The sequence below is a fragment of the Pseudobdellovibrionaceae bacterium genome (assembly GCA_019637875.1).
Taxonomy (GTDB): Bacteria; Bdellovibrionota; Bdellovibrionia; order Bdellovibrionales; family Bdellovibrionaceae; genus JAHBUW01.
The window spans coordinates 1-57,671 of the sequence record JAHBUW010000019.1 but is presented as its reverse complement, the minus strand read 5'-3'; the positions used below and the strand labels follow the sequence as shown (position 1 = coordinate 57,671).

38 protein-coding genes (1 of these 38 running past the window's edge) are annotated in these 57,671 nt (G+C 60.2%); 18 read left to right on the top strand and 20 right to left on the bottom strand.

Annotated features, from left to right (window positions below):
* Positions 1-40, bottom strand: the start of a protein-coding gene (locus KF767_18065) for a hypothetical protein (GenBank protein ID MBX3019798.1). 113 nt of this gene lie to the left of the window's left edge; the window shows 40 of its 153 coding nt (coding positions 1-40); it begins with the start codon at positions 38-40; its stop codon lies beyond the left edge, outside the window.
* Positions 41-305: 265 nt separating this feature from the next.
* Here KF767_18065 and KF767_18060 point away from each other — a divergent pair, with 265 nt between their 5' ends.
* Entirely contained in the window at positions 306-16,730 is a 16,425-nt protein-coding gene (locus KF767_18060) for a tail fiber domain-containing protein (GenBank protein MBX3019797.1), read from the top strand.
* On the opposite strand, the gene KF767_18055 is transcribed toward KF767_18060, so the two are convergent.
* Complete coding sequence (locus KF767_18055) at positions 16,724-17,752, bottom strand: hypothetical protein (protein MBX3019796.1); 1,029 nt, start codon at positions 17,750-17,752, stop codon at positions 16,724-16,726. The two genes, KF767_18060 and KF767_18055, sit on opposite strands and share 7 nt — an antisense overlap.
* Positions 17,752-18,294: a hypothetical protein gene (locus KF767_18050; protein MBX3019795.1), complete on the bottom strand. Its 543-nt coding sequence runs from the start codon at positions 18,292-18,294 to the stop codon at positions 17,752-17,754. The genes KF767_18055 and KF767_18050 overlap by 1 nt, the downstream gene beginning before the upstream one ends.
* A gap of 177 nt (positions 18,295-18,471) precedes the next feature.
* On the opposite strand from KF767_18050, the gene KF767_18045 reads away from it, so the two are divergent.
* On the top strand, positions 18,472-19,824 hold the full coding sequence (locus KF767_18045) for a right-handed parallel beta-helix repeat-containing protein (GenBank protein MBX3019794.1): 1,353 nt from the start codon (positions 18,472-18,474) through the stop codon (positions 19,822-19,824).
* The gene (locus KF767_18040; GenBank protein ID MBX3019793.1) at positions 19,821-20,444 is read left to right on the top strand and encodes a hypothetical protein; all 624 of its coding nucleotides are present in this window, start codon (positions 19,821-19,823) and stop codon (positions 20,442-20,444) included. Before KF767_18045 ends, KF767_18040 begins: the two co-directional genes overlap by 4 nt.
* A gap of 8 nt (positions 20,445-20,452) precedes the next feature.
* Here KF767_18040 and KF767_18035 read toward each other — a convergent pair whose 3' ends face one another.
* From KF767_18035 to KF767_18015, 5 genes are all read right to left on the bottom strand, one after another.
* Positions 20,453-21,820, bottom strand: coding sequence for a DUF1501 domain-containing protein (locus tag KF767_18035; protein ID MBX3019792.1), 1,368 nt, complete (start codon positions 21,818-21,820; stop codon positions 20,453-20,455).
* Between the two features lie 19 nt (positions 21,821-21,839).
* Positions 21,840-23,711, bottom strand: coding sequence for a DUF1800 family protein (locus KF767_18030; protein MBX3019791.1), 1,872 nt, complete (start codon positions 23,709-23,711; stop codon positions 21,840-21,842).
* A 69-nt stretch (positions 23,712-23,780) separates the two neighbouring features.
* Positions 23,781-24,305, bottom strand: a complete 525-nt coding sequence (locus tag KF767_18025; GenBank protein ID MBX3019790.1) for a hypothetical protein — start codon at positions 24,303-24,305, stop codon at positions 23,781-23,783.
* A 190-nt stretch (positions 24,306-24,495) separates the two neighbouring features.
* Complete coding sequence (locus tag KF767_18020) at positions 24,496-25,425, bottom strand: hypothetical protein (GenBank protein MBX3019789.1); 930 nt, start codon at positions 25,423-25,425, stop codon at positions 24,496-24,498.
* Positions 25,422-26,186: a glycosyltransferase family 2 protein gene (locus tag KF767_18015; GenBank protein ID MBX3019788.1), complete on the bottom strand. Its 765-nt coding sequence runs from the start codon at positions 26,184-26,186 to the stop codon at positions 25,422-25,424. Before KF767_18015 ends, KF767_18020 begins: the two co-directional genes overlap by 4 nt.
* Positions 26,187-26,281: 95 nt before the next feature.
* Here KF767_18015 and KF767_18010 point away from each other — a divergent pair, with 95 nt between their 5' ends.
* From KF767_18010 to KF767_18000, 3 genes are all read left to right on the top strand, one after another.
* Positions 26,282-26,929: a hypothetical protein gene (locus KF767_18010; GenBank protein MBX3019787.1), complete on the top strand. Its 648-nt coding sequence runs from the start codon at positions 26,282-26,284 to the stop codon at positions 26,927-26,929.
* A 13-nt stretch (positions 26,930-26,942) separates the two neighbouring features.
* Complete coding sequence (locus KF767_18005) at positions 26,943-27,980, top strand: rod shape-determining protein (protein ID MBX3019786.1); 1,038 nt, start codon at positions 26,943-26,945, stop codon at positions 27,978-27,980.
* Positions 27,981-28,446: 466 nt separating this feature from the next.
* Positions 28,447-29,478, top strand: a complete 1,032-nt coding sequence (locus KF767_18000) for an HNH endonuclease (GenBank protein ID MBX3019785.1) — start codon at positions 28,447-28,449, stop codon at positions 29,476-29,478.
* 39 nt (positions 29,479-29,517) lie between these two features.
* Here the strand turns inward: KF767_18000 and KF767_17995 are convergent, their stop codons facing one another.
* Entirely contained in the window at positions 29,518-30,477 is a 960-nt protein-coding gene (locus KF767_17995) for an aminotransferase class IV (protein ID MBX3019784.1), read from the bottom strand.
* A 38-nt stretch (positions 30,478-30,515) separates the two neighbouring features.
* On the opposite strand from KF767_17995, the gene KF767_17990 reads away from it, so the two are divergent.
* The 4 genes from KF767_17990 to tsaA are packed head-to-tail and all read left to right on the top strand — an operon-like array spanning position 30,516 to position 35,104.
* On the top strand, positions 30,516-31,427 hold the full coding sequence (locus tag KF767_17990; GenBank protein MBX3019783.1) for a hypothetical protein: 912 nt from the start codon (positions 30,516-30,518) through the stop codon (positions 31,425-31,427).
* A gap of 21 nt (positions 31,428-31,448) precedes the next feature.
* A complete protein-coding gene (metG, locus tag KF767_17985) occupies positions 31,449-33,509 on the top strand; it encodes a methionine--tRNA ligase (GenBank protein MBX3019782.1) in 2,061 nt (686 codons plus the stop codon).
* On the top strand, positions 33,510-34,316 hold the full coding sequence (locus KF767_17980; protein MBX3019781.1) for a hypothetical protein: 807 nt from the start codon (positions 33,510-33,512) through the stop codon (positions 34,314-34,316).
* Positions 34,280-35,104: a tRNA (N6-threonylcarbamoyladenosine(37)-N6)-methyltransferase TrmO gene (gene tsaA / locus KF767_17975; protein MBX3019780.1), complete on the top strand. Its 825-nt coding sequence runs from the start codon at positions 34,280-34,282 to the stop codon at positions 35,102-35,104. Before KF767_17980 ends, tsaA begins: the two co-directional genes overlap by 37 nt.
* On the opposite strand, the gene KF767_17970 is transcribed toward tsaA, so the two are convergent.
* On the bottom strand, positions 35,083-36,327 hold the full coding sequence (locus KF767_17970; protein MBX3019779.1) for an MFS transporter: 1,245 nt from the start codon (positions 36,325-36,327) through the stop codon (positions 35,083-35,085). The genes tsaA and KF767_17970 overlap by 22 nt on opposite strands.
* Before the next feature lie 213 nt (positions 36,328-36,540).
* Between KF767_17970 and KF767_17965 the strand changes: the two genes are divergently transcribed.
* Positions 36,541-38,289, top strand: coding sequence for a S8 family serine peptidase (locus KF767_17965; GenBank protein ID MBX3019778.1), 1,749 nt, complete (start codon positions 36,541-36,543; stop codon positions 38,287-38,289).
* Between the two features lie 115 nt (positions 38,290-38,404).
* Here KF767_17965 and KF767_17960 read toward each other — a convergent pair whose 3' ends face one another.
* Together KF767_17960 and KF767_17955 are read right to left on the bottom strand one after the other, a co-directional pair.
* Complete coding sequence (locus KF767_17960; protein ID MBX3019777.1) at positions 38,405-40,468, bottom strand: sodium-translocating pyrophosphatase; 2,064 nt, start codon at positions 40,466-40,468, stop codon at positions 38,405-38,407.
* A 93-nt stretch (positions 40,469-40,561) separates the two neighbouring features.
* Positions 40,562-41,560, bottom strand: coding sequence for an HD domain-containing protein (locus KF767_17955; GenBank protein MBX3019776.1), 999 nt, complete (start codon positions 41,558-41,560; stop codon positions 40,562-40,564).
* Positions 41,561-41,773: 213 nt separating this feature from the next.
* Here KF767_17955 and KF767_17950 point away from each other — a divergent pair, with 213 nt between their 5' ends.
* The 3 genes from KF767_17950 (at position 41,774) to KF767_17940 (ending at position 43,464) form a co-directional block, all read left to right on the top strand.
* Positions 41,774-42,364, top strand: coding sequence for a hypothetical protein (locus tag KF767_17950; protein ID MBX3019775.1), 591 nt, complete (start codon positions 41,774-41,776; stop codon positions 42,362-42,364).
* A gap of 97 nt (positions 42,365-42,461) precedes the next feature.
* Positions 42,462-42,971 carry a DUF3828 domain-containing protein gene (locus KF767_17945; GenBank protein MBX3019774.1) on the top strand — a complete coding sequence of 170 codons (510 nt, stop codon included), beginning with the start codon at positions 42,462-42,464 and terminating at the stop codon, positions 42,969-42,971.
* An 85-nt stretch (positions 42,972-43,056) separates the two neighbouring features.
* Entirely contained in the window at positions 43,057-43,464 is a 408-nt protein-coding gene (locus KF767_17940; GenBank protein MBX3019773.1) for a response regulator, read from the top strand.
* Here the strand turns inward: KF767_17940 and KF767_17935 are convergent.
* A complete protein-coding gene (locus KF767_17935) occupies positions 43,403-44,923 on the bottom strand; it encodes a response regulator (protein MBX3019772.1) in 1,521 nt (506 codons plus the stop codon). The two genes, KF767_17940 and KF767_17935, sit on opposite strands and share 62 nt — an antisense overlap.
* Positions 44,924-45,101: 178 nt before the next feature.
* Here KF767_17935 and KF767_17930 point away from each other — a divergent pair, with 178 nt between their 5' ends.
* Positions 45,102-45,737 (top strand): histidine phosphatase family protein, encoded by a 636-nt coding sequence (locus KF767_17930; protein ID MBX3019771.1) that lies wholly within the window; start codon positions 45,102-45,104, stop codon positions 45,735-45,737.
* A 105-nt stretch (positions 45,738-45,842) separates the two neighbouring features.
* Here KF767_17930 and KF767_17925 read toward each other — a convergent pair whose 3' ends face one another.
* Complete coding sequence (locus tag KF767_17925) at positions 45,843-46,877, bottom strand: M23 family metallopeptidase (GenBank protein ID MBX3019770.1); 1,035 nt, start codon at positions 46,875-46,877, stop codon at positions 45,843-45,845.
* Between the two features lie 233 nt (positions 46,878-47,110).
* Positions 47,111-47,461: a hypothetical protein gene (locus KF767_17920; protein ID MBX3019769.1), complete on the bottom strand. Its 351-nt coding sequence runs from the start codon at positions 47,459-47,461 to the stop codon at positions 47,111-47,113.
* 190 nt (positions 47,462-47,651) lie between these two features.
* Between KF767_17920 and KF767_17915 the strand changes: the two genes are divergently transcribed.
* Complete coding sequence (locus KF767_17915) at positions 47,652-48,218, top strand: superoxide dismutase family protein (protein MBX3019768.1); 567 nt, start codon at positions 47,652-47,654, stop codon at positions 48,216-48,218.
* A gap of 62 nt (positions 48,219-48,280) precedes the next feature.
* Here KF767_17915 and KF767_17910 read toward each other — a convergent pair whose 3' ends face one another.
* Positions 48,281-48,736 (bottom strand): hypothetical protein, encoded by a 456-nt coding sequence (locus tag KF767_17910; GenBank protein MBX3019767.1) that lies wholly within the window; start codon positions 48,734-48,736, stop codon positions 48,281-48,283.
* A 141-nt stretch (positions 48,737-48,877) separates the two neighbouring features.
* Between KF767_17910 and KF767_17905 the strand changes: the two genes are divergently transcribed.
* Positions 48,878-49,294 carry a hypothetical protein gene (locus KF767_17905; protein MBX3019766.1) on the top strand — a complete coding sequence of 139 codons (417 nt, stop codon included), beginning with the start codon at positions 48,878-48,880 and terminating at the stop codon, positions 49,292-49,294.
* Here the strand turns inward: KF767_17905 and KF767_17900 are convergent.
* Complete coding sequence (locus KF767_17900; GenBank protein MBX3019765.1) at positions 49,291-53,223, bottom strand: hypothetical protein; 3,933 nt, start codon at positions 53,221-53,223, stop codon at positions 49,291-49,293. The two genes, KF767_17905 and KF767_17900, sit on opposite strands and share 4 nt — an antisense overlap.
* A 268-nt stretch (positions 53,224-53,491) precedes the next feature.
* Between KF767_17900 and KF767_17895 the strand changes: the two genes are divergently transcribed.
* A complete protein-coding gene (locus tag KF767_17895) occupies positions 53,492-53,845 on the top strand; it encodes a YbaN family protein (protein MBX3019764.1) in 354 nt (117 codons plus the stop codon).
* A 32-nt stretch (positions 53,846-53,877) separates the two neighbouring features.
* Here the strand turns inward: KF767_17895 and KF767_17890 are convergent, their stop codons facing one another.
* The 3 genes from KF767_17890 to KF767_17880 form a co-directional block, all read right to left on the bottom strand.
* A complete protein-coding gene (locus tag KF767_17890) occupies positions 53,878-54,717 on the bottom strand; it encodes a class I SAM-dependent methyltransferase (GenBank protein ID MBX3019763.1) in 840 nt (279 codons plus the stop codon).
* 61 nt (positions 54,718-54,778) lie between these two features.
* Positions 54,779-56,452 carry an Ig-like domain-containing protein gene (locus KF767_17885; GenBank protein MBX3019762.1) on the bottom strand — a complete coding sequence of 558 codons (1,674 nt, stop codon included), beginning with the start codon at positions 56,450-56,452 and terminating at the stop codon, positions 54,779-54,781.
* A 274-nt stretch (positions 56,453-56,726) separates the two neighbouring features.
* The coding region (locus tag KF767_17880; GenBank protein ID MBX3019761.1) for a hypothetical protein at positions 56,727-57,671 on the bottom strand (945 nt) is incomplete at its 5' end.

The window sequence follows — 57,671 nt, the reverse complement described above, 5'->3', positions numbered from 1 at the left end:
AGGCGTCTTCGTCACCCAAAGCGTTCGCTAAGATTAACAAACCCAAAGTAGCGTCCGCCCCATCTTGAGAAGCGGACGAACGTCAGGAAGCCCGGCCAAAAGCCGGGCTTTTTCGTTTCGAGACACTTTGTTCGTCCACAACTTCGCCAAAAAGCCCTTCTTTCGTCCTCAGGTCCAGTCGACTTCCGGAACCGCCTCAAGTCGAGAATATACGTTCTTAACTCATGAAATGACTCGAGAATGCCGAAAACAACTTACGAACTTTTGTTCGCATTTGTTTTTTGAAGGGGCACCCACTGAACCGCATGCTGAAGCCATTCCTTCTGGCCTTGATGATCTCCGCGACCCTCGCCGGTTTCGCGTCGATCGCGCATGCGAACAATCGCAAACTTGTCTACCAGGGACGCGTGCTTCGCCCCGATGGAACGCCGCTCGAAGGCACGTTCAAAGTGCAGATTAAAATCTACTCTCCCGATCCCAAGCGTTGCTTGCTGTGGGGCGAAGAGAAAGACGTCTTCTTCCAGAAGGGCGCGTTCGCGGTAGAAGCGGGTGACGCTTCGAAACGTCTCTCGGGCGGAAATGCCGGTGGCTCGGCCACCTTCACGAACGTGTTCTTGAACGAATCCGCGCTGGCGCTGACGGGCCTGACTTGCGATGACGGCACGACCTACACGCCGACCGCGACCGACGACCGCGTGATGGTCGTCACGATGTTCGACGGTGCGAACGCGGTCCGCACGTTCGACGGACCGATCAAAGCGGTGCCGTTCGCGATCCAAGCCACGAACGCCGAGATGATCGGCGGCTACTCGGCCCCCTACCTGATGAAAGTCAACCCCGTGGGCGCGCACGAGCCGACACGCTCGTTCTCGACGATGGGATTTTCGATTCTTTATAACCTCGCGGAAGCTCCGCAGGTCGACTTTGGCGCGAAACTTTTCAAAGGTTTGATGGATCCCATCGACCTGCAAGACGCCGCGACCAAAAACTACGTGGACACGCAGATCTCGACGACCCTCGGCACCCTCGCCGCGGTGAATTTAGTCGACGCCGTTTCATCTTCGAGCGGCGTGATCGCCGTTTCCGGTGGCCCCATCACCGATCGCGGCACGATTTCGATCGGCTTCGCCGATGCGAGCTCGGGCGTTCTGGCCGCGCCGACGGGCGGGACCGGTCAACCGCTTTTCCGTACTCTGGTTGACGACGATATCACCAGCCTGAACGTTTCGAAGCTCATCGGCACTTTGGGCGTCGTGAACGGCGGACTTGGGAACGGTGTTTTCAATAACGGCGAACTTCCCGTTTACAACAGCATGGCTTCACGCTTTGAAGGTAAATCCTGTTCACCCGGCGAAGTTCTCGTGTGGGATCTGACCCTGGGTTGGAACTGCGAAGCGAAAAACAGCGGCGCGGTGACTTCGGTGGATCTGCAAATGCCCAACGACGTCTTCGAAGTTCTGGGTGGACCGGTGACGTCCAACGGAAGCTTCGAGGTTTCGTTCCAAGCGCAAAACGTCGGTTACATCTTCGCCGCGCCCACGGGCGCAACCGGAACCACGGGCATCCCGCTCTTCCGCCCGATGGATGCATCCGATATTCCTGATCTGGACGCTTCGAAGATCACGACCGGCACCTTCGATATCGCGCGCATTCCGGACCTGGATGCCGCGAAGATCACCTCTGGAACTTTTGATATCGCCCGCATCCCCGATTTGGACGCGGCGAAAATCACCTCGGGCACTTTCGATATCGCACGTATTCCGGATCTGGATGCCGCGAAGATCACGACCGGAACTTTGGGCGTGGAGCGTGGCGGAACCGGTCTGGATGGCTCGGTGGCGACGACAGGTCAGCTGCTCATCGGTGACGGCACCGGCGGCTTCGCCCTCGGAAATCTGTATGGCTCTTCAGGTGTGATCATCCACAATCAAAGCGGATCAATCGGCATCCAATTCGACCCCAACGCCAGCGGCGCGGTCACTCATGTCGGCTTCCAAGCGCCTTCGATCTTCGATGTTATGGGCGCACCGCTGACTGGGGCCGGCACCATTTCTTTGACCTTAGGTACGCAAGGCATCGCGCAGATTTTCGCGGCCCCCACGGGTGGCGCGGGTGTCCCCTCTTTCCGTAATTTGGATGCATCGGATATGTATAGCGGGATCCTGGCCGTCGAACGCGGCGGGATCGGGCTCGACGGCTCGCTGGCGTCCACGGGTCAACTCTTGATCGGTAACGGCACCGGCGGTTTCGCGCTGGGGAACATCGTCGGTTCGTCGGGCGTGATCGTCGACAATCAATCCGGAACGATCGGCATCTCCCTCGACCCGCTCGCAAGCGGCGCGGTGACTCACGTCGGCTTCGAAGCGCCGACTTCGGTCTTCACCATCACCGGCGCACCTTTGACGGGCGCGGGCACCATCGCTTTGGGCTTCGGCACTCAGGGCGTCGCGCAGGTCTTCGCCGCGCCCACGGGCGGAGCCGGTGCGCCGCTCTTCCGTAATCTGGATGCTTCGGATATCTATAGTGGCATTCTTCCGGTCGAACGCGGCGGGATCGGCCTGGATGGATCGGCGGCCTCGACGGGTCAGCTCTTGATCGGCGACGGCACCGGTGGCTTCGCGCTCGGAAACCTCGTCGGTGGTCCCGGCGTGGCGATCACCAACCAATCCGGTTCGATCACGGTCTCGACCACGACAGGAACTTTGGGTTGGGTGCAAGGTGGCAACGCCTTCGGCCAAGCGGGCTCGCTCGGCACGAACGACAACTTCCCTCTCATCTTGCGCTCGAACGCGCAGGACCGCATGACCATCACTTCGGGTGGCTCGTTCGGCTTCGGTACCGCGACGCCGAATGCATTCTTTGATGTCCGCGGCGATTCGCGCTTTGAGGGCGCGGCGAACTTCGATGCGACCGCGGTTTTCGGCGGAGCTTCGTCGGTCACCGGTGCGCTCGTGACCTTCAACGGCCAAGGACCGGGCTCAAGCTCGATCGTCGTTCCGCGCGATAACAGCGCCAACCGTCCCACCACGGGCGTTCCGGGCATGATCCGTTACAATACGGATCTCGGTCGCTACGAAGTTTACCAGGACGCGCAGTGGATGAATATTCAGACCTCGACCGGCACGATCTCGGGTTCGGTCACGAACGTAGGTCTGGAAGCGCCGACGTCGATCTTCAACGTCAGCGGCGGACCCATCACGGGTGCGGGCACGTTCCAAATCACTTTGGGTACGCAAGGTATCGCGCAAGTTTTTGCGGCCCCCACCGGTGGCGCGGGCGCACCCGGCTTCCGTAATCTCGATGCGTCGGACATCTATAGTGGTATCCTCGCCGTCGAGCGCGGCGGGATCGGGCTGGATGGATCGCTCGCGTCGACCGGCCAGCTGTTGATCGGCAACGGCACCGGCGGTTTCGCGCTGGGACATCTGGTCGGCTCTTCGGGAGTGATCGTTGAAAACCAATCGGGCACGATCGGGATTTCGCTGGATCCGCTCGCGAGTGGTGCGGTCACACATGTCGGCTTCGAAGCGCCGACTTCGGTCTTCACGATCACCGGCGCGCCTTTGACGGGCGCGGGTACGATTTCTTTGGGCTTCGGTACGCAAGGCATCGCCCAGGTTTTTGCCGCGCCGACCGGAAGTACCGGCGCTCCTCTTTTCCGTAACCTTGATGCCTCCGACATTTATAGTGGCATCCTCCCCGTCGAACGCGGCGGGATCGGTCTGGATGGATCGGCCGCTTCGACGGGTCAACTTCTGATCGGTGACGGCTCTGCTGGATTTGCTCTTGGCCATCTCGTCGGCGGACCCGGCGTCGCGATCACGAATCAATCGGGCTCGATCACGGTCTCGACGACTTCGGGAACACTCGGCTGGGTTCAAGGTGGCAACATCTTCGGTCAAGCCGGCTCCCTCGGCACGAACGACAACTTCCCGCTCATCTTACGCTCGAACGCGCAGGACCGCATGACCATCACGTCGGGTGGTTCGTTCGGTTTCGGCACCGCGACTCCCGGCGCGTTCTTCGACGTGCGCGGCGATGCGCACTTCTCGGGAACCAACGTCTTTGGCGGAGGAAGCGGCGTGACCGGCGCGCTGGCCACTTTCAACGGTCAAGGTCCCGGCTCAAGCGCCATCGTCGTTCCCCGTGACGATACCGCCAACCGCCCGGCGACGGGTGTTCCCGGGATGATCCGTTACAACACGGATCTCGCGCGCTACGAAGTTTATCAAGACTCGCAGTGGATGAACATCCAGACCTCCACCGGCACGATCTCGGGCTCGGTCACGAATGTGGGCCTCGAAGCGCCGACCTCGATCTTTAACGTCAGCGGCGGTCCCGTCACGGGCGCCGGCACGTTCCAGATCTCGCTCGGCACTCAAGGCATCGCGCAAGTCTTCGCCGCGCCCACGGGTGGCGCAGGTGCGCCGTCGTTCCGTAATCTTGATGCGTCGGATATTTACAGCGGCATCCTGCCCGTTCAGCGCGGCGGGATCGGCCTGGATGGATCGCTCGCGTCGACCGGTCAACTCTTGATCGGAGACGGCACCGGTGGCTTCGCGCTCGGAAACCTCGTCGGTTCTTCGGGTGTTCTGATCGACAACCAATCGGGAACGATCGGCATCTCGCTTGATCCGCTCGCGAGTGGCGCGGTCACGCACGTGGGCTTTGAAGCCCCCACATCGGTCTTCACCATTACCGGCGCTCCTTTGACCGGCGCGGGCACCATCGCTTTGGGTTTCGGCACGCAAGGTATTGCGCAAGTCTTCGCGGCGCCCACGGGTGGTTCGGGTGCACCTCTTTTCCGTCATCTCGATGCATCGGATATCTATAGCGGCATCCTCCCCGTCGAACGCGGCGGGATTGGCCTGGACGGATCGGCCGCTTCGACGGGTCAACTTCTGATCGGAGACGGGACCGGCGGTTTCGCGCTCGGAAATCTCGTCGGCGGTCCCGGCGTGGCGATCACCAACCAATCCGGTTCGATCACGGTCTCGACAACTTCGGGAACGCTCGGCTGGGTCCAAGGTGGCAACATCTTCGGTCAGGCCGGATCGCTCGGTACGAACGACAACTTCCCGCTCATCTTGCGCTCGAACGCGCAAGACCGCATGACCATCACGTCAGGTGGTTCATTCGGCTTTGGCACCGCGACGCCAAATGCGTTCTTCGATGTGCGCGGAACTTCGCACTTCGAAGGCGCGGCGAATTTCGATGCCACGGCCACCTTCGGTGGGGCTTCGTCGGTCACGGGGGCGCTCGTCACCTTCAACGGCCAGGGACCGGGTTCGAGCTCGATCGTCGTTCCCCGTGACAACAGCGCCAACCGTCCCGCGACCGGCGTTCCGGGCATGATCCGTTACAACACGGATCTCGCGCGCTACGAAGTTTACCAAGATTCGCAGTGGATGAATATCCAGACCTCCACCGGCACGATCTCAGGCTCGGTGACCAACGTAGGCCTTGAAGCGCCGACGTCGATCTTCAACGTCAGCGGTGGCCCGGTCACCGGCGCCGGAACCTTCCAGATCTCGCTCGGTACGCAAGGCATTGCGCAAGTGTTCGCGGCGCCCACCGGCGGCGCGGGAGCACCCAGCTTCCGTAACCTCGATGCTTCCGATATTTATAGTGGGATTCTCGCGGTCGAGCGCGGCGGGATCGGTCTCGACGGTTCGCTCGCTTCCACGGGTCAACTCTTGATCGGCAACGGCACCGGCGGCTTCGCTCTCGGGAACCTCGTCGGTTCGTCGGGTGTTCTGATCGATAACCAATCGGGAACGATCGGCATCTCGCTTGATCCGCTCGCGAGCGGTGCGGTGACTCACGTGGGCTTTGAAGCCCCGACTTCGGTCTTCACGATCACTGGCGCCCCTTTGACGGGCGCGGGTACGATTTCTTTGGGCTTCGGCACCCAGGGCATCGCGCAAGTCTTTGCCGCACCGACCGGAAGCACCGGCGCGCCCCTCTTCCGGAATCTCGACGCATCGGATATCTACAGCGGCATCCTCCCCGTCGAGCGCGGCGGGATTGGGCTGGACGGATCGCTCGCTTCGACGGGTCAGCTTTTGATCGGCAATGGCACCGGCGGCTTCGCGCTCGGAAACCTCGTCGGCGGCCCCGGCGTTTCGATCACGAATCAATCGGGTTCGATCACGGTTTCGACCACGGCGGGAACCCTGGGTTGGGTCCAAGGCGGAAACGCTTTCGGGCAAGCCGGTTCCCTCGGAACGAACGACAACTTCCCGTTGATTTTGCGTTCGAATGCGCAAGACCGCATGACGATCACTTCGGGTGGCTCGTTCGGTTTCGGTACCGCGACGCCGAATGCGTTCTTCGATGTGCGCGGCACCTCGCACTTTGAAGGCGCGGCAAACTTCGACACGACCGCCGTTTTCGGTGGTGCTTCGTCGGTGACCGGTGCGCTCGTGACCTTCAACGGTCAAGGCCCCGGTTCGAGCGCCATCGTCGTTCCGCGCGACAACACCGCGAACCGCCCCGCGACCGGCGTGCCGGGGATGATCCGCTACAATACGGACCTCGCCCGTTACGAAGTCTATCAAGATTCGCAGTGGACCAACATCCAAACGTCGACCGGAACCGTTTCGGGCTCGGTCACGAACGTGGGTCTCGAAGCGCCGACATCGATCTTCAACGTCAGCGGCGGTCCCGTCACGGGCGCGGGTACGTTCCAGATCTCGCTCGGCACGCAAGGTATCGCGCAGGTCTTCGCCGCACCGACCGGAGCCTCGGGTGCGCCCGCATTCCGCAACTTGGCGGCCTCGGATATTTATTCCGGAATCCTCCCCGTTGAGCGCGGCGGAAGCGGTCTGGATGGATCCGTCGCGACGACCGGTCAGCTCTTGATCGGCAATGGCACCGGCGGCTTTGCTCTCGGTAACCTCGTCGGTTCGTCCGGCGTCCTGATCGAGAACCAGTCAGGCACGATCGGCATTTCGCTGGATCCGCTCGCCAGCGGCGCGGTCACCCACGTGGGCTTCGAAGCCCCGACCTCGGTCTTCACGATCACCGGCGCTCCTTTGACGGGTGCGGGTACGATTTCTTTGGGCTTCGGCACGCAGGGCATCGCCCAGGTTTTTGCGGCCCCCACGGGCAGCACGGGCGCTCCCTTGTTCCGTCATCTCGACGCTTCGGATATCTACAGTGGCATCCTCCCCGTCGAACGCGGCGGGATCGGTCTGGATGGATCGGCCGCGACGACCGGTCAACTCTTGATCGGCAATGGCACCGGCGGTTTTGCAATCGGAAACCTCGTCGGCGGTCCCGGCGTGACCGTCGCGAATCAATCGGGTTCGATCACGATCTCGACTTCGGGCGGAACGCTCGGCTGGGTCCAAGGTGGCAACGCCTTTGGTGCGACCGGAACCCTCGGGACGAACGACGCCTTCCCTCTCGCGCTGCGCACGAACGGCACGACCGCGATGACGATCACATCGACGGGTCTCGTGGGGATCGGCACGACAACTCCGGACACGAACTCGGGCCGCGTGCTGCACATCTACAACAACGCGAATACGGGCGATGTCGCGAGTAACTCCGAAATCCTTTTGGAGTCCATCAACCGGAACGCGAACATCGTCCTGAAATCCTCATCCGCGGATATCGGACAGCTCATCTTCACGAATGGGACGAACGGCCACAACGGGCGCGTCGGCTACAATCACGCCAGCGATTCAATGTGGTTCTCAACGAACAATGTCGACCGCATGTACTTGATGGCCGACGGCCGTATGATTTTGGGCACGAACGGCGTTTCGAATTCAGCGATCCTCGATCTGCGCGGAGTCGGCGATCAATCGGCCCTCGTGCTTCCGCGCGACACCAGCGGCGCTCGGCCCGCCGCTCCCGTCGCGGGGATGCTCCGTTACAATACGACTCTTGGTAAGTACGAAGTCTACGAGGCCGGCCTGTGGATGAACATCCAAACTTCGGCCGGCACCATTTCGGGTTCGGTCACGAACGTGGGTCTGGAAGCGCCGACGTCGATCTTCAACGTGACCGGTGGCCCGATCACGGGCGCGGGTACGTTCCAGATCTCGCTCGGCACGCAAGGCATCGCGCAGGTCTTCGCCGCACCGACCGGCGCATCGGGTGCACCCGTCTTCCGTAATCTCGCCGCTTCGGATATTTACACCGGCATCCTCGCCGTCGAACGCGGCGGTACGGGACTTGACGGTTCGCTGGCCTCCACCGGTCAATTGTTGATCGGGAACGGCACCGGCGGCTTCGCAATCGGAAATCTCGTCGGCGGTCCCGGCGTCACCGTCGCGAATCAAGCGGGCTCGATCACGATCTCGACTTCGGGCGGAACCCTCGGCTGGGTCCAAGGCGGCAACGCCTTCGGCGCGACCGGAACCCTCGGTACCAACGACGCGCAAGCCCTCGCGATCCGCACGAACGGCACCACGCGCCTGAACATCGGTGCAACGGGCGATATCGGCGTCGGCACGACCGCGCCGTCCGGTAAGCTCCACGTCCAGGTGAATGGCTCCACGAATCCCGCTTTCATTGCGGATGACTTCTTGATCTTAAGCGCCACCAGCGCGCCGACCAACTCGAACGCGATCAACGTCGTTTCGGGAACGATGGGCGGCTCGGCGGTGAAGTTCAGTTCTCCGAGCACGAATTTCGCCGGTGGACTTTCCTATGACCACGCGATCAACACCTTGTGGTTCCGCGCGAACGGCGCCGAGGCCATGCGCCTGAACGCCAGCGGCAATATGGGGCTGGGTACGAACGCGCCGTCGGGACGACTGCATATCCAAGGCGGCGAAGCGATCCTGGGTCCCGTCGCGGCTGGCACCGGCAACGCCGGAAGTCTGCAATTCCGCGAACTCGCGGCGAACGGTACCAACGGCGTTTCACTGCGTGCGCCCGATGCGCTCGCGGCGAACTATACTTTGACTCTTCCTGCGGCGACCGGCTCGACGGGACAATTCCTGTCGACTGACGCTGCCGGTAATCTGTCGTGGGCGACAAATCCCGGTGGAACTTTGGGTTGGGTCCATGGCGGCAACTCGTTCGGCGTCACCGGAACTCTCGGCACCAACGACGCGCAAGATCTCGCGATCCGCACCGCCGGCACCACCCGCATGACGTTCACCGCCGGTGGCTCGATCGGGATCGGTACGGCGCCACCGGGCGCGGCATTCGACATGAACACGTCCATGAACAACAGCTTGGACATGCGTATTCTGAACACCAACGCCGGAGCTTCGGCGAAAGCGAACTTCACCGTCGAGTCGAATGCGGCGGCGCTGAACGTTTCCGCGTACAGCACGGCGGGTGGCGGTCTTGCGCAGATCCAAACCGGCGCCGCCCAACTGGATATCCGCAACTACGATGCCGCGGGACGGATCTTGTTTGCGACCGCGAACACGGGACGTGTTCTGATTTCGAGCACGGGACAAGTCGGGATCGGTACGCTCGCCCCCTCGGGACGTCTGCACGTCGCGGGCGGTGACATGATCCTGGGACCGCTGAGTGCTACGACGGGTGCGGCGCTCATGATCCGCGAAGCTTCAGGGAACGGGACCGACGCGGTTTCACTGCGGGTTCCGAACGCGCTGGCGGCAAGTTATACGCTCACCCTGCCCGCTGCGACCGGATCGAGCGGACAGTTCCTCGCGACCGATGCGAGCGGCAACCTCTCGTGGGCGACAAATCCCGGCGGAACTCTCGGCTGGGTCCAAGGCGGCAACTCGTTCGGCGTGACCGGCACTCTCGGCACGAACGACGCGCAGGCGCTCGCGGTTCGCACCGCAGGCACCACGCGCATGACGGTCACGGCCGGCGGATCGGTCGGCATCGGCACCACTACGCCGTCCGAAAAATTTCATGTCGTGACCGGCAACGACACGGTTTCGATTATGGGCTCAAATGGCGGAGCCCAGTCACTGGCCTTCTTCCATGACTCCGGTGCTTCCCCCGCGCCAAGAAACTCGCTTCTGTTTACGGGTGGGGCATTTGAAATTTACGACGATACGAATGCGGTCGCCCGTCTGTGGGTCAGTTCGGCGGGGGACGTCGGTATCGGAACCAATGCCCCGTCGGGACGTCTGCACGTCGCCGGCGGTGAAATCATCGCGGGCCCTCTCGCCGCGGGATCGGGAAACTCCGGCCGCTTACAATTGCGCGAACTTACGGCCAATGGCACGAACGGCGTCTCGCTGCGCGCCCCCGACGCGCTCACCGCGAACTATACGCTCACCCTGCCCGCCGCGACCGGCACGAACGGTCAGTTCCTGTCGACGGACTCCGCCGGAAATCTGTCGTGGGCGACAAATCCCGGTGGAACTTTGGGTTGGGTTCACGGCGGAAACTCGTTCGGCGTCACCGGAACTCTCGGCACGAACGACGCGCAGGCGCTCGCGATTCGCACGGCGGGCACCACCCGCATGACGATCACCGCGGGAGGATCCATCGGGATCGGCACCGCAACGCCAAACGCGCCCCTTCATATTTCACGCCCCTACAATACGGCGGGCGTCGGTGACGTCTTCATGAATCTGGAGCGTACCGGAGACAATACGGGCGGCGGTCCCTTCCTGGCGTTCACTGACGACGGCGTCCGTCGCGCGGCCGTGGGTGCCGTACGCACCGGAACGAACGCCGGCGACCTCTTGTTCTATACTCAGCACAATTCAGGTACGACGACTTGGGACAATGCGATCGGCTTCAACGAAAAGATGCGCCTGACCGCGGGTGGAAACCTGGGAATCGGCGTCAACAATCCCTCGAACATCCTGGCGATCTCGGGATCGAACAATGGCTCGGGCATGAACGTCGTGCTGACGAACACCAGCACCGGAACGCTCGCCCATACACATTTCCAAGCCGCGAACGATGGCGCCATGCGGACCTCGGTCGGTATCACATCGTCGGGTTATTTGCCGACGTGGTTGCAACCGAATGAAGGTTACCTCTCATCCTCGGCGAACAACGGCTTGCATATCGCGACGATGACGAACAACCGCCCCATCAAGTTCTCGACGGGCCATACGACCACGCCTCTCGAGAGAATGCGGATCACCGACGCCGGCCAAGTGGGTATTGGCACGACCGCGCCTTCGGGCCGTCTACACATCGAAGGTGGCGAAGCGATCATCGGTCCCATCGCCACGGGCGCCGGCAACGCGGGAAGCTTGCAGCTGCGCGAACTCGCGGTGAACGGAACGAACGGCGTCTCTCTCCGCGCACCGGACGCTCTCGGCGCGAACTACGCGCTCACGCTTCCCGCCGCGACGGGCGCAAGCGGACAGTTCCTCGCAACCGATGCTTCGGGCAACTTGTCGTGGGCGACGAACCCGGGCGGAACATTGGGTTGGGTCCAAGGCGGCAACTCGTTCGGCCAAACCGGAACGCTCGGCACCAACGACAATAACGGCCTGATCCTGGAAACGAACAATATCCCGCGCATGTCCATTTCAGCGACCGGCGCGGCGGCGTTCACTTCGAATGCGACACTCGCCTTCGCGGTCGGCGCGAGCGGCGCCACGAATCCGGCGTTCTCGGTGAATGCAAGCAAAGCGAACTCAGCGAACGGGATCCAAATCATCTCGGACAGCGCGGGCGCCGGCGTGGAAATGACGGTGACGTCGAGCGCGACGAACGAAGATCTTTACCTCTTCCCGAAAGGCAACGGCCGTTTCTACCTCGAACAGGGCCTGGGCAGCGTGTCCGCCCAAATGGGCGATAGCACGTTCAACATCTGGAGAAGCGCCGCGACCGACAACTCCGTGAACCCGCTGTTCCGCCTCAACATCACTGCCGGTACGGCCATTCCCGCCGGCAACGAGGCGCCCTTGGTTCAGTTCGATCTGGCCGGAAACCGCGTCCACTCGGGCAACACGGCGATCGCGCTGCAACGTGAGTTCAACGTCATTCCTTCGACCCATGCCTTCGGATCGGCCGGCGGAGTCATCACGAACGCGGCCGCCGTCGCGGTCGAAGGTCCCCCGCGCGCGGGCACGAACGCGACGATCACGAACTCGTCGGGCCTCTTGGTCCGCAGCACGGCCGTTTCGGGGATCACGAACAGCTATGGCTTGAACGTGAACGCGACAACGGGCGCAACGAACAACTACGCCGCGATCTTCAACGGTGGCAACGTCGGTATCGGCACCGCCGCGCCGTCGGGAGCCCTGCACATCGCGGGCGGCGAAATCATCGCGGGCCCTCTCGCGGCCGGCGCCGGCAACTCGGGACGTTTACAACTCCGCGAGCTCGCCGCCAATGGCACGAACGGTGTTTCGCTCCGCGCGGCGGACGCCATGGCCGCGAACTACACCCTCACCCTGCCCGCCGCGACGGGAATCTCCGGGCAACTCCTGATGACCGATGGCGCGGGCAATCTGGGCTGGATGACGAACTCGGGCGGATCACTGAACTGGGCCCATGGCGGAAACTCGTTCGGTCAGACCGGAACGCTCGGCACGAATGACAACCATGCTCTCGCGATCCGTACCAACGGCACCACACGTATGGCGATCACCGCCGGTGGTTCCGTGGGGATCGGGACGGCGAGTCCGATTGCCAAGTTGAATGTCGCCGCGGGAAATATCGTTCTCGATGACGGCCACTTCATTGGACTGGAAGGGGCTACATCCAACATCTGGAATATCGGGAAAGATACGGGAACGTACACCAAGTCCATCGCGGGAAGTTCGATCGACGTCACCACGAGCGGAAACGACGACGAAGGCTTCACCATTGGCGGCGGCGGCAATAGTTACTATGAAGTCACCGCCATTACTGGCTTCAATATCCAACACTTCTTCCGTGGCAACGTCGGAATCGGCACGACCGCGCCTTCGGGACGCCTGCACGTCAACGGCGGCGAGATCATCGCCGGTCCCGCGGGCACCACGGCAGGATTGGCCGGAGTTCTCCAACTCCGCGAACTCGCCGCCAACGGCACGAACGGCGTTTCGCTCCGCGCGTCCGACGCGATGGCCGCGAATTACACGCTCACCCTGCCCGCCGCGACCGGAACTTCCGGGCAGATTCTGTCGACCGACGCGACCGGAAATCTCTCGTGGATGACGAACTCGGGCGGAACGTTGAACTGGGCTCAAGGTGGAAACTCGTTCGGTCAGACCGGAACGCTCGGCACGAACGACGCGCAATCTCTCGTCCTCGAGACGAACAATCAGCCGCGGATGACCATCACGTCGGCGGGCTCGATGTTCGTCGGCGCGAATAGTGCGTACTTCAACGAAACTTACCGCTTCCACACGGTGCACAACACCACCGCCGACGGCTGGAAGAGCAATATGCTGATCACGAACCACGTCAGCAACACCTCCAGCTCGCTGTCGGAATTCATCTCTCTGCATGCACGCCCGATCATGGAGTCGTCGCAATCCGTCGACCGTATTATCGGCGTGCTCTCGAATCCGTCATGGGACACCGGAACCGGCCCGATCGGATATCTTCGCGGATTCGAATCGCTCATCCAAAGCCGTTCTAACGTGAGCGACATGGCGGCTTTCGACGCCGGCGCCGAAATCACAGGCGGAAGTGTCGGCTCATACTTCGGACTTTACGCCGGAACGCCGGCCCTGAGCGGCGGCGCCACCATCACGACATCTTACGGCATCTACCTCGACGATCAGGTCGGCACGAACCAATATGGCGTCTATCAAGGTGGCACGAACGACCGCAACTTCTTCGCGGGAACCGTCGGCATCGGCACCTCCGCGCCGAACGGCAAACTGCACGTCACGGGCGGCGAGATCATCGCGGGCCCCGTCGCGGCTGGCGCCGGCAACTCGGGTCGCTTGCAACTGCGCGAACTCGCCGCCAATGGTACGAACGGCGTTTCGCTCCGCGCGGCGGACGCCATGGCCGCGAACTACACCCTCACCCTGCCCGCCGCGACCGGAACATCCGGGCAGCTCCTGATGACCGATGGCGCGGGCAATCTGGGATGGATCACAAATTCCGGCGGTTCACTGAACTGGGCTCAAGGTGGAAACTCGTTCGGCCAGACCGGAACGCTCGGTACGAACGATAACCATCCTCTCGCGATCCGTACCAATGGGACCACACGCATGAACTTCAGCAATAACGGTCGCATGACCTACGGCCCGCTCGGTTTCGTCGGCAACGAAAACACTCGCTTCTCCGCGCTGCGAACGGATGTGTTCTCGAACTGGGGCGACAGCTTCCGGACCACCGCCGAGTATAACCCGACCGCGAACGCCGCGAGCGCGCAATTCATCGGTCATTTCGTTGAAACCTACAATAACAACAACCGGAACGTCGGCGAAATCATCGCGACCCTCCATGAGGCCAGCAAATCCGGAACCGGCTCCTTGTCCGGTCTGATCGGCGCCCAAGCGGTCACTTTCGTGAATGGCTCGGGCACAGTTGACCGCGTCACCGGCTTCTCGGCCTACCCGGCTCTCAACGCCGGCACCACGACGGAGTACATCGGCTTCCACGTCGGAAACAGTGGAAACAATACCGGCCTGAACCACTCTTACGGGCTTTACATCGAGGATCTGGCGGGCGCGGGCAACCAGTTCGGCATCTACCAAACCGGTGCGAACGATCGGAACTATTTCAACGGAAGCGTCGGAATCGGAACGACCAGCCCCGTCGCCAAATTCCACGTCGAGGGGAACAATGAAAGCCTCGAGCTGATGGTCCGGAACACAACCTCTTCGAGTGGTCGCTGGCCGGCGATCGTCGCCCGCAACCATTTGAACGGACAAACCTCGGGTCACTCGATTTTCGCGCTGGACAACGCCAACGGGACCGCCAGCGCGCCCGGCCGCCTGCTGGGAAGCCAGTACATCGGCGCCCTCACCTTCAACGGCTGGGCGACCGGCACCACTTGGGGAACCAGCGCGAGCGTTTACTCGACGACGACCATCGATCACACCTCATCGAGCACTCCCGGACGCCTCATCTTCGGTACCACTCCGACCAACGCCACGGCCACCGTGGACCGCATGACCATCGGGTCCGATGGTCGCGTCGGAATCGGCACGAGTGCGCCTTCGGGGATCTTGCATTTGGTTGGTACGACGTCTTCGAACAGCGCGCTCGTGATTCCGGCCGCGAACAATGCCGCCCGCCCGACGGGAATCAACGGGATGATCCGGTACAACACCACGAACTCGAAATTCGAGGGTTTCCAAGCGGGCAGCTGGCAGGACTTCACCCTGGGCACCACGGGCGTGTCCGGAGCCGCCGCACAATGGAAATTCACTCCGAACGGCGTCGACATCAAAACCGATCCGAACGTATGGGTCGCGATCGCGGGCACCGCGGGCGTGAATCCGGGCGCCCAGCTGGATGTCTTCGGCGACCAGCGCCTGCGGGGATCTTTGAACTTCCGCGCGAACGCGGCCGCAGACGATGGTGGATACCTGTACGCGACCTCTGCCGGCGGCGGGCAAAAGCTGATCTACCGTTCCGCGCAGGCCGCGGTCGGAATGGAAGTCCGTTCGCCGGGCCGTCCCGTCATGACCGTCGACGGTCCCGGTCACACCTCGTGGCTGGCCGTTCACAGCAAAGACTCCACCGACGGCTCCCCGCTTTATAACGTCGTTTTGAACGCGGACGGCTACTCTTGGTACAAGAACGACCTCGTCGTGGGATCGGAGTCCGATGCTTACGTTTCCGACGCGAATCTCGCCGTGAAAACCGAAACCGGGGATGCCATGCTCGCGATCGTCGCCGATCCGACGAACACGAATGAAAATCACAATCCGATGCTGTTCCTGGGACAGGACACCAACACCGTCACCGGACTTCTCGGCCTTGCGGGCACCTCGAGTCAGGTCTTCAACCGCACGATCTCGGGCGTACTCGACAATGCGTTGGTGCTGAACTCGGATACCGATGACAACTCGGGCAAAATCCAGTTCGCCATCGAAGACACCGTCGCCATGACCATCGCGAGCAACAACAACGTCGGTTTTGGAACGAACAGCCCCCTCACGACGATCCATGCTCTGGCACCGAACGCCTCGAGCAACTCGAATATCCAACTCGGGTTGAACGGCACCTCTTCGGCGGCCTGGGCCAGCCTGTTTCTGACGACCCGTAACGGTCACAATCTCTTGGGCTCGGCGAACACGCACGGTTGGGGCATTGAGGCCGCCGGCAACAACCACGCGAACTCGAGCATCCGCAATGATCTGCAGTTCCAATACTACAACGGCTCGAGTTGGTCGGTTCCCTTCGTCATTGACTCCGCGAGCGGCAACGTCGGTATCGGAACCCAGTCTCCCGGCGCGACCCTCGATGTCGTGGGCGACATCCAGTACACCGGTACCATCACCGACGTTTCCGACTGGCGCCTGAAGGAAAATATCACGCCCCTGAAAGACGGTCTGCGCATCGTCCGCGCCCTACCCGTTTATTCGTACACGATGAAAAACGATCCCGACAAAAAAGTCGAGTTCGGTTTGATCGCCCAAAAAGTCCAAGAGATCGTGCCCCAGCTGGTTCGTCGCATCAGTCCGAACAACGATATGTTGGGCGTGAACTACGTCGGCCTGATCCCCTGGAGCTTGAAGGCGATCCAAGAGCTGGATCAAGAAGTCACGGTCGTGAAAGAAGATGTCAACGCGCTCAAACAAGAGAACCAAGATCTGAAATCGCGTATGGACCGTCTGGAAGAGCAGAACCGCGAGCTCGCCGAGCAGGTCAAGCTGCTGATCGAAATGCAAAAACGCAAACCCGCCGGTCAGTAATCAAGCTTCAACATTTCAAAAAGGCGGCGGTGTCCCTCTGCGGAGGGGTGGAAGCAGTCGTCCGAGACGTCCCCTTCCGCGAATTTCACGTCGCGAAAAGAATCGTTAAATTCCAACGTCACCCCGCGGGCCGCGAACTCGGCACGTAGCACGTCGACCGCGGCCTTCTGGCCGGCGACCACCGCCGCGTACAGCTCACCGATCAAAGCGAGTTTGGCGCGGTCCTCGGGCCGGGTATTCAGGATCAGCGGACACATTTGATTCAGCAGCGGGAAAGCGCCCGTCCGCAGCTCACGGCAGGTCCGCCCCCGCCCCGCCTCGTCTTTGCCGGCCACCGGCGTCTCGTGGTTCAAAATCGAAGGATTCGTCAAAAGCTCCAGAACCGGTGCCGCGCCCAGAATCACGATCCGCGCGCCCTCGGCGGAATTTCGTTCGATGCCCGAGCGCAGCTCACGCACCAAGGTGTCCCGCACCTCGTCGCTTTTGCGAAGTCCTTCTTCCGACAGCGCACGTCCATCCGGCGTCAAGTTGCGGACGGAACAAATGTCATTGCCCGTAAAGGACACCAGGATCAATGACGGGAGCGTCCCCAACGGGAGCGCCAGCCGGTCGAGCTGCTCGCCCAGGGCGTCCACGCGCGCGCCCCCTTGGGCGGCAAAAAAGATATTTTCACGAGGAAACGCCCGGGCCCGCGCCCAGCGATACCCGAATGTGCATTCCTCGCAATCGATTCCGGCCATCCCCATTTGCGTGAGCGCACGCGAAAAGCCGAACTGGGCGCTCCGGGGCGTGTCGAAAATCCGTTGGGGCGCGATTTTGGAGTCGTGCCCCCCGCGCAAAGCGGCGCTGGAGCCGATCGCCAAACTGTCTCCGGCCAAGCCGATCACGGATTGCACCGACTGCGGGGGCACGGCGAGCGTGATGTGCAGGTCTTTTTTGAGTTGATCGAAACGCGCATCCCGCGCGTGAAGAGGGCCCGCCACCAATGTCAGCGCCAACGCGCTCAACCACAACGTCTTCATCACATGCCCAGGAACACTTTGTTTTGGCAACGCGAACGGGTCGGTAACTTGAGACCGGACTGCAAATAGTCCCGAATTCCCATGTCAAAATAGTAAAGACTGGTGATGTCGAGAACCGACATGGCCTTATCTTTCAAACTCTCCGTCCCCAGGGATTTGAGCGGAGTCCCGACGATGTCGCGAAACTCTTCGAGGGTCAGATCGATCTTCACTCCGCAGGCATTCACCAAGCGGCCGTACGCCGACTCCAGCATCGAGCCGCGATCGTCGCGCACGCCGAATTCACCGCGGTAATCCTTGCGCAGAAAGATCTCCATGCGCGCGTCTCCGTCGTCGGTCGTTTCACCGGCACAAAAACGAATCTCCGCGCCTTCAATCAGACTCAGGCATTTCGCTTGGGTCTCGGTGATCTCCGTTTCGAGCGGCAGCACCAGATGGGGTTCGATGGACAAACGATCGTCGCCGGCGAAAGCGGTCATCCCCAAAGAGGCGCCAAGAAGGATTAACACAAGATTTAGAGTCCACGCCCGAAGTGTTTTCATGTTGAGGGCTCCTTCCGGTCCCGCGAGTCTTGCACCAACTCTGCCAGGGCCAAACCCCATTCAATTCCGCCCCTGGCGCGGGCCCTGATCATTCCGCAGACAAGAGCCGAAAAACGGAGGCGAGTCCTGGACCTACGTCCCATGGCGGGAGCGCGCCGCCTTCGCTAATCTATAGAGGTGAAAACATTTTTGACAGTCTCTTCGATTGCCGTCGTCTTCCACGCCGTTTCATTCGCCGCGCTTCCGCCCGCGGAAATTCCCTGCGGGGAAGAGCAGACCGACAACCACTATCAGGTCGTCGAGATCAAAGAACCCACGCGACTCCAGACGAAAAATCCCGCGGGCAAAGACTGCGCCTACCGCGCGCACTTCGTGCTCGTCAAAGCCGGCGCTTCTTTGGATTGCCAAGGGGCCCGCTTGGTCGGCTCGCAAGTCGATGAAGACAAATCCTTCGAAAAACTGCTACCGCCGACCCCCACCACCGAAGAAGACGCCGCCGCGGACGCCAAGCTTCCGCGCCCGCTCAAAAATCTGTACGGAATTTTGATCGGCGGCCCCAATGCGCCCGATGATTTGGCGAACGTCAGCGTGAAAAACTGCGTCGTGGAAGGTTTTGAGCGCAACTACGGGATCGAACACCCCAAGCCCGAAAATTTGACTTCGCTGACCATCGAGGATTCAAAGTCCGTGGGCGCACGGGCCTACGGAGTTTTCTTGGGAACCGGCGTGCGGGGCGCGACGCTACGTAAAGTCGACGTCAGCAGCTCCCAGGCATCCGGCATTTTCTTTTCGCCCGGTGCCACGAAAAACACGGTCACCCTTTCCCGCGTGGTCGGCAACGGCGCCGCGACCTTCATGCCCCACCAGGACGGGATGACATTGGACTCGGCACCCGAGAATCAGATCATCGCCAACCTTTTCGAGAACAACGGAATGTCGGGCGTTTCGCTGTTTCACAACTGCGGCGAGTACGGGCTTCCCCGCCCCGCCACGCAATCGAACCAGAATGTCATCCGCGCGAATCACTTCAAAAATGAAAAAATCGGCGCGTGGATCGGCTCGCGCCAGTCCATGAACCAGCAGCTCCTGTCGTGCTCGACGCAAAAAACCTTCGACGACTCGTCTTGGGATATCGTGGAAGACTTCGCGCGCGAAAACGTGATCGAGAAAAACACGTTCACCGACGATCAGATCGGCGTTCGCCTGGAAGACGACAAAAATCGCGTCGTCGACAATAAGTTCAAGGTCTCGAGCAAAACCGGCGTCGCGGTGCTGGTCGGGCACCGCTTCGGACGCCCCCGGGACTTGCGTCGTCCCATCGACGGCACGGTGCTTTCGGGGAACGTCACGCAGACGGTCGCGAAGAACGCCTATCAATACTGCTTTTTGCAAACGCAAACCGAAATGACCAACAACAAATCCAACAACCAAGTCGTCGCCAAACTGACGCTCGCGAAAGATGGTTGCGGAATTCACGAAGGCCCGACCGAACCGCCCCGCCTTCCCGCTCTGCATGAGGAGAACGAATGAAGTACGTGCCCGCGCTTATCGGTTTCTTTCTGGCTTTGGCCGTGGGTTTGAAGGTCGTGGCCGAGACCGCCACCGCTCCGTCCGGGGAAGTGAAGCCCGAAATCACGGGCAAGGTCGGCGACTGCGCCACCACCCAACCCGAACTCCGTAAGCTTTTTCCGATCGAAATGCGTATCTTGAAGAACTTCGAAGGCATCGTCTCGAGCACGCCTTACAAAGACTACAAGGCGCGGCCCCACGACCGTTCGGCGCGGGTTTTTCTGTTCAACGCGAACAAAAAGGAAATCCGCATCCAAACCGACATCACGAACGACGTCGGCGACGCCGAAACCAGCAAGGCGCACTTGGTGAAGGTTTGTAAATCCGAGGGCGGGATGGTGATTCACATGAACGGGCAAGAGATCCCGATCATGGTGCTTTCCAATCAGCAAATCCGGATGAAGTATAACGGAACGTGGTTCCCCTTCTTCCGCATCCAAGAGATCATTTCGGGCTTCATGCCCGAAGGCACCCGCCAGTGGGGCAAGGCGGGAGTGACCCCGCCCGCCGCGGATCGGACACGCACCGCGACCGAGCCTGCCGCGACGGAAGCGGAATCTAAAGCCTTGGGGACCCGTTAGGGCGTTCTTTAAGCGCCCTTGAAAATCTTGTGTTCGTTCCCCGCGTAACCGGGGAAGATGGGCTCGTAGGTCTTTCCGCTCACGACCAGCGATTGATTGATCAGTTTCTTCGGCACGCCCATTCGTTTCGTCAGGATCTCGGCGAAAATCTCGCGGAAATCGATGTTCACTTTCACGTCGCGACCGGAATCGAGCGCCGACTTCGCGAGCGAGAAGTTTTTCGTCAAAACCTTCTTCGCGAGCTCACCCTTCTTGGCCAAGACCATCATGACCGTGCCGCGTCCGTGATCGGTACCACCGGTGCCGTTTTCACGAGCCGTGCGACCGAATTCACTTTGCACCACGATCGTGACGTTGCCGCCCGGAAGAACCGCTTTCGCGAACTGCGAAAGGGCCGCGTCCAAACCCGCGACGGAGTTTTCGAGCATTTGGCGCTGATCGAAGTGCGAATCCCAACCGCCGATGTCGATGGTCACCGTGCGGACGGCCTGATCGCCCGTTTTACCCTTCTGGGCTTTGATCACGCGTTCGGCCTGCGCGAAAAGCGCGCCGGCCCCGCCGACGTACTCGCCCGCCGATTGTTGCACGATCCCTTCAACCAGATCCAAGCTGCGGATGCCGTTACGACCCGCACCGGTCAGTTGTTTATCGGCCGAGCCGGGATTCGCGGGCGCGGTCCCCAGCAAGTGATCTTGAATGCGCCCCTGAAGGGCGTCGCGCGAGCCTTGAATATTCGTCGAGGCGATATCGCGCAGCTGTTTCGAAGCGTCGGTCTGCTTGAAGTAATTCTGGAAGTTCGTCGACGCCAGCGTGGGCTTCGACCCCTTCAACGACGTCGGGATCAGTGACGAAACCGCCACTCCCTGAATGACCGCCGCGGGCGAAATCCCGAGCAGCGCGCGATTCAGAAAGCCCGTGCCTTTGGGCGTGTTCACGCCTTCGGCCGCAACGCCCGTCTCGATCAAGGCCATCTGCTCGAAATGGGAACGGTTCCCGCTTTTCGCGCCCGCGCCGTGAATGAACAGGACTTGCCCGTCTTTCCACAGGCCATGAAGCCCCTTCATCTGCGGATGCAGACCGAATTCGTAGTCTTTCGTGCCATCCTTCAGCTTCAACAGGGTCTTCTGATCCATGGCGATGCGGCCGGTCTTGGGACGCAGCTCATTGAGCTCTTTCACGCGGGTCGCGTTCGTCGGCACCACGATACTGAGACCGTCCCATCCGCCACGCAAGAACACGTAGACCAGGATGTGATTGTTCGCGGCCTGCGCCTGCGCGGCCGAGATATAGCCCATATTCAAGAGCGGCGCGGTCGCGGCGAGCAGCGCAGTTTGTCCAGAGATCTTCAAAAAGTCACGGCGTTTGTCGTTACACATGTTGCGGTCCTTTCGTTGATTACTCGTAGAGGAACAGTCGTGATCCGCCCACCCGAGTCGCCAGGGTGCGGAAAGGTTGGGGCTGACGTTCTTTGGTCATGTAAGGTTCGTTGCGCACGGCTTCGAGCAGCGGCGCCGCGCCGATACGCGATTGCCAGTCCAGCGGATACAGTCGCAAAGACGAATTCACCAGCAGGTTCAGATCCGCCGCGGGCTTCGCGCCGGGCAACAAAAGCCGCGACGTCGTCAACGCCTCGAAGGCCGCCGCGCCGATCCGCTGCGAATTGAAGGGGTTGTAGAGCGTGTTGCGCACCTGGCTTTGGGCGTAAGTGAATTTCAAGGTCTCGATGGTCATGCTGGCGTTCGCGTAGTCCGCGCCGCGCTCGCTGTAGCCGATCGGGGGTGCGGTGAGTCCGGTCGGAATTCCCAGAAGTGAATTCACGTTGTGAACGGCCGCCACGATCGGGTGACAAGCGATGCGCGTTTTTTCGATCTTCGCGCAGTTTTCGTTCACCGTTGCGGGAACCAGGTTCGACGCCTGGACGCCCATCAAGCGCAGGAACGAAATCGACATCGACAGCGGGTTTTTGATGTCTTTCTGGTAGTTGTTCATGTCCCACATGTCTTTGCTGGTGACGATGGCGCCGTAAACCGCGCGCAAGTTGCCGTTCGTACCCCACGCCTGGACGCAGTCCTTATAAACTCCGGACTCGCCCGAAAGGGGTTTGTTCAGGTTTTCGCCGACGAAACGGCGGATCAGTTTGCGGCAGATGTTGCCCTTCGTGCGGGGGTGTTGCGCAAGCTGCGTGAAAAACGAATAGCCTTCCGCGATCTGCACTTCCGGATTCTTCTTATCGTAAGGAACGTAGTGTTTCGCCTTCATAACGGTCTTTTTGTCCGCGCCTTGGCGATCATGAAGCGCGCCTTTGAATTGAAAAGTCCGCACGCCATTGACGGTCGTGAGCCCCCAACCGGTCAGGATACGTGCCGCGGCGGTCACGTCCGCTTGCTCGTAAACTCCCGAAGAAGGACCGACCCCGAGCGTGTGCAACTCCATCACCTCGCGGGCGTAGTTTTCGTTCAGACCGCCGTCCCCGCCTTTCGGATCGCGAATCGACGTATGCAGATCCAGGTAGATCAACATCGCGGGATCTTGCGCATTTGAAATCAAAAGATCGCGGAACATCGACCCTTGGTAGTGACGAAGCTTCCGGTAGTAAGGCGCGGATTGAACGTTGGTTTTGTGCGAATAGATGTTGAAGTGGTTAAACCAGAACTCGTTCAACTTTTCGCGAAATCCGATGTTCGTGGTCACGATCGCGGGGATCAAAATCTGCGCTTTGAGTCCATCCTCGACCTGCGAGCGGAAGGCGGTCCGCGCCGAGCGCGCGATTCGTTTGTCCTCTTCGGTTTTCGCTTTCGCGACGTCATCGGCCAGCACCCGGTCATGCGCCACGATCTGTTCCCGCGTCATCACGGCGGTCCGCCAGTGATTTTCGAAGAACGCGCGCGTATGGGACTCATAGCCGACGTGGGGATAATTGACTTCCAGACAGATTCGATCCGCCAGGTAAAGCGCGAACGCCTTCACGCCCCCGCCCCCTTTCGCCTCGAACTTCGCCCGGAGCGAGATCGGATTCAAAACGCCGTCGGCGTGGGTTCCGCGCCCCAGGCGATTCATCAGATGATCCAGCTTGCGCTGACCTTCCGCGAACGAACCGATGTTCATCGCCTTCACGAGCTCGTTACGCAATTTCTTGTCGTCGGCGTTTTTATCGCAACGAAGATCGTAAACATCCGCCAAAACCGGGCGGGCCAGGAAGAATCCCAAAACCAGGATCACCAGATGTTTGACGCGGAAATTCCCTAGAACTCGCAAAGCTGCGTTCATGACCTAACTCCTTCAAGATGACGAATCCATGTTGCGTACTAGATGTTGTGGTGGGTACGGAGGCCCGGTCTATTCTTCGGTGACGAACGACCGATCCGCGAAGAGGCCGCTGACCGCCGGTCCATCGGGCTCATACTCTTCTTCTTCGCGGGCACTTTCTTCGATCGCGATCTGTCTTAAATAGTCGCGGTACTCGGGGGCCTCGCGCGGGGTGATCGCCCGGCGCTCGAGCGCCGCGCGAATTTGGATGTCGAGTTTCGCCTCGATCAAGGCGTCCGCCCGCTCAAAGTTGTCGTGAACCGCGTGGGCATTTGCCAGGACCTCGTTGATCTCTTTTTCGAGATCCGAGGGAACGATCACCGTTTCGGTCTCGACGGCGGGGGCCGCCACCACGGGCACGGGCATTTCCTCAACCGAAGGCGGATTCTGAATCGTGGGGCTGACGGTTTGCGAGAAGTCGCCATCGAGCATTTCGGGCGTCGCGGCTTCATTTTGTTCTTGAGACGTGGTGGGCTGCGGATCACCGCTCAGGTACAACCAGCTTCCCAGTCCCACGATGGCCACCATGCTGATGGTCAGGATCTCTTGTTTCACTTGAATTCCCCCTGGTGTCGTATCTCTTGATGAACTGAGACCAGTTTGCCACGTGTTCGACAAATCACTTTCAAATACTTTTCATACGCGCCGACATGAAACACGCGTCCCACAAGGACTTGCGAGCTTTTAGACAGCCGTCAAAAATTTCGACATCGATTTTGTGAGCGGAATTCGCGTGCGGGCGAGACTAATAGTCGCAAGGCTTGACGACGACTTTCGCGTCGCAAACCGCGAGGTGTTTGGCGAAGGTGAACGGGTCGCCCCAGACGCCCGAAGCCAGGCAGCGCCGACGGACGCAGCTCACGCCCGCGCGATCAAGCTCGCAGGACTTGGCCCCTTTGGGGTTGTTCAAACAGGTGTAGGCGCAGTCATTGAAGCGACCGGCGGGATCGCGACAGACGCTCCCCTTCAAGATCGGCGAGGTCGTTTTGCCGCCCCCGCCCGCGGCGCCTGCGCCGACTTTTTTCTTCGCGCCGAATTCAAAAGCCTTCTGCAATCCCGCAAGATCTTTAGGACCGAAGCTTTGTTTCGAAGTCAGCTTGCCCCGCGCGACCTTACGTCCTTCGAGCAAAACGTCGAACTGAATCTGCCCCTCGGCGAGTTCCCCCATGAAGCTTTGGCGCTCCCCCGGCCCCAGGTCACCGTACTCTTCCGTTTCGAGTCCGCGAAAGGCGAGTTTTCCCGACAGCACGGTCGCGCCGAATTGGGGAAGACCGGGGTTGAAGTCAAAGATGTAACGTCCCGCTTCGACCCGATCACGGTAAAGCCCCGAGCGCACCTGGCGGGCGCGCTTCAACTCGACGCCGAAAGACCCCTTGATGAGCTCGAGCTCTTCGACCGCCCCCGTATCCCAATCGATGCCGGGTAAAAGCAGACTCGAGTTTTCACTCACGATCAAAAACTCATCCGCTGAAAGGTCCACGCGGACGCGGCCTTTTTCGGTTTCGATCAGGACCTGCTCGCGTAACAGCTGACCCGGCAATCGCCCTTTCAAGACTTCGCCTTTTTGGCGGATCGTGGCCTGCCCCTCGATTTGGCGGAGGGTCGGATATTCGACTTTGCCCACTTTCGCGGCGAACGTAAAAGACGCGAACGAGAAAAGAAGCGCCCAGATCATTTGACCTGACCTCCGGGATGACGGCGCTCGATCTCCCAGATCTTCACCCACCGTAACAGCGTCGAATGCGCGGAATTCACCGCGATCACGAAGCCCGGAAGACCGTCCAGAAAGCCGCGCTTCCAAAAGTAATTCTCTAAAAACTTAAAGTAAGGCTTGAAGATCAACTTCCACAGACGAAACCGCTTACCGGCGGCGACGTCCTTTTCCGCAAGCAGACCCGAATAGCGGTTATTCGTGTCGATCTGGTGGGCGACGTCGCGAAAGACATAATGCTCCAGCGGGGCTTCGAACCGATCGTAGACCTTCGCCTGCACCTTTTCGTGCACGGGCGCCTGATCCCAATTCGCGAAACGTCGGTTGAAGAGTCGAATTTGCCGATCCGGGAACCAGCCGCCGTGCCGAATCCACCGCCCCCACAGCAAACTCTTCCGAGGGAGCGCGTAGGCCGCACCGGGAGTCAGGGACGCAAATCTCCGCTCCAGCTCTTGATGGAGCTCGACCGGGACGCACTCGTCCGCATCGAGGGACAAAATCCAGTCGTGCTTGGCTTGCAGCGCCGCGAAGGCCTTTTGCGGACCGAATCCACGCCATGTTTCCGTCAGGACGCGGGCGCCATGGCGACGAGCCACATCCACGGTCGCATCCGTGCTGCCGCTATCGACGACCAGAACTTCATCGGCCCAAGCCACTGACTCAAGGCAGCGGGGAAGATTGCGTTCCTCATTTTTGGTGATGATCACGACACTCAAGGGCAACACAGTGCCCCTACGTTCTCGCCCCCTCAGGAACTTGTCAAAATCATTTGTCAAAATCGAAAACGGGCCGCTAACATTTCGTGATTGGAGCTCGCGCAATGACAAACTTGAAAAATCGCCTTTTCCTTCCCGCCATGATGACCCTCTTGCTCTCGCCGAGCGCGCACGCCTTTTTGGCGATCGGTGAATCCGCGGACGTGACTCCCGCCGGCACACTGAAAATCGGGATCGAACCCCAGATCCGCTTGTCCGAAGGCAGCGGCGCGAACATGAGCGTCTTCATCGACGGCGGGATTCGCGAAGACATGAGCTACCGCGCGCTCCTGGGCGCGGGCGAAACCGATCTCGTGATCGCGGGCTCTTTCAAGTGGGTGCCGTTCCCCGATTTCGAGCGTCAACCCGCCATCGGTTTCCGTGGCGATCTGAACTTCGGTCGCGAGATGGAAGAGACCTTCACCGCCGTACGCATCGCGCCGATCATCAGCAAACAGATGCAAACGGACTACGTGCTCTTCACCCCCTACGCGGCTCTGCCCGTGGGCATGCAGGGTTATCGCGGTAAAAACGACACCATCGCGCAACTCGCCGTCGGCAGCGACATCAAGATCGACGACACTCCCAACTTTCTGTTCAACGTCGAGCTGGGCTCGAACATCAACCGCGCGTTCTCTTATCTGTCCTTCAACCTCACCTACCTGATGAACGAGAACCACGGCTTCAAAGTTCGCCGCCGGTCTCGGGAATAGGGATTAAGGAATTATGGCCATTTTCACGGAAGAAGGGGCCCGCGCCGCCGATATCTACGTCGATCTGGGAACCGCGAACACGCTGATCGCGGTTCGCCATCGCGGCGTCGTGGTGAACGAACCCACCCTCATCGCCTACACCGAACCCCGCCCGGGGAAACGGAAGATCATCTCGGTCGGTCTCGAGGCGCAAGAGCGTATGGATTCGACGCCCGGGAACATCAAAGGCGAACGCCCGCTCAAAGACGGCGTCATCGCGGACTTTGAAACCACCGAGGCGATGCTGAAGTTCTTCTTCAAAAAGAACAAACTCGCGAGCTTCTTTTCGCGGCCCACGGTCGTCATCTCTTTACCCTACGGAGTGACCGAGGTTGAAAAACGCGCCGCGGTCGATGCCGGAAAATCCGCGGGCGCGAAAGACGTCATTCTGATCGACGAGCCCATGGCGGCGGCGATCGGCGCGGGACTTCCCATCAAGGAAGCGCGCGGCTGTTTGATCGTCGATATCGGCGGCGGCACCACGGAGGTCGCGGTCATTTGTCTGGCCGACATCGTGTCGTGTACGGCGATCCGTATCGGTGGACACCGCATGGATCAGGCGATCCAAGATTATATGCGCAAGAACAAGAACTTCATCATCTCGCAGGCGTGGGCCGAGAAGCTGAAGAAGGAACTCGGGACCGCGATGCCGAAAAAAGAGATCCGCACCCAAATGGTCGACGGCCGCTCCGCCGACTCGGGCATTCCGGCGACCATTGAAGTGACCTCCGAAGACGTGGGACTCGCGATGGACGACTCGTTGAGCGAAATCATCCAGGCCATCCACGGAACCCTCGAAAAGACGCCCCCCGAACTCGTGAGCGACGTGATCGAGACGGGGCTTTGCCTGGCCGGCGGCGGCGCGATGATTCGCGATCTGGATCTACGCATCCAGAACGAAGTGCGCTTGCCCGTACGCGTCTCGGTGGACCCGCTACTGGCCATCGCCCGTGGGGGCGAGGCGGTGCTTTCGGACCCGGAGCTGCTCGACAAGATTCAGCTCGATATTTAGTTGGGAGTGGGGCTCGGAGTCCTGATTGGGGTTGGAGTTTCGATTCCTGATTGGGGTTGGAGTTCGATTCCTGATTGGGGTTGGAGTTTCGATTCCTGATTGGGGTTGGAGTTCGATTCCTGATTGGGGTTGGAGTTCGATTCCTGATTGGGATTGGAGTTCGATTCCTGATCGGGGTTGCCCAAACAGTCCTTCAGAAATGCTTTCCAAAATGCAGCGTGGCGGAATCAGTTTCTGTTGACGAGATTTTCGGATTCGCAGAACGGCCAAGGCGTGGCGTAAACTCAAAATTTCGGGGCCGGTCGTGAACGAGAGAAACGAAGCTCACCTCGAGGCTATCCGCGATTTTTATGGGGGACTTTCGCGCTTCCCCAAACTCATTCTGCGATTCAAAAACTCCTCGAAAAACTGATTTCAGAACACGTGGTACACCGATCTTGTGTTCTCAACACAGAAAGGGTCGGCCATGACACTGATGAATCTGACGGACGCGAACCTTGTTGATCGCTTCCAAAAACTCGTCCGCACCGAGCGGAAGATCACGCACCTCATCTTGGAATGCATCGCCGAAATCGACCGCCGACGACTCTATCTCGACAAAGCCTATCCGAGCCTTTTTGAGTATCTGACTCAAGCTCACGGCTATTCGGCGGGCGCGGCCCATCGCCGGATCTCGGCGGCGCGACTTCTGAAAGAAGTGCCTCAGGTCGCGGCGAAGATCGAGGCCGGTCAGATCAATTTGTCGCAGATCGCCCTCACCGCGCAGACGATCAAGCAGGCCGAGAAGCAGTTCTCGGAAAAGATGGACTCCGAAGCGAAACTCGAACTTCTCGAGAAGCTGGAAACGAAGAGCTTCGCCGAGACTCAGCAGATCCTGAGACAAGAACTCAAAGTCGACTTCAAAATTCCCGACCGCGCCCAGCATCACGCCGATGGTTCGGTGACGCTGACGATCACGTTCTCGCGGGAGCAATATGCCGATTGGGTGAAGGCTGGTGAACTCGCGTCGCACGCGGCCCCTGCCGAAAAAGCAGCGGAACTCGCCCACTATCTGGCGAAGAAGGAAATCGCGCGACGTACGGACCTTCCTCCGCGAGGACTGAAGGCCGCACGCCGATCGAACGCATCAAAGAGCGAGGACATGGGGAGCCGAACCATCGCGAAACTGAAATCGACTTCCGAATCGGAAGTGCCTCCGACACACTCATCCTCGCGGGCTCCTTCAGTGGAAGTCCCGGCACGACGAACGACGCCGATCCCGCGTCAAAACCCATCCCGAAATCCGCGACAGATTCCACCGAGTCTGCGAAAGTCCCTTCTCCGACACACGGCCTGCCGCTATCGCGACCCGCGTTCGGGAAAAATTTGTGGGTCACGTCGCTATTTGCAAATCGATCACATCCATCCCATCAGTGATGGGGGAACGAGCGCGCCCGCAAACCTTCAGCCCCTCTGCGGTGCGCACAATCGATGGCGGTCTGCGCCCCCGCCTGCCTGATGGCAGCTTCCGAATGGACGAGTTCGCGCGCGGGCCTGATCAGCCGCGCAGCTGGTCGGTCTGAATGAGGCGCAAGAGTTCACGCGCCACGGGACCGACCGCGAGCGGGCGCTCCTCGAAACGCGTAATGGGACTGACGTCGACCGTCGTCCCCACGATCAGAATTTCGCGCGCAGACATTAGATCATCGAGAGTCAGATCGACCTCGCAGCGCTGGGGTAAAGACGGAAGCCCTCGGGCCAGCTCAAACGCCCGCTTCAGCGTGCAGCCGTCCAACATCCGATCGAATCGCGGATGACAAAGATCGCCATTTTGATTCACGATCACGATGTTTTCGGTCGCGCCTTCGGTGATAAAACCGCGCTCATCCACACCCACCGCATAGTCGAAACCCCGCGCCACCGCATCGGCCTTCATCAAAACATTCGGCAAATAATTGAGCGACTTGATGCGCGCGAAATCACCCGACTTGACCGCGACGGGACTCACCGTCAGCGCGAAACCTTTCTCCCAAACCTCGGGAGCGAGCGGTTGAAAGCGCGTCGCCACGGCAAACATTTGCGACTCCGGGCTTTCCGCGGGGTTCACCCCGAAGCCCCCGCCCCCGCGGGTGACATACACCCGCAGGACCAGCGACTCGTCCTCCGCCAGTCGGGTCAGATCGTGCAAAATGCCCTTCACTTCGTCCCGCGTGTGGGGAAGTTTCAGCCCCACGCGAGCGGCGGACCTTTCCAAGCGGTCCAGATGGGCGCCCAAAAGATAGGGTTTACGGAACGCGACCCGAATCGCCTCGAACACGCCGTCACCGCGATGAAATCCGTGATCGTCGATGGGAATATGGAAATACGCCGGATCTTGCGTGATCCCCCCGAGCAGGCTCGAGTAGAAACCGCGAATTTGACGCATCAACGCCTGACGCGAATCCCGTAGCTGGTAAGCGCGCCAGCGGCGATCGCACTCTTCGGAACTTAGTAAACCTCGCCCAGTGCTTGCGTCCATTTTTCTCTCCGTTACACTGAAGCCTCAAGGGGGCTTCCATGAGACAGATTCTATTTTCGACCGGCCTTTTGGGTCCATTGGTATTTCTGGCGGCCTGCGCGAGCAGCGCACCCGCTCCCGAGACGCCTCCCCCGACGGCTCCCGCCGCCATCGTCGATCCCAGCGGTTCGCAAACGACCTTGCCGCTTCCGAAAGAGGGCGAAAATCCCGCGGGTCCTGAAATCACGATGAAACGCGACGACAAGACCGGCGTCACCGCAGGCCTTGCGGAAAAAATCGGTCCCCCGCCCGTACAAGACATCACGCACGCCAAGGTCGCTCCGGAAAAACAAACCGGCCCGACGCCCGAAGTATCCATGCGCTATCTGCGGAACGGCAATACCCGCTACCTGAAACGTCTTTTGCGCAAGGATGGCCAAGGTCCGAAAGACATCCAACGTCTGAAGACCGGACAAAAGCCCCACGCCATCGTCATCTCTTGCAGTGACAGTCGCGTGCCGCCCGAAATCGTTTTCGACCAAAAGCTCGGCGAACTCTTCGTGATCCGAACCGCCGGACAAACCCTGAGCCCCGAAGTCGTCGCCAGCGTGGAGTACGCGGTGGAACACCTCGGCCCCCGCCTGATTCTGGTGCTCGGCCACACTTCATGCGGCGCGGTACACGCCACCTCGGATGCGATCCTGGGACACTCCCACGCGTACACGAAAGATCCTCTCGAAGATTCGCCGAATATCGCGGCGCTGATCAAAGATCTGCGCCCGCGTATTGAACAGAGCGTCCGCAGCCAGCCGACACCGCGTCTGGTGAATGAGGGTTGGGCCAATGTGCGGGGCGCGGCGAAAGAGCTTTTCGACCTGAGCCCCTACCTGACGGCGCGCCTGAATGAAGGGCATCTGAAAGTCGTCGGCGGACTCTACGATCTCGAGAGCGGAGCCGTTGATTTTAAATAGGCAAAATGATTCTATAAGCGGATGTCCAAACCCCGTAAAATCCTGGTCACCGCCGCCCTTCCTTACGCCAACGGCTCGATCCACGTCGGACACTTGGTCGAGTACATCCAAGCCGACATCTGGAGCCGTTTTCAACGTCTGCGCGGACACGAATGCTACCTCGTCTGCGCCGATGATACCCACGGCACCGCGATCATGGTCGAAAGCCGCAAGCGCGGCATCACCCCCGAGCAGCTGATCGAAGGCGTCTGGCACGAGCACACCCAGGATTTCAAGGGCTTCGATGTCGAGTTCGCACATTACTCTTCGACCAACTCGCCCGAAAATCGTGAACTCTGCGAATACTTCTACGCCCGCATGAAAGAAAAAGGGCACATCACCACGAAGTCGATCGAGCAGCTTTTCTGCGAACACGACAAGATGTTTTTGCCCGACCGTTTCGTGAAGGGCACCTGCCCCACCTGCAAAAGCGTCGATCAGTATGGCGATTCCTGCGACGTCTGCGGCGCGACCTACCAGCCCTCGCAGATGATCCAGCCCTACTGCTCGATCTGCCGCAATCCACCGGTCTTACGCGAGAGCGAGCAGCTGCTTTTCAAAGTGAACGACTTCCGCGATTTCTTGCAGGCCTGGCTTCCGGAGCACACCTCGAAAGAGGTCGCGAAGAAGATGGGCGAATGGTTCAACGAGCCGCTGCGGGATTGGGACATTTCGCGTAACGCCCCCTACTTCGGTTTCGAAATCCCCGGCGCGCCCGGGAAGTACTTCTACGTCTGGGTGGACGCGCCGATGGGTTACGTCGCCACGACGAAACAGCTTTGCGATCTGACAGGCATGGACTTCAACGAGTTCTGGCGCTCGGAAAACACCGAGGTTTACCACTTCATCGGCAAAGACATCGTTTACTTCCACACGCTGTTCTGGCCCGCACTGCTTAAGACGGCGGACTTCCGCACGCCCACGCAGGTCTTCGTCCACGGTCACTTGACCGTGAACGGACAGAAAATGTCGAAGTCCAAGGGCACGCAGGTGCAGGCGAAGACGTATTTGAAACATCTGGAGCCCGGTTACCTGCGCTACTACTACGCCTCTAAACTGGGTCCGGGCGCGGACGATCTGGATCTGTCGTTCGACGATTTCGTGAACCGCGTGAACTCGGATCTGATCGGTAAGATCACGAATCTGGGTTCGCGGGGCGCGCAGATGCTCGGCAAAAAATTCGGCGCCAAGCTCGTCGATCCCGGCCCCGAAGGACTCGCGAAGATCCAAGCCGCGCAGGCCGCGGTAGAGTCCATCGCCGCGCACTTCGAAGCCCGTGAGTTCGCGAAAGCGACCAGCGAGATCCGCGCCATCGCCGACGAGGCCAACCGCTTTTTCGACGAAAAAGCGCCTTGGAAAACTCAAGACTCCGATCCCGCGGCGACCCAAGCGGTCTTGACGACGACGCTGAATCTTTTCCGCATCCTGACGATCTGTTTAAAACCGATCCTTCCCGCCTACGCGGTGAAAGTCGAAAAACTCTTCCAAGCGAAGCCTTTCGCGTGGACCGACATCGCGACCGTGCTGACTTCAGGCGAGATCGCGCCGTTTGAGCACCTCATGCAGCGGATCGACCCGGAAAAAATCGAAGCGATCAAAACCGAGTCGCTCCCGAAAGACGCTCCCCCTGCGGCACCGGTGGCCGCCGCAGCCACGACGAAAAGCGCCGCCAAAAAGACCGCGGCGCCCGCCGTGGATCCGATGGCGCCCAAACCCGAAATCGAGATCGACGCCTTTTCGTCCGTCGATCTGCGGGTCGCGCAGATCCTCTCGGCCGAAGCCGTTCCGGAAGCGGATAAACTTCTACGTCTGAAAGTTTCGCTAGGCCCCATGGGCGAACGTCAGATCTTCGCGGGCATCAAAGCCGCGTACGATCCGGCGACGCTCGTGGGTCGACTGACCGTGGTGGTCGCGAACCTGAAGCCGCGGAAGATGAAGTTCGGCATGTCCGAGGGGATGGTGCTCGCCGCCGGTCCCGCGGCGCCGGATCTTTTCATCCTTAGCCCCGATGCGGGCGCGAAACCCGGCGACCCGGTGAAATAGATGTCCCTATCGGCGACCGATCAACGTTTGGTCAAACGCATCGAGGAGCTCTTTCGGCAAATCGATGCGCGCACCCGCGCGGGCGGCGAGCCGATCACCTGGCCTGAAGATCTGCTTTTTCAGTTGCGCAGCCTGATTGCGGAACTCGAGCACAGTGAAAACGCGGATCTGCGGAAATGCTCGCGCCTGGCGGATCATTTGATCCCGGGCATGTCGCGACGGCATTTTCTGAACCAGTGGATCCCGTTCGAGCGCGCCCTCGGACGCGAGGTGAAAGACGCGGACTTCCTCGTGACCGAAACCGACGCCCGCGTTCCCGTCCCGGGTTTCGAAAGCCGTCCGTTGACGCTCGTGCTGGAGAATCTGCGTTCGGCCTTCAACGTCGGCTCGATCTTACGTTTGGCCGACGGCCTCGGCTGCCGCGAAGTGATCCTGACCGGCTACACGGCGGGACTCGATAACGAGGCCGTGCAAAAAACCGCCATGGGCGCCTTCGATCCATCACGCGTACGCCACACCGAGACCACGGAGGTCGCCGTCGCCGAGCTGCGCGCGCAAGGCACACAAATCGTGGGGCTCGAGACCGCGAAAACCGCGACCTCGGTTTTCGACTTCGAGTTTCGTCGTCCCACCGCGCTCATCGTCGGCAACGAACGTTTCGGTCTCGACGCGAAGACCATGGCGCTTTGCGATCACCTCGTCATTTTGCCTTTGGCCGGAATGAAGAACTCCCTCAACGTGGCGACCGCGCTTTCCGGCGTGGCGTTCGAATGGACGCGTCAGTACGTGAAAGCCGCGCGCCCATGAACCCCGTCGAATTCCGTCCCATCGGCTGGCTTCGCTCTTCGAACAAATCGCAAAAATCCAGCGCGGGTCGACAGGCCGAGGCCTTCACGACCGGTGACCTGACGGACGACACGATGGACGTCATCGAGCTCGAAAACGGTCAGGATTTCGAGCAGGCCCTCGCGGATCTCGCGGGCTTCACGCACGCGTGGATCATTTTCGTTTTTCACGAAGCCAAAGGGTGGAAACCGAAGGTGCAACCCCCGCGTGGGATCGACCGCAAGGTCGGCGTCTTCGCGTCACGCGCGCCCTATCGCCCGAATCCGATCGGGCTCAGCCTCGTCCCCCTCGTCAAAATCGAAGGCCGCCGACTTTGGATCGGCGATTCGGATCTGCTCGACGGAACACCGATCCTCGACATCAAGCCTTATGTTGCGACGACGGATGCCCTCCCCGACGCGGGCCTGGGCTGGATGGAGTTTTTGCGCGCGCCTGCTCTTGAGATCAGCATGTCCCCCCGCGCATCGACTCAGCTCGCGGGTTTGCACGCGCGGGGCTTCGATCTCGAGTCGGTCATCCGCAAACAACTCGAACGCGATCCCTTCGCGAAAAAATCCAAACGCGTTCGCTCTTTGGGGAAAAATCGGGGCGTTTTCGCCTACCGCTTATGGAGGATTGAGTTTGAAGCGAAGGATCGTGTCCTCCATATCGAAAATATCGATCATGTTTTCCACATGAATGTGGATGAATCGCTCAAAGCGAAGCTTTCGCCGTTTGAGATCGAACTCTATTTGTCGTTCAAAAGCTGAAGGTCGCGCGACGGCAGCCGCAGCGGCCACCCGATCCAGAACATCGAGAACAGCACGCAAACCAGCACCCGCAAGAGCGAACTCCAGCCGAAGACGACCACGTAAGCCTGGAAGTTTTCGCCGAAGGCCTTCAGGATCGAACCGCCGACCAAAGAGCCCAAAAGAATCGCCGCGCACTGAACGAAGTTGATGATGGTCAGAAGCGCGACCTTACTTTCCGACGAAACCCGGCGGAACAAAATCAAGGTCAGCGCCGACTCGTAAACGCCCCAGCACAGGCCGCTCGTGAATTGCAACGCTCCCGCCGAGAACCCGCCCGTACAAAACATCCAGAGTGCGGGCATCGGCGAGATGCCGAGCGCACCCAGAATGAGCGTACGCTCGGTCGCGATGCCGCCCAGGTAACGATGGGTCAAACTGTAACCCACGATCTTTCCCAAAAAGAGCGCGATCAAACAGAACGTATAGACCGAGTTCGACATCGCGAGCTGCTTCAGCAAAAACGGATTCACGAAAGGACTCGAAATGAAGATCGAGGCGCCGAAAAGAAACAGGAACACCAAAAGCGCCCGTTCGTATCCCCGCCCCATCACCGACTTCAGAACCGCGGGCAACGCCTTTTGCCGCAGAACTTCCGTTCCCGAATCTTCCTTCATCGAAAGCAGAAAACTCGATCCCGCGCGCGACGCGAAGGCGACCAGGAAGATCAACGAAAAGGCGCTCGTGAAAATTCCCAGGTTCAATCCGTACTGCAGGGCCGCGCCGCTGACCAGAAGTCCCAAAAGAACGCCGTACTGACTGATCGAAAGCCGCTTCGCGAAGAAGCTCGCGCTCACATTCTGCGGAACCAGATCCGCCATCCAACGATTCCAAACCGGTCCCGCCGCGTAGCCCGCGCCCCAATAGATCGCCGCGATCGCGAAGAGCGCGAACGCGCTCTTGAGGCCCAAACCTTCCCAGAACACCAACGGCAGTAGAGCTGTCGCCTGCACGGCCGTGGCCGCGACGACCCAACGGCGGACCGAACCCACCCGACGTAAACCCCAAGGCGTTAAGAGCTGAACGATTGCGCCCGCCGCGAGCGGCACCGTCGAAAACAGTCCCGTGAGCGTATCGCTGAAGCCGATGTGAATCGCGAACGCCGGCAAAAAGGACTCGCCCGCGCCGACCATGATCGAGAAGAAAAATGCGTCCCACAGACTGAGATGGAGGTTGCGCCTCATGCCGAACCACTGACTCCGATTTGAAGATTCAGTGTAGCCCTCTCTCCGAGAGCCGGTTAGGCCTAACGCGACCCCGCGACCTCACCCCGACCAAAGCCCCGCAGAAGGCGGGTTTAAACACACTGCGTTTCAACAAGTCAGCGGCTACCTTCAACCCCGTCCCGATTTGGGATGAAGCTCGTGTGAGGACCCGAAATCGCCGATAGAAGACCTATGAAGTCACTGAAGATTTTCGCGACGACAAGCCTTGTCCTGACCCTGGCCGGCTGCTCACGGGGCGTTCCGCAACGCCAAGTGGAACTCGCGATCAACATGAGCGCGACCGAGAAGCTCGTGTCGACGCTCGCGGTGCCGCCGACGCCCGCGAAGAACTGGGCCGCGCGGGCCATCATGAGCGGCGAAGAGCTGCAATGCTTCGCGATCGCGGTCGCGGGGCCCGCCGCCGAGAACAAAAGCTCTTGCCGAACCCTCTCCGCCAAAAACATCTCGTTCACGAGCCTTCATGGCTTTCACGCGAAGTCGTCGTCGGTCGAAATCGAAACGCCGACCGGCAGCGGTCGCAAGCTTTACATCTTGGGCGCGCGGATGGCGAACGGCGAAAGCTGCCCGACGCTCGCGGACTTCAGTCCCCGTCGCTCGACCCAACTGCGCGTTCTGGGCGAGGCTTCCCTCGACGTCACGAACACCGAGGCGCCGATCCGCGTTCCGGTCAACTTCGACGGCGAAATCATCGACGAGTGCGGCGGTCCGGCGCTTCCGCCCGAACGCAAATCGATCGCGCGTTGCAACCTGCACCGCGCCCGCGTGACGGCAACGCCCGGCGAGTTCATTTCAAATCAGATCGTGGTGCATCTGCCGCGCGAAATGCCGGCCGTGAACGATATCAATCAAATGCGCGCGATCATCCCGAGCGCCGTCGCCATCACGCGCGAGTGGAAACACATGAACTCGTACCTGCTCACGATGCCCGTGGGTCTGACGCTGGTCGAACAGATGGATCAACTGTGCGCGCTGGAGCACGTCTCGTTCGTCGAGCCCGTCGAGGAGATTCCGGTTCACTCTTTCTCGGCACCGCTCACGACGCCCTACGCGGGTTCGATCGTCAGGATCGGCCACCTGGATACCGGGCTGACGGTCGGCCACAGCCGCTTTAACGGCGCGAATCTTTTCGAAAGCTTGGAAATCCCGAACGGGATCGACGACGACGGCGACGGTTTCGCGGACAACGAGTACGGCATGAACTGGCGCGCGGGAACACCGGGCCCGGTGGACGACGAAGGTCACGGCACCGCGGTGAGCGGCGCGATCGCGATCGGCGCGGGTTACGACATCACGGACGGCGGCGAATGGTCGACGTCCTCGTTCAAGATCATCGGTGAAAAATTCCTCGACTCTCACGGGAAGGGCAACTCTTTCGACGCGGCCTCCGCGATCGAGCACGCCCGCTTCATGGGCGCAGGACTCGTGCTGTTGCCGTTTGGCGGTGCGCACGACAACATCCTGCTCCGTCGCGCGATGGTGCGCGCGAGCGCCTCGAATATTTTGCTGGTCAGCGCGGTCGCGAATAACGGCGTCAACGAAGCGGTCAGCCCGACCTATCCCGCGAACATTTCCGTCGCGACGAATCTCGCCGTCGGCGCGCTCAACACCGCCGGGGATCGCGCGTCGTTCTCGAACTTCGGCGGGCGCGTGAAAGTCTACGCCAGCGGCCAACAAATTCTGACGACCCTGTATACAAATAGCTTGGGTTACCAATCGGGAACGCCCCTCGCCGCCGCGCAAGTCGCGGGGCTCGCGACCCGTCTGAGCTTCGTGAACCCGTCTTTGACGGCTTACGAACTGCGGAACTACCTCGAGACCAACTACGCGGCCAAAGGCCTCCGCACCGCCGCCCAGCACGAAGCGGACGTGGTCAGCGCACCGCAAGGCCTGATCCCCCCGATCGAGTTCTATCCCGAGTAAAGGGAGCCGCTCACTTGTTGAAACGCGCCGCCCCTGATCCCTCTTAAAAAAGAAAAACCCGGGGAGACCCGGGTTTAAACACACTGCGTTTCAACAAGTGAGCGGCTACTTACCTTCAGCCGCCAACCGTTGCCACCAGCTGCGCGATCAGCAGAGCGACGACGCTCATGACTTTGATCAGGATCGCCACGCCCGGGCCCGAAGTGTCTTTGAAGGGATCGCCGACGGTGTCACCGACCACGGCCGATTTGTGCGCGTCCGAACCTTTTTTGTGTCCGGCCAGGCCGCCTTTTTCGATGTACTTCTTCGCGTTATCCCATGCGCCACCCGCGTTCGCCATGAAGAGCGCCATGGTCGCACCCACCGCGAGCGAACCTGCAAGCGTTCCCGCCAGAGCCGCCGGGCCCATCACGAAACCGATCACAACCGGAGCCAGAACCGCGATCAGACCGGGGATGATCATCTCCCACAGAGCGGCCTTGGTCGCGATATCGACGATCTTCGCCGGTTCCGGCTCGGCTTTCGACTCGAGCAATCCGGGGATTTCGCGGAACTGACGTGCGATCTCTTGCACGATTTTTTCCGCCGCGCGACCAACCGCCGTCATCGTGGTCGAACCGACCAGGAACGGCAGAATCGCACCGATCAAAAGACCGATCAGAACGCCCGACGAAGTCAGATCCAACGACATTTTCGCGAGACCCGCCAACTGACGAGTGTGGTTCACTTCCATATTAAAGGCCGAGAACAGCGCCACGACGGTCAGAACCGCCGAACCGATGGCGAAGCCCTTACCGATCGCCGCCGTCGTGTTACCGACCGCATCGAGTTCATCGGTGATGTCGCGCACGTTTTTACCGAGGCCCGACATTTCCGAGATTCCGCCCGCGTTGTCCGCGATGGGGCCGTAAGCGTCGACGGTCATGACGACCGCGGTGCCCGCCAGCATGCCGACCGCCGCCATGGCGATTCCGTAAAGGCCCAGGAAATAATCCGCAACGAAGGCCGCCGCGACGACCAAAAGGATCGGCACCGCGACCGACTCCATACCGACAGCCAGACCGCGGATGACGTTCGTCCCCGCACCGGTGAGCGAGGCTTGCGCGACGTCACGGATGGGCTTCATCGCCGTGTAGTACTCGGTGATCAGACCGATCAATGCGCCCGCGACGGCACCCGCCGCCAACGCGATGGTCACGTCTTGAGTCACGCCGAAGATCGGCATCAAGATGAACGAAGCGATGGTCAACAGAACCGGCGGAATCAAGAGCGCGATCCGCAGAACGACCGCGGGCGACATCGAACGCATCGCGCGTGTCGCGAAGATCACGACGATCGAAATCGCCAGACCGATTCCCGAAAGAATCAGGGGCAGGTTGATCGCCATTTCTTTCACGGCTTCCGGCGCCGCACCGGGCATCAGACCCGAGATCATCTCGGCCGGAATCGTGAGGGCGATCGCCATCGCCGCGACGATGGCCGCAACCATCGACTCATAGATGTCCGCGCCCATACCGGCGACGTCACCGACGTTGTCACCAACGTTGTCCGCGATGACGCCCGGGTTACGGGGATCATCTTCGGGAATCCCCTGAACGACTTTACCGGCGATGTCCGCGCCGACGTCCGCCGCTTTGGTGTAGATCCCGCCACCGATCCGCGCAAACAGCGCGATCGAAGAGGCCCCCACCGCGAACGAGTGCAGGATCGTGCCGATCGCATCGGAACCCGCGAAGGCGACGTACAGTCCACCCAAACCGACCAAGCCCAGTCCCGCAACCGCCAGACCCATGACCGCGCCGCCATCGAGGGCGACCAGAAGGGCGTTGGGTTTCGAACCGAGAGCCGCGGCTTGCGTGGTGCGGACGTTGGCGTAAGTCGCCGCTTTCATCCCGAAGAAGCCCGCGAGCAGCGACAAGAAGGCGCCGAGCAGGAAGCAACCGGCCGCGATGTAACCCAGCTGCCAGCCCATCAGCACGGCCACGACGACCGCGTAAACCGAGAGGACTTTGTATTCGCGCACGAGGAAAGCCATCGAGCCTTCGCGAACGTATCCCGCGATGCGGTTCATGGTTTCATTTCCCGCAGGTTGTGCTTTCACACGGAAGTACAAAGCCACCGCGATGATCAAGCCCACGACACCCGCGATAACAGGCGCTAACAGCCAAGACTCGGACATATCCACTCCTTAACAAAGTCGTTTGAGGACGCGACTTTGACCCGGACACTAAATGTTGTCAAATCTTGGTTATTGCTCAGACTTTGAGCAGAATCAGTTGCTGAAAAACAGAGCGCGCACGCGGTGAAGAAGCCGAGGTTCGAAGACCTTATCGCGGTGCCACTCTTCGAAAAGACCCTTCAGATTCAGTCCGACTTCCCGTCCGTCGACACTCCCGAACACCTGCTGGTCGATTTCGTCGGCCATGTGCAGAATTTGGGCGAAAGGGGACACTTGCAGCCCGCGCAGTTTGCGCGGAAATCCCGAGCCGTTGAACTTCTCGTGATGCTGCTCGATCATCGTGCGGGTCAGCGCCGAGATCACGATATTGCGCTCGTCGATGATCGAGATCGAGTGCTGAACGTGATCGTCGATCTTCATGCGGTCATCCAGGCTGTAGGAGTTCTTGCGGTGGGCTTGGAGCGCCAAATCGCCCGGCAGTTTCGCGAGCCCCAGATCATGAAGAAGCGCCGCCATGGACACATCCGCGACGGTCCGCTTCGACGAGTAGCCCGAGCCCAACCCGATCATGACCGCGAGCGACGCCACGTTCACGGGATGTTTTTGAAAGTCCGTCCCCGTCGCGGCGAGATTCACCAGATTGCGGTAAGTGCGCCGCCCGTTTTCGTTGATCTCGTTCAAGACACTGTCGATCACGACGGACGAGACGTCGTTCAAATTGTCCATCATGGAGCGGACGACCGCCGCATCCTGATTCTCGAAAGTGCCGCGCAGAAGTCCGCGCACCGCTTTGCCGTAGACCTGGCGGTTGTTCGCCCCCGGAGTCACATCCAGAAGTTTTTTGAGGCGATCGGAGACGTAGGACACGAATTTCGCGTAGTCGTCGCGGCGGATGACGAGGTTCGAGTTTTCGGCACGCGAGAATTTGGCGAGGCGGTCTTTTTCGAGGATATCGCCCTGCCGGCGGTACAGAACGATCCGCTCATTCAAAGGCAGACGCAGGTAAAGATCGAACGTCAGTTCCAAATCCCCCGCGAGATCCGCATTTTGAATCGGCACAAACTGCGCTGACTGTTCGGCGTTGGTTTCCACTTCGTCCTCGAGTTAGGCCTTCAGGCTACCAAACACCGACGCCCCTGGCACCCCCGCCCGGACCATCGTCAGTGCGGTCATTCGCGCGATCATCGATCGCGAGCCCTTGGTCGGCCTTCTGTCGACTCTTTTGACAGGAATTTTCTGCAAAAACGTCCATGGCGTTTCTGGGAAGGGCGCGGTTCTTCCAAGAGGACTCTCCCTGGAGGCACCATGAAACTCAAACACCTGATCCCCACCTTGATTCTGATGAATATCTTCACCTTCACGTCCTTCGCACAAACGAAGTCGGAGGCGGCCGAAGTCAAAGCCCAGTTCGCGCAAAAGCTGCGTGAGCTTTCCGCTGAAGACCGCGCGGTCTTCCAAGACGAATTCCGCCAGCTGATGGACGAAGCCGAACAACACAATCTGCTGCAACGGGTTTCCAGCAACGGCGTGGACTCGAAAATTCGCGTCATGGCCTGCGTGCAGATCCAAGGCGGAATCGTGCTCGTCGCCGGCCAAGGCCTGAAATGCGTGAACTCCGACGGCGACATCTTCACGATGCAGTCTTTCGGCGCGTTTGAACTGACCGCGGGCATCGCGGGCGGCGTCGCGACCGGCTATCACTACGGACCGGCGCGCAACGGCAACTACGGCGTGAAGCTCGGCGCGGGTCTGCACGTGCTCCTCGGCGGATCGGTCTTGATCACCGGCCCCTACCGTATCCTGAACGTCGGCGCCGGCGCCGGCCTGCAAGCCAAGTGGGGCGTCCCCCGCGACTCGATGTTCGGCGGTCAAATCCACGTCACCGTCGGCGAATAATCCCGCGAAAAACTCGCCCGGACTTTGGGCGCAGTTTGACCTCAACGCACCCCGCGACCGATGGACGCGGGGTGCTTTTTTTTCGAAACTGAAGGGCGTGATTCGCCTCATCCTTCTACTTAGCTTCAGCGCTTTCACCGGTTGCCGGTCGCTTCCCCGGGGCGATGCGCACGAGGCCCCCACGACCGTCATGACCCGCTTTTACGAAGCCTACTTTCAAACCCGCGAGAACATCCGTCCCGCGTATTCGGAAAGCTTCGCCGAGCTTCTCTCCGAGAACCTCGAGGTCTGCCGCGAGATCGCGAACGCCACCGACGTCTGCGGCTTCGGGGCGGATGTCGATCCGTTTCTGGACGCGCGGGCCGATCAAGGCCGCCTGGATCTGGAAAGCGCGCGTTTCCAAGCCAGGGACGCGGGCGCCGGTGTCGTGGAGGTCGAATTCGACCTGCAGCCGCCGGAACGCAGCGCCTATCACCACCGCAAGATTCGCTATCTGATGAAGGTGGAAGACGGACGCTGGGTCATCGACGACATCCAATACGGCGCGCGTTCGGCGAGATCCCAGATGATGAGCGAAATCCAAGAACTGCGCGGCGGGATCTTCTAGATTTTGTCGAATTAAATGACGCTCCCGTGAAATTCCCGTGCGGCCCCTTTATCCCGAAGACTCCCACGCCGACAAAGGACCTGTGATGAACGAGAAACCTTTGATTTTGATCGTAGACGACGAAGCCGGGCTGCGCTTTCTGCTCCAGAACCGTTTGGAGAAGAAAGGCTTTAAAGTCGATTTCGCGACCGACGGCGCCAATGCGTGGTCCAAATTGAGTCAAGGTCTGCAACCCGATATGGTCGTCAGCGATATGAAGATGCCGGGGATGGATGGCGTGGAGCTGCTCCGCCAGGTGCGCACGACGAGCGCGCGCAAAAATCTGCCCTTTCTGTTCATGACGGGATTTCCCGAAAAGCGCGCCGAAGACGAAGCGAAAGACCTCGGCTGCGTCGAGATCTTCATCAAGCCCTTTTCTTACAACTCTTTGGTCAGCCGGATCGAACGCTACTTTTCTGAAGCGAACGCGGCCCAAAAGCCTCAGGGAGCTTAGCTCCCATCACGTCCTCGATCATCAGTTTGAATTCGGTATCGTCGATGGGTTTACGGACGACGCCCTGAACGACGTTCGTGTCCGCCAGATGCTTCACCCGCGTATCGTTCACGTCTTCCGTGACGAAAACGATCGGGAGCTTCAACTTACGGCGAATCTCGTCCACCAGTTGCGCCCCGTCCGTGTCGGTGAGTTTCAAATCCGTCAGCACAAGGTCGAAATCCGGGCTCGCGTTCAGGGTCAGGATCGCCTCGCGTCCCGTACCGCAGGTCGTGACGCTGAAACCCCAGCGGTCCAAACGACGCTGCAGGATTTGGCGAAAACCTTCCTCACCGTTCACGACCAAGATGCGCGGCAAATTGGCCGGAACCACGCTGCGCTTTTGTTTCGGGAAGCTGAGGATGAAACGCACGCCGTGCGGCTCGACGTTTTCAAAACGGAGCGAGCCGCCGTGGGCGCGCATGATGTTGTAACACAAGAAAAGGCCAAGGCCCGTCCCCTTCCCGACGGGTTTCGTCGTGAAGAACGGCGTGAACAGATTTTCCGCCACCGAGGGCGGAATCCCGGGGCCGTTGTCTTCCACCGCGATCGAGAGCTGATCGGCGGTTTCCGAACTCACGACGGTCAGCCGCGGGGGCACCGATGACTCGAGCTTCAGTGCGTAGAGCGCGTTTTTCACCAGATTGATCAGCACCTGCTCGATGCGGATCGAATCGATGGGCGCGCGCAGGCGCTCGTCGATTTTCACGCGCAGATCGATACCTTCGAATTCGTTGAGCGCCGTGAAGTTGGTCGCCGCGCGATCCCACACCTCTTGCAACGCCAAGTTTTCCATTTGCGGCTCTTCCCCGCGGGCGACGCTCATCATGCTTTGGATGATCCGGATCATCCGGGTCAGCGTGTCCTGCATGGGTTTCAGATCGCGGCGGAGCGACTCGGGGCTGATGTCGTTTTCGTCGATGGACATTTCGATGTTCTCGACGAGTCCTTGCAAGATCGCGAGCGGATTGTTCAGCTCGTGCGCGATCCCGCCCGTGAGGCGACCGATGTCCGCGAGTTTGGAGACACGGCTCATCTCGGTGACCAGCAGTTCTTTTTCTTTCTGCAGGTTCAAAATCGGCGTCAGATCCTCAAGGTCGAAAAGCCAAGCGGGCTTCGCCTCTTTCAAAAAGGGCGTCAGCGTCAGGTTCACGCTGACCGGTCGGCCCGTCCGGCGCTTCAAGGTCAGCTGCAATTCCTGACGACCTTCGGTCGCCCGATTGGTTTCGAGGATCTCCATCAGCGCGTCAATGCGCCGGGTGGAGGGCTCGTCGAAATACTGCTTCCAGCTTTTGCCTTCGATGTCCGCCGAACTCGCGCCGAGCAATTCTTCGCCGGGGCCATTCACGAATAGAATTTTCTGCGATTTTTGATCGAGCAAAAAGATCGGGCGACCCAGCGCGCGCAGGATTTTTTCCATCCCCTTTATTTTGCGGGCGCCATGGCTCTTTCGGCAATGCCGAGACACCCCAGACTCGACCCAGAACCGCCCAAAGGTACCTTCTTCCTTTTGGTGGCGCACGGCTAGTGGCGCACGGCGAGTGGCGCACGGCTAGTGGCGCGGTTGCGCTACCAAAAGGAAGAAGGTACCTTTGGGTATGAAGTCCCACCTGTACTTGATCCGTCATGGGGAAACCGACTGGAACCGCAGCGAAAGGCTGCAGGGCCACTCGGACATCGAGCTGAACGACCTTGGTCGAGATCAAGCCTCGCGCCTGCGCCCCTTCGCCGAGAAGCTCCACATCGACGTGCTGGCCGCCTCGGATCTGAAGCGCGCGGTCGCCACCGCCCGCCTCGCGTTCCCTTCGGTCAGCGAGATCATCACCGATCCGCGCCTGCGCGAAGTGCACCTCGGCGAAGCCGAGGGGACGAACCGTCACGATCTCGAAAAACTTTTCGGCAAAGAGATTTTGCGCGCCTGGTTTTCGACCGAGCCCGACGACATGAAGCACCGCTTTCCGGGAGGCGAAAGCCGCGCCGAAGCGCTCGTGCGCATCACGGAGTGCCTGACCGAGATCTTGCGGACCCACGGGACCGACGAGCGCCGGCACGCGAAGGGCGGACCGATCAAAATCGCGTGCGTGACCCACGGCCTGGTGATCCGGACATTGACCCAGTCGATTGTCGGTGAGTACCGCCCCGAGTTTCGCGCGCCGAACTGCGCGGTCTTCGAGTACGAGTTCGATCATCCCTCACAGAAGATGTCGTTCAAGACGATTCATCTGCTGCCGTAAAAAAGACGAAAGCGAACCGAGGGGGCAGTTCGCTTCCGACCCCCAGAGACTTCGGTTTGCACCTGGGCCTCCGGGTTTTAAAATTTGAATTCAGTTCTTCGCCTTTTACGCGAGCGAGAAGTATTTCTCGATCAGCTGCTCCAGGCTCGACAACAACTTGCCGATGTATTTGCGCGGGTTGACCGCCTTCGTGCCTTCATGAGTTTCGAAGTGCAAGTGGGGGCCCGTACCGACGCCCGTCGCTCCCGACAGGGCGATCCGCTCACCCGCGGCGACACTCGCGCCCACCTTCGTTTTGAACGAAGACAAGTGAGCGTACAGAGTCTGCATACGTTTTTCCGGATGGGTCACGATCACGTAGTGACCGTAGCCCTTGAGTTTACCGCGCTTCGTCCGCTCGCTCTTCAGAGCCAACACGCGGCCCTTCATCGCGGAACGAACCGTCGAGCCCGTCTTCGCACGCAGGTCGATCCCTTTGTGCAGTTTCTTTTTCTTGTAAACCGGGTGACGGCGCATACCGAACTCGCTGCGCGCGATCAGCGAACCTTCCAAAGGCTTCACGATGGATGAGCCGCCCGCGACAAACTCCACGAGGGGGTTCATGATGTCGCCCGCCGCATCCGCCACCATTTGGTTGCTGATGTCTTCCACGGCCGCGATCAAAAGCTGCGGCGTCGCGCTGGTTTGTGCTTCTTCCAGGGCGGCCTTGTTCACCGCCGAGTTTCCTTCCAGAACTTTCGTTTTCTTCTGGAAGACCACGAGCGAAACGCAAAGATCTTTGCGCTCCATGATCTCGGACTCACGTTGTTCGTCGTCGTTCACGTCGACCAGACGCAGACCGCAGACGAAACCGTTTTGCGAGGTCACTTTCCGACCTTGATCGTTCAAATAAGTGTAGTTCACTTCGTTCGGAATCGAACGTTGGTAGCTCAGCGCCAGATTCAGGGTCGCGATGTCCACGCCCAAAATCGCGCCCGCCTCCACGCGCTCCAGGTTCACCAGAGTCCGGGATTGGTTGGCGTCCACGACACGCATCATCTGCGTCTCCGTGAGCTCAATGTAAGCTTCTTTCTCGGCCTGGGCCTGCGCCTGAGCGGTGACCAATCCCAACGCGAGCACCATCATGGATTTCAGTTTCATGTGCGTCTCCTCCAGCATCCAACGTGGAGGAGCCCTAGAGCAAAGGCCGCGCCTCACCCGTTTTCCAGCCTTTTCCAAGGCCGAGTGACGAAAAGGGTGCATTCAGGACGGGGCTCGGGAAGGGCCGGGAAAGGCTTACAGGGAGCGCTTTTAAAAACCTAAAGGAATACAGAGGGAAAGGGCCGACGAGCTTTTGGACGGAAGCCGAAAATCGGCTCCGTCCAAAGGACCTTTTACTTCGTGCAAGTGATCTTGCCGACGATGTTGTTCAGAACGAGAGCCTGGGTGAAACGACCTTCATCGTTATAAGTCGTGTTGGTGATCGCGCCTTCGGTGTACGCGGGGCCACGCGAAACCGTCACTTGCGCGCGGTTCGTGCCTTTTTCGAAAAGGGCCACGTATCCCATCTCGAGGATGTCCGCTTCCAGACGCAGCCAGAACTTGTCGTCGTAGGTGGCTTTCATTTCCACGGTCTTTTCGATGGTCTGATTGTTTTCGACCTTGCGGTAGAGCGCGACGCATTTGTCCGCCGCCAGTGCGGGACCGAGAGCCATAAGGGTGACTAAAAAGAGAGCGATTTTCATTCGGGGTTCCTCCTCAGGCCTTCATTGACCAAAGCGTGGGGAATTTGTCCCCCAAAATCCGTGTCGTTTGAGATGTTTACAGGAGAAGTCGGACATTGACTCAGGCCTTCAATTTGAAGAGCCTTTCACGCGTTGGCGGGCTTTAGGCCTCGCAAGGACTCAACAATGTGCGTCTACGAAAGGATACCGAATGAAACTGCATCTGCTGAAAATCGCCCTGGGATCGACCTCGATTTTGATGATGGCCGCTTGTGCGGGAACGCCGCTGGCCGATGACACGTCGGTGCCCCCGACTCCGTCGAGCGAAAACCGCCCCACCGGCCCCGTTCGCCTGGAGGCGAAAATCGATCCCCAATTGAAAAGCCGGACGGCGGGTTCGGTCGTTCTGGAGCCGAATGCGGCCGGCGACATGACCGTCGTGAAATACGAAATCACGGGTCTGAAGAAAAACTCGAAGCACGGTTTCCATATCCACGAAAAAGGCGACTGCGGTGACAACGGCAACAAGGCCGGTGGCCACTGGAATCCGAACAGCACGAAGCACGGCGACCTGCACGCGCACGAGCGCCACCTCGGCGATTTCGGAAACATCCAGACCGATGCGAAAGGCGTCGCGAAGGGCGAGATCCAAGTCCCGACCTTCAGCCTCGAAGCGGCCAAAGGCCTGGCGGTGATCGTCCACGCGAAGGCCGACGACCTCAAATCGCAGCCCACCGGCAACTCCGGTGACCGCATCGGCTGCGGCGTTCTGCAGTAAAATTTCGGTTTCAAACGACTGATTGAAAAACCCGGCCCCCAAGCCGGGTTTTTTCTTTCAAGCTAGCCGCGCTCCATGAACCGGAGCGCCCGCGCGGGATCGAAGTCCGGCTCCAAGGGCTCGCCACACTTCGGGCAAGGGAACTCCGGGAGCAGGTGCCGGTGCCCGACCGGGACGTAATCGTAATGAACCCCGAGCTCCAAGCGGTGGCTGGCCTCGGCGCCGCACTTCTCGCAGACGAAGGGGGCGTAGAACGACTTCACCTCGCTGCCCGCGGGCAGAAAACCGTGGACCGTATTGATTTGATTGATGATCACGAAGGGACAGTCGATCAGACTCAGGCGGCTCGAAGCCGGGATTTTCAGGTTCCAGGCGATCCAGTTCTTCACGCCGACCGAGGTGATGAAGCTCATCTTCGAAAGATCGAGGCGAAGCTCGGTCTTCGTATCCACACGCAGCTCGAATAAGGGGGTCGTCTCCCCCACGGGCCCGATCACCCGCGCTTCTTGAATTCTCAAAATCAGTCCTCCCTGACTCTCCTATTTTGCCCGAGGCGGGCGGGCTTGTAATGTCGGTTTTTCAACCAGGGTTCCCTTTTTTGACACGCCTTGCTAAACACCCGTCCACATCGCGTTTTGAGAGTGTTTGAAGGAGTCCCCGTGCCTGCCCGGATCCGTCGTTTGTTCTTTGTTGGATTGTTGCTCGCCGCCGCTTTTTTGATCGGCAGCCTGGACGAGGCCCGCGCCTCTCTGACCTCACGTTTTATGATCACGCGCACGGAAATGCTGCGTGCCCAGGAGCTCGCCAAAGACCTGCGCCCGCTGCAAGAGTTCAGCTACATCGCGGGCTCGAAAGTCATCCACTGTCGTATGAATGCCCTCACGCAAGGTGCGGGCTTCGCGTGTGAGTTCCACTTCGGTTCGAAAACGCTTTTGCTGACAAGTCTGGAGATGGAACGCGTGGACGCGAAACTGGCGACCTACGCCCCGGGCGACCGCATCTTCTTGCGCGGCCGCGTCCAGCTCGAATGCTCGGTCTTCCGCGCACGCGAGCTGGATTGGGCTTGCCGCTACTAGTTCGCCCGGCAGGATTGCGAGCCGTTGGCCGTTTCGGTGAACGTTCCGAGCTTGAGAAGCGTTCCGTCGATCACCGCGCCGTTCGAGGCCAGAGCCGTCGGCTGCTTCGTGGCTTCGTAACAACCGCGCACCGTCGAGTCCGCCGCGCTTCCCTGAAGATTCAAGGTCAGGCCTCCGCCATCAAACGCGAGCGCCTGCTGCTCCCGCGCCAGGAAGTGGACCTCGTTTAAGGTCACGTTCGCGATCACCGCGCTGGCCGATCCCGAGCCGATTTGAATGAAGGGGCCATCCGACATCGCGTAGACGCGACCACGCCCCAACTTCACGTTCGACACGCCGTCGGAGTTCCGCTGGATCGAGAGCGCTTTACCCGAGATTCCCGTCGAAAAAATCGAGAAGTTTTCCACCTCGAGATTGACGTCGTCGGTCAACGAAAGACCGTTCGTCCCGCTCACGTACAAGTCCTGTACGAACGGGGCGCTGGCCGTATAACCGGAGCCTCCCATCAGCTTCAGTGCCGTTCCGTCGCCGGCGAAATTGTAGCCCGAGAGCTGATCGATCACGGAGTTACTCGAGATCGCGTTCACCTGGATGCCGACGAACGACGAAGTTCCGGACGTACTCGTCGCCGAGATCTCGGACATCGTGAGCCCACCGATCTTGTCGGCGAATCGGAAGCCGGTCGCCGTGGTGACATGGCATTGGACCGAGAGCCCCGAAAGCGCCAAAGGAAAGTCTCCGGATGCCGAAAGCGCGGTGGCCGTTCCGCCCGAAGCGATATTGAAACTCACGTTGACGATGCGCACCCGATTCGTGGAGCTCCCCACGAGGATGTCGACGGCGCTTCCCGAAGCGGGAACCGCCACCGTGAGGTACGCGAGGGCGACCGCATCGTGCACGGAAGAACTCGTCATCGAAAACTTCGCGCCCGAGAACGACACGTTATTGTAGTTCGGGAAAGTTCCGATCAATCGTTTCACATCAAGATCGGTGTTCTGATCGATGACGATCGAAGAGGTTCCCGCCAGACAGTTGGTCCCCGCGATCAGATCCGAGGCGACGGAATTCGCCGTCAGGATTTTTTCGCACGTCACGATCCGGAGTTCCGGGTGCAGCAGATCCTTCACCCGGAATTCGAGACGGTGCTCACCCGGCCCGAACGCCGAGAGGATGAAGCGACGATCGCTCGAGATGTCATTGCGGTGGATCCGGAAAATGTTGTTTACGAGGTCGAGTTGCCCGCCGCAGTTCGCGCCGCCGGGTTCGCTGCGGCAATCGAAACTCGTTCCCGTCTTCACGATCGGAAGCTCGAGATAGTCGCCGGTGAGCTGGTGTGACCCCACGACCTTGGCCAGCGCCCATTGACTCAGATACAAGCCATGCAGCTGTCGGTTACTGTCGAACGCGATGGACACGGCACCCGCCGGAGCGTGGGTGAGGTTTCCGGCGAAGCCCGTCCCGAAAGCTTGCGTCTTCGCGGTGAGCGTCGGCGATCCCGCCTCGACGAGCGCCTTGTACCAGAAACTCGTCCGGTAGGCGTTCTTCTGGATCATGAAGCTTCGACTGGAAACCTGACAGCCGTCGTCCGAGTAAGTCATCCCGAAACCCGTCGCGTTCAACTCGACCGAAACGAAGTCGCGGGCCGCCACGGGCGCGTCCTCGGAGTTGCGCAGCTCGATGTAACCACGCACGCAAACCCCGTAGGGCGCGGGAGAGGTCGCCATCACGACGCCGAGTTTTTCCGGCGCGGTCGCGCCGTTCGTCACGATCTTCGAAGCCGCGTTTTGCATCTCGAATCCCGAAAAATCGCCCGCGTGACTCAAAGTGACGCCGCTGTCGTCGTTGTCGACTCCGGTCGGCTCGAAATAGAAGATCGTGGTCTCGGGGAAACCGTCGCCTAGAGTTTGGCTCGCAGACAACGTCGAACCACCACAGCTCACTTTCATCGCCCCGCCGGTCGCGCTCATCGAGAAAGTTTTCACTCCCGAGCGCGCGTATTGCGTCACGCCGTCCGCCTCGAGACTCTGTACCTGGAAGGGGTAACAGCCGCCCGCGATCAGACTTCCCGGAAGGTTCGTCCGCAGCTTCGGCTCGCCGATCGCGAAGTGTCCGTCGGGATTGTACGTCACCTCGGTGCTGCCCAAAGTCAGGCTCACGGGCGACGAGCCATTTCCCATCGTGGGTTTCAGCCAGAGCGAAGCGTACTCGTGGGAGCTCGCCGGCATCGTGACTGACGAGAGCGCGGCTCCCCCACTCAAACAAAGCGACTCACTGGAGTAGAAGCTGAAGTTAGAACCCGGGAACGTCACCGCCAGGGGTGCGCCCAACAGATAGTCCGGCGCGGGTCCGCCCGAACCCACGCTATAGGTCTTCAGCGAGACCGGATAACACTTCCCGTTGGTCAGAGGTTTGGTGCTTACGCCGTTACTCAAATGAGAAGCGAGGCCCTCGAGACGCAAATACGGAGGCGAGACCGGTCCCGGACCGGGGCCATGACCGCCGAAAATGTAGGAAGGCAGGAACACCCCGTTCGGCAGCGGACCCGCGATCGAATCAAAACACATGGCCACGCCGTGGCCCGCGCTCACGTCGCCCGCGGTGAGCGAAGTTCCGACATAAAAACCACCGCCGGCCGTAATGCCCGTGCTGCCGGTCTGGGTCACGCCGAATTTGCCGATCTCTCCGCACGGAGCCGCATCCATTTGGTCGAGGAGCTGCGCGCCGGTCGGCGAAACTTTATAGACGCGCACATTGGTGACGATCGAAGCGAGGCCCGGCAAGAGTTTCCCGCCCAGGAAGTGCGGCGCCGACGAAACGTACAACGGATTCGAGCCCACGCCCGCGCCGAAGACGAAAGAGTCTCCATTCAAGCCGGTGGTGCTTCCCGGAGTCGCGATCATTCCGAAAGGAAAGCGGAAGCCCGCCACGAGATCGCGACCGTTCTCGAAATTGGTTTTCAGCAACGGCAGAAAATTCTGGTAGATGTTCGCGGCGGTGTTCCCCGCGGTATACGTTCCGCACAAAGGCGAAGAGGCCAGCGGCAATGCGCCCTGCACGGAAATTTTGGTCGCGGGCGCGACTTTGTTCGTGAGGCTCGCGGCGCTCGGCTCGGCGTCGTTCAGACCCAGAATGTGGAAGCCCAGCTTTACGGAAGTGCTTTTGTAGACGAACTTGTTATCCAGCTCGGTCCCCGAGGTGAGTTCGGAACAAATGATCCGCGCACTCCCGGCGCCGGGACCGAAATAACCGATAACGTGAATTTCGGCGTCCTCGTTGTCGCGCGGGACATTGGCCCCATCCAGATAGCTCGTGAAAGGAACGAACAATTTCGTCACGCGGTCCGAGGGCTTGAAGATCGTGCGGTCCCCGAGCTCCAAGGCCTGGCCGAAAAGATCGCGGCCGGAGTCCTTCAGCACGTAACGAAGCGGAATGCCTTTAATTCCCATCGTATTGAACCAGCCGTTCGCGATGCGCGCTTTCTCCAGCACCAAGGCGGGCCGATCGCCGGGAGGTTGGTAACGAACCTCCAGCTCGCCGGTGGGACCGGCATTGGCGGCGTCCAGATAACGTCCCGCGACCGCGCCCGTGATGAGCGGCAAACCGCCCGTCAGGTCGGTGACCGGGATCGAAATGTTCTCTTCCAGCTTCGCGAAGTCCGCGGTTTTGTCACCGTAGTAAAAGCTCGTCAGGCTGGTCGTGCGATTCTGATAGACCGCGAGCACTTGCACCAAGCGCGACTTCCCGGTCGGCACGTCCACGAAGAACTGCGACGGCGGAGCGCTCGGCGTCGCGCAGCTTCGGCACGCGTCCCAAGTGAACAAAACCGTGTTGGTGAGGCCCGGGCCCGTCACGTTGATCACCAAATGACCGAGCTCCAGACTTTGCGCGGAGTTCGCGGCCTTGGTCATCGCCGGAATCGAAATACTCATTCGTGATGTCTGCGGCTCGTTCGGCGAGCATCCCGCCATTCCAAGCAGTACGACCGTCCATCCAATTCCGCGCGCAAGTCTTTGAATATTCAGCATCTTCGCCCTCACCATCATTGAACTTTTCGGAAATCCCGACGACAGACTTGAAAGCGTTCTCAAAGCGGACCTCTCGAAGTGAGACAATCGTGGCCTCGAAAGGGGCATTATGTTAAGAGAGGGTTCAGGAGTTCTCGAAGTGACGCAGTCGACTTTGCGCAGTCTCTACATCGTGCTCGGAAGTGTTTCGCTGGGTCTAGGCGTGATCGGGATTTTCCTGCCGCTCCTGCCCACGACGCCGTTTCTTCTGCTCGCGGCTTTTTTCTTCTCGCGCGGCAGTGAAAGACTGCACCATTGGCTGACCGAGCATCCCCACTTCGGACCGCCCATTCGGGATTGGAATGAGGGCGGCGTGATCCGTCCCCGCGCGAAGGTGGTTTCGCTTTTGACAATGCTGGTGGGAATTTGGAGCGTATGGACCTTTTTCCCCGCGCATCTGCCCTACGGAAAATACGGGTTGATCGGATTCATGCTGTGCATGTCGGTCTTCATCGCGACCCGCCCCTCGAAACCGAAGTCTTGCTGAAGGATCTTCGTCGACGTGGCGGTCGTTTCACTTCAAGTCACGAAGGATCGAAGTTCTTCGATGGCGCCCGCTCTTTTTTCGAGAGCGGCTGACGAAAACTTGCGGAACTCGACGATCAGATGGCCCGAGCAAAGGATGTTCAGGTCGCGGGTCAAACGAAGGGCCTCATCGTAAGCCGGCGGTGAAACCTTCAGGGATTTTTTGCGGAGCGAACGTCGGTAGACCCGCGCGCTCTTCCAGTAGATCCAGGACGCGCTCAGCACGAAAAGTCCGAACGACGTCCAGTTCACGCGCGCAGGATGAATCTGCGAGATTTCAAGCCCCGCGACTTTCCCGAGCGTGCGCAGTCGTTGGATACCGATCGAAAAAAGATGTCCGAAGTAGACCCTTTCTTCCGCTCCCGATTTACCGTCCGCCATCCATACCGAATCCACTTCGTTCGGCGGCAAGACGCGCAAGGTTTCCGCTTCGAGCAGAAAGTGCGCGAGCTTGGAGCGCAAATTCGACGTGTTCGGGGTCGTCAGGATCATGCGACCGCCGGGCTTCAAGACCCGCACGCAGTCGCGCAGGATCTTCAGCTGATCTTGAAGATGCTCGATGCCCTCTTGAAAGATAATCCAGTCCACCGAAGAGTCCGCCAGCGGCAGACGGTCGCCCAGGTCCACTTTTTCGCAGATCACACCGGGGACTTTGAAAAACTCGGGAAACAGATCCAGGGCGCGTACGTCCGCGCCCAGTTCCAGAAGCCGTGCGCTGGTGACGCCGTTGCCGGCGGGCATGTCGATGACGACCTTGCCCTTGAACTCGGCCGCCTTCGCGTCGAGCACGCGAAACAGCAGGTCTTTGATATTGTTCGAACCGCGCCAGTACATGGCGACAATTTTGTTTTGGCTCTACGGAATGTCAAACGGGAAAGCGTGGACGTGCCTAGATTCAAGGCGGAAAGAGGTCCACCATGGGAATCGCGGCCGAGATTTGTTGGGCGTTCGTCGTATTATTTGCGCGGGTGAAGTACATGGTCGCATCACCACCATCTTCGAAAAACTCGACGATCAAAGGATACTTTTGCCCTGCGGTCAGGGAAACATTTGAGGCCGTACAATTCCACGTCGCGGCGTGGGCCGTCCAGTTGTTGATAATCTGAACTCCGTTCAACCAAACTCGCACCCCGTCATCCGAGTAGGTACAGAAACGGTTTGTTCCCGAAACCGCTTCGTAATACCCCGTCCAACGAACCGCAAACTTCTCGGCGACTCCCATCGGGTTGTTACCGGTCGTCCAGCCGAAGGCGATGTTCGCGTCGTTTCGCTGCCCCACTTTGTTGCCGGGAACGAAGGGGCTGGGGACGCCGCCACCGGTCCAGTTGTAGTACTCGCCCAGCAGGCCCGTTCCCTCTTCGCTGACGCTTTGGCTCGCGCCGACGGTGACGGTGCGTTGTCCCGTTTGACCGCCGAATGCGGCGCGTACGCTCGAGGTTCCCGCCGAAATGCCGGTGACGCGCCCCTGGTAACCGACGGAGTTCGAAACCGTCACTCGATTGGTCGCGGTGCTTGTCCAGGTCGCGGATTCCGTCACGTCGAGGGTTCCGCCGTCCGAAAGCGTCGCCACGGCGGACATCGGATAGGTCGATCCGACGGTGATCGTGACCGTCGGATTCACGGTGACCGCCGTGACCGTCGCGCCGTTGACGTTGAGGGCCGTGTTTCCGGAGATCGCCCCCAAGGTCGCGGTGATCGTCGTTGAACGAAATCCCGTGAACGAGGGCGTCGTCGCGAGTCCCTTGCTACCGGCCACGTTACTGATCGTCGCCGCGGACGTGTTTGATGACGTCCAAGTCACCTGATTCGAGATGTTCGATGAGGTGCTGTCGCTGAAGTTCCCGGTCGCCGTCATCTGTTGCGTCGCGGAGGTCATGACGATGGCACTCGCCGGAGTCACGGTGATCGAGGTCAAGGTCGCCGCGTTGATCGTCAGGGTCGCGGTGCCCGTTGTCGCTCCGAGTGTCGCCGTGACCGTGACCGATCCCGCCGCGACCCCTTGGGCGCGCCCCCACTGTGGAGCCATGTTGGAAATCGTCGCGACACTGCTATTGGTCGTGGACCAAGTCACCGTATCGGTCACGTTTTGCGTCGAGGAGTCGGAGTAGGTCGCCGTGGCGACAAAGTCTTGAGTGGCGTTCACGCCCATGCTGCGGGTTCCGGGAGTCACCGTGATCCCCGTCAGCGTTTTCGAGGCGACATTCACCGAAACGTTTGCGGTGTACCCACCGTAGCTGATCTGTACGGTGGCGGTGCCTCCGCCCACAAAAGAGATCAGCCCTTTGTTCACGGTCGCAACCGAGGCGTTCGATGTCGTCCACGTTCCTTCTTCCGTAATATCCGCAGAACCGCTCGGAGAGTTGATCGCCTGCGCGGTGATTTGGATACTCCCGCCGATTCCTCCAGAGACGTAACCTTGCGAAACCGTAATCCCGACGATTCCGACGACGGTCACCGTCGCCTGGGAGGTCGCGCCGCCGGCGTCCGTGATCCGGACGATCGCCGTTCCGCCGCTCGCCGCGGAAGTGAAGAGCCCCGTCGAAGAGTTGATGGTCCCACCACCGCTCACGATGGAATAAGTTCGCGTGCCTCGCCCCCCGTTTGCGAAAAAGGTGTGGGAGGTTGAGGTCGGCAGCGTCAAGGTGCTGGGTTGGATGTAAAGTGAACCACCGCGAGTGGCACCGACTTGAAAGAAGGGAACGGCTTGAGAGGAGTCAACAAGAGCGAACGTGAATAGGAGCGCGCCGAGACCGGCACCGATCCATTTTTTATTTCCGCGAAAACAAACTCTCTCGATGATCCTCACGCTGTCGTCCCACTCGAGTTGAATCTTCGCGGGCTTCTTAATTGAAGCCCGTCAGCCAAACAACGTAACAGTAGTTATCAGCTTTAATGATCGTGAACATGGTCGCGTTCGCCGCACGGCTTGTATGTGCCGGCATGAAGGACTCGGTTAAGTTCGTTCCTACCGCATCCGTACAGTTAATCGTGACCGCGCCCGTTCCCGAACCGCGAACGATCAGCGTATAAGCGGCGCCATCTTGCATATTGCTGATGTTCACCGTCGGGCTTCCCGTGTTGGTCGTCCAAATCATGATGTTGCCCGAATCCGCGTTGAACGCCAGCGGAGACGAGGCCGTCGAAGTCTGCGCCGTTCCGTAAACGTTGCCCTTCAGATTCATTCGGCCATTCGCCCCGATCGTCAACCGCGACGTATTGTTCGAGACGATATCCACCGTATTGTTCGTCGATCCATAAGTGACGGCTCCGGGGACTGCGCCCACGGGGCCGGTGGCACCTGTAGCGCCCGTTGCACCTGTAGCGCCCGTTGCACCTGTAGCGCCCGTTGCACCTGTGGCACCTGTTGCACCTGTGGCACCTGTGGCACCTGTTGCACCTGTTGCACCTGTTGCACCTGTTGCACCTGTTGCACCCGTCGCACCTGTTGCACCCGTCGCACCTGTGGCACCTGTGGCACCCGTCGCACCTGTGGCACCTGTGGCACCCGTCGCACCTGTGGCACCCGTCGCACCTGTGGCACCTGTGGCACCCGTCGCACCTGTGGCACCTGTGGCACCTGTGGCACCTGTGGCACCTGTGGCACCCGTAGCACCTGTGGCACCCGTAGCACCTGTGATACCCGTAGCACCTGTGATACCCGTAGCACCTGTGATACCCGTAGCACCTGTGATACCCGTAGCACCTGTGATACCCGTAGCACCTGTGATACCCGTAGCACCTGTCACACCGGTGGCACCTGTAGCTCCGACTGCGCCTGTAGCACCCGT

Bases quoted from the DNA above. Each gene is read 5' to 3' on its own strand.
- KF767_17940 (MBX3019773.1), top strand. From the start codon at position 43,057: ATGAACGAGAAACCTTTGATTTTGATCGTAGACGACGAAGCCGGGCTG.
- KF767_17995 (MBX3019784.1), bottom strand. From the start codon at position 30,477: ATGGACGCAAGCACTGGGCGAGGTTTACTAAGTTCCGAAGAGTGCGAT.
- KF767_17935 (MBX3019772.1), bottom strand. From the start codon at position 44,923: ATGGAAAAAATCCTGCGCGCGCTGGGTCGCCCGATCTTTTTGCTCGAT.
- KF767_18050 (MBX3019795.1), bottom strand. From the start codon at position 18,294: ATGAAAACACTTCGGGCGTGGACTCTAAATCTTGTGTTAATCCTTCTT.
- KF767_18030 (MBX3019791.1), bottom strand. From the start codon at position 23,711: ATGAACGCAGCTTTGCGAGTTCTAGGGAATTTCCGCGTCAAACATCTG.
- KF767_18060 (MBX3019797.1), top strand. From the start codon at position 306: ATGCTGAAGCCATTCCTTCTGGCCTTGATGATCTCCGCGACCCTCGCC.
- KF767_17990 (MBX3019783.1), top strand. From the start codon at position 30,516: ATGAGACAGATTCTATTTTCGACCGGCCTTTTGGGTCCATTGGTATTT.
- KF767_17950 (MBX3019775.1), top strand. From the start codon at position 41,774: ATGAAACTCAAACACCTGATCCCCACCTTGATTCTGATGAATATCTTC.
- KF767_18000 (MBX3019785.1), top strand. From the start codon at position 28,447: ATGACACTGATGAATCTGACGGACGCGAACCTTGTTGATCGCTTCCAA.
- KF767_17900 (MBX3019765.1), bottom strand. From the start codon at position 53,223: ATGAGTATTTCGATTCCGGCGATGACCAAGGCCGCGAACTCCGCGCAA.
- KF767_17930 (MBX3019771.1), top strand. From the start codon at position 45,102: ATGAAGTCCCACCTGTACTTGATCCGTCATGGGGAAACCGACTGGAAC.
- KF767_17890 (MBX3019763.1), bottom strand. From the start codon at position 54,717: ATGTACTGGCGCGGTTCGAACAATATCAAAGACCTGCTGTTTCGCGTG.
- KF767_17915 (MBX3019768.1), top strand. From the start codon at position 47,652: ATGAAACTGCATCTGCTGAAAATCGCCCTGGGATCGACCTCGATTTTG.
- KF767_17925 (MBX3019770.1), bottom strand. From the start codon at position 46,877: ATGAAACTGAAATCCATGATGGTGCTCGCGTTGGGATTGGTCACCGCT.
- KF767_18055 (MBX3019796.1), bottom strand. From the start codon at position 17,752: ATGAAGACGTTGTGGTTGAGCGCGTTGGCGCTGACATTGGTGGCGGGC.
- KF767_17960 (MBX3019777.1), bottom strand. From the start codon at position 40,468: ATGTCCGAGTCTTGGCTGTTAGCGCCTGTTATCGCGGGTGTCGTGGGC.
- KF767_17920 (MBX3019769.1), bottom strand. From the start codon at position 47,461: ATGAAAATCGCTCTCTTTTTAGTCACCCTTATGGCTCTCGGTCCCGCA.
- KF767_17965 (MBX3019778.1), top strand. From the start codon at position 36,541: ATGAAGTCACTGAAGATTTTCGCGACGACAAGCCTTGTCCTGACCCTG.
- KF767_18005 (MBX3019786.1), top strand. From the start codon at position 26,943: ATGGCCATTTTCACGGAAGAAGGGGCCCGCGCCGCCGATATCTACGTC.
- KF767_17970 (MBX3019779.1), bottom strand. From the start codon at position 36,327: ATGAGGCGCAACCTCCATCTCAGTCTGTGGGACGCATTTTTCTTCTCG.
- KF767_18010 (MBX3019787.1), top strand. From the start codon at position 26,282: ATGACAAACTTGAAAAATCGCCTTTTCCTTCCCGCCATGATGACCCTC.
- tsaA (MBX3019780.1), top strand. From the start codon at position 34,280: ATGGACGCGTCAGTACGTGAAAGCCGCGCGCCCATGAACCCCGTCGAA.
- KF767_18020 (MBX3019789.1), bottom strand. From the start codon at position 25,425: ATGATCTGGGCGCTTCTTTTCTCGTTCGCGTCTTTTACGTTCGCCGCG.
- KF767_17980 (MBX3019781.1), top strand. From the start codon at position 33,510: ATGTCCCTATCGGCGACCGATCAACGTTTGGTCAAACGCATCGAGGAG.
- metG (MBX3019782.1), top strand. From the start codon at position 31,449: ATGTCCAAACCCCGTAAAATCCTGGTCACCGCCGCCCTTCCTTACGCC.
- KF767_18040 (MBX3019793.1), top strand. From the start codon at position 19,821: ATGAAGTACGTGCCCGCGCTTATCGGTTTCTTTCTGGCTTTGGCCGTG.
- KF767_18035 (MBX3019792.1), bottom strand. From the start codon at position 21,820: ATGTGTAACGACAAACGCCGTGACTTTTTGAAGATCTCTGGACAAACT.